Consider the following 51324-nt stretch of genomic DNA (forward strand, 5'->3'; position numbering starts at 1 on the left):
TTGTTTACAACCCCTGCAAAGAAAAATGCCGTTCAGACTTAACTGAACGGCATTAGCCCTTGCGGGCCCCTTTGCCGTTACGGTGTCACTCGCCCGCTTCGACAGCGGTCTTGCGCGCCGCGCTCTTGGCGGGCACCTTCTTGGCCGCGGTCTTGGTGGCGGCGGTCTTCTTCGCTGCCGTCTTCGCTGCCGTCTTCGCCGCTGTCTTTGTGGCCGTCTTCGTGGCCGCGGTCTTGGCCGACGCCTTGCCCTCCGGTGCCTCCGCCGGCTCGGCATCGGCCACCTTGGCCGCGCCACGCGATCCCGTCTTTGCCGCAGTCTTGGCGCCCGGCTTGGGCTCGCGCGCCTCGAACTCGAAGCCGATCTTGCCGTCCGGCTGCTTGACCAGGAAGGCCTTGAAGTTGCGGCCGGTGCGCGACGACTTGAAGCCGGTCAGCAGGTCGGTCTTGCCGTCATTGAGCAGCTTGCCGATCTGCTCGCGGCTGATCTCCTGCTGCAGGATGATCTTGCCGGTGGTGAAGTCGCAGCTCTTGGGGCTGGCCACGCTGTTCTCGCAGACGTACTTCATGCCGTGCTCGAACACCGCGCCGCCGCACTTGGGGCAGGTGCCGACCGGCTCCTGGCCGCTGAAGTCGACCGGCTCGCCGTCGCCCTCGTCGTCATTCTGGCCGAAGTCGAACTCCATCTTGAAATTGCCTTCGTCGTCCTTGCCCAGCTTGAGGATGGCGGCGAACGGGCGGCCCATCTTGCTGCGGAAGCCCTGCAGCGGACCGATTTCCTTCTTCAGCAGCAGTTCCTCGACCTCTTCGATCTCGAACTGGCGCCCGCCGGGGATCTTGCTGATCGAGAACTCGCACGCGGTGCAGGCGAAGCGGCGATAGTTCTCCTTGACCTGCCCGCCGCACTGCGGGCAGGGCGTGTCCAGCGTGGCGTAGTCGCCCGGGATGGTGTCGCTGTCGTATTCCTTGGCGCGCTTGACGATCTGCTGCGTCATCTGCGCGATCTCGAGCATGAACTCGTCGCGCTTCAGGCGCCCGCGCTCGATCTGCGAGAGCTTGTGCTCCCACTCGCCGGTCAGTTCGGCCTGCGTCAGTTCCTGCACGCCCAGCCCGCGCAGCAGCGTCATCAGCTGGAACGCCTTGGCGGTGGGGATCAGCTCGCGGCCTTCGCGCACCAGGTACTTCTCGGTCAGCAGGCCTTCGATGATCGCCGCGCGCGTGGCCGGGGTGCCCAGGCCCTTGCCGGCCATGGCCTCGCGCAGCGCGTCGTCGTCCACCAGCTTGCCGGCGCCTTCCATGGCCGACAGCAGCGTGGCTTCGTTGTAGCGCGCGGGCGGCTTGGTGGTCAGGCCGACGCTCTCGACCTTGTCGGTCTTGACTTTCTCGTCCTTGGCCACCGGCACCAGGTTGGCGGCATCCTTGTCGCCTTGCGCCTCGCGGCCATAGATCACCAGCCAGCCGGGGTTGACCAGCACCTTGCCTTCGGTCTTGAAGTGGTGTCCGGCAACTTCGGTGATGCGGGTCGTGACCTGGAACTCGGCGGCCGGGAAGAACACCGCCAGGAAGCGGCGCACCACCAGGTCATACAGCTTCTGTTCCGGCTCCGACAGATTCTTTGGCGCCTGCAGCGTCGGGATGATGGCGAAGTGGTCGCTGATCTTGCTGTTGTCGAAGATCTTCTTGTTCGGGCGTACCCAGCCCTGCGACAGGATCTTCTTCGCGTGCGGCAGGTAGTTGGGCGAGCTGTCGGCCAGCATGTCCATGGTCTGCTTGACCGTGTCCATGTAGTCTTCGGGCAGCGCGCGGGCGTCGGTACGCGGGTAGGTCAGGACCTTGTGCTTCTCATACAGCGCCTGCGCCAGGCCCAGCGTGTTCTTGGCCGAGAAGCCGAAACGCGAGTTGGCCTCGCGCTGCAGCGTGGTCAGGTCGAACAGTGCCGGCGACTGCTGCGTCGACGGCTTGGATTCCTCGGTGACGGTGCCTGGCTTGTCGCGGCAGGCGGCAACGATGCTCTTGGCCTCGGCCTCGCTCCACAGGCGCGACTCGCGCGCCTCGGGATCGAACTCGCTCTTCTTGAACTTGGGGTCGAACCAGCGGCCTTCGTACAGGCCCGCGGCGGCGATGAACTCGGCGCGCACTTCCCAGTAGTCGCGCGGGACGAAGTGCTTGATCTTCTCTTCGCGCTCGACCACGATCGACAGCGTCGGCGTCTGCACGCGGCCCACGGTGGTCAGGAAGAAGCCGCCGCCCTTGCTGTTGAAGGCGGTCATCGCGCGCGTGCCGTTGATGCCGACCAGCCAGTCGGCCTCGGAACGGCAGCGTGCGGCGTCGGCCAGCGGCAGCATGTCCTCGTCCTCGCGCAGGCTGGCGAAGCCGTCGCGGATGGCCTGCGGCGTCATCGACTGCAGCCACAGGCGGCGGATCGGCTGTTTGGCCTTGGCCTGCTGCGCGATCAGGCGGAAGATCAGTTCACCCTCGCGCCCCGCGTCGCAGGCGTTGATCAGGCCGGTCACGTCCTTGCGCTTGATCAGGCGGTTCAGCACCTTCAGGCGCGACTCGGTCTTGGCGATCGGGCGCAGGTCAAAATGCGGCGGGATCACCGGCAGGTTGGCAAAACTCCATTTGCCGCGCTTGACCTCGTATTCGTCCGGGGCGGCAATCTCGACCAGGTGGCCAACTGCCGAAGACAGCACGTAGTCGTCGCTCTCGAAATACTCGTCGTGCTTGGTAAACCCCCCGAGGGCACGGGCGATATCCGCCGCGACCGACGGTTTTTCCGCGATGATGAGGGCTTTTGACATGGGAAAGGGTCCTTGCGAGCCGCTTCCGGCAACCCGCTAATTGCACTGCAAACGTAGTAATCAGAACGCCGGGAGGCTTTGAGGCGCCAATAATAAGCGCGGTTTCAACGACGGTGCAAGCAAGCGCCATCGTTGTCGCCGGCACCGCCTAGGCGGCGCCAGCCTCCCCGGCAAGTAGCCAGTCCAGCACCTGTGGCACATCTTCGGCGCTTGCCGGCATCGCGCCACCGCGCGTCAGCATGCGCTCCAGCACCTCGACATGCGGCAGCAGCGTGCCATAGAACTGCGGCGCGCCGCCCGACGCCGGCTGTACCAGCAGCGTCGGGAAGTTCTCGATGTCGATATCGCCGAGCGCATCGGCATGGGTCTCGATATCGATCCAGACGAAACAGTCCTGCGGATGGCGCCCGGCAAGTGTCTCCAGGGCCTTCAGGTAATCCCGGCAGGTACCGCACCACTGCGCGCACAGGCAAGCCACCAGACGGCCCTGTGGCCGCGCCGCCAGGCATTCGGCAATCGCGGCGGCGTCACGCTCGGGAAAGTAAACGGTCATGGCATCGGAGTCATGTGGCGTCCGCGACATGCGGACGCCGGCGATTGTATCGGTATCGGGGGCCATGCCCCCTTGCTGTGGCAAAACGCCTGGTTCAGCCGAGGCGCCGGAACAGGTTTCCCGGTAGACGTTCGGCCATGCCGGCCAGTTCCAGCTCCAGCAGGCGCGCCGCGACCGTCTCCGGGGGCTGGCCGCTGCGCTCGCACAGCGCGTCCAGCGTAACCGGATCGTAGCCGAGTGCCGGCAACAGGGTATCAGCCGGTTCTGAAAGCCGGGCCTTGCCGGTGACATCGTGGTCCGGAGCCGCAACGACCGGGACCGGGGGTGGGGCGGGGGCGCCAAGTTCGTCGAGCACGTCCGCTACCGATTCCACCAGCTTCGCCCCCTGGCCGATTAGCAGGTGGCAGCCGCGCGACAGCGGCGCGTGGATCGAACCGGGAATCGCGAACACCTCGCGCCCGAGGTCCGCCGCCAGCCGCGCCGTGATCAGCGAACCCGAGCGCGCTGCCGCCTCGACCACCAGCACGCCGCGCGCAAGCGCTGCGATGATGCGGTTGCGCCGCGGGAAGTTGGCCGCCAGCCCGCGCATGCCGAGCGGGAACTCGGTGACGATGGCGCCGCGCTGCGCCACCTCGCGGGCCAATGAAAGGTTCTCCGCGGGATAGACGCGGTCGGCCCCGGTGCCGATCACCGCCACCGTGCCGCCGCAGCCGCGCAGGCCGCCCGCATGGGCGGCCGCGTCGATGCCCTGCGCCAGGCCCGAAACCACCGTCAGCCCCGACTCGGACAAGCCTTGCCCGAACGTCAGCGCGTCGCGCGTGCCCTGCGCGGTGGCCGAGCGCGCGCCGACGATGGCCACGGCGGGGCGGGCCAGCATCGCGGGATCGCCCTGGATATATAGCAGCGGCGGCGGATCGGCCAGGTCGAACAGGCGTCGGGGATAGGCGTCGTCGGCGAGCGTAACGAGGTGGTTGCCGGGCGTGTCGAGCCAGCGCAGCGTCCGGCCGGCCAGCGCCGACACCGCGGCGCCGGGGGCAGCCAGCACGGCGCGCGCCAGCCTGGCCGGTACCACCGCCGACAGCGCCGCCACGCTTTGCGCCAGCACCTGCTGCGGCAGCCCGAATGCCGCCATCAGGCGCCGCATCGCCACAGGGCCGACGCCGGGTGCGTTGGCCAGCCGCAGCCACGCGAGCACGTCAGGCGGCTCGCGCGTGCTGTCCTGCCGGATCTCGCCGGCCAGGGGCAATGCCTTCACGCCATCCCCCAAGGCCGGTTCAGCGCGGCGAGGTGGCGCGGTCGCCGACCGCGATCACGTTGGAGGCGTCGGTCACCAGCGCGTACGCCACGCCGGGGAACACGCGGAAGACAAAGGCGAGCCCGTAACGCTCGTCGGGCAGGCGAATGCTGCGGTTCTGGTCGGTCCGGTCGTGTACGGTCTCGCCGGTGCGCGACAGCGCCAGCACTTGCCCGGGCTCGAGCCCGGCCTTGCTGCCGACGTTGAGCACCACCACCTGCTTGGCGCCGCCGAATTCGACGCCGCCATAGACCTTGGCAACGCGGCCGTCGACCTCGACATCGGGTGCGTGCGGCACGTAGCGCACCGCTTCGCGCGCCGGCTGCGGCATCAGCATCGTGCCCACGCCCATCTCTTGCTGGGCCTGCGTGACCTGCAGCGTGGACACCGCGTCGGGGCCCTGCGCGCCGCGCGCCAGCCGGACGTTGCCCTCGTACTCGGCCTCATAGCCCAGCACGGCGTTGGTGACCGGATCGCGCACCGGCGTGACCGGCCGGTAGGCCTGCCAGTCGCTGCCGGCCGGCGCATCGGGCGCAATGCCGCGCGCGTAGGCGCTGTCGTCGCGGCCCAGGTACACGCGCGATTCGGGCACCGCGACGATCCGTGCTGAGGTTGCAAGCGTGCCTTCGTCGACCACCAGCGGCCGGATCAGGAACGGCTCGATATCGCTGGCGGAAATGCTGAGGATGGCGGCGCCGTCCACATCGCCGCCGCGCACGCGAGGTGACAGTTGCACAGTCCCGTTGCCCGCGGGGGTGGTCGACAGCCAGGCGCGGCCGTCGCGCTGGATCAGGTACAGGATCTGGCCGGGGTAAATAAGGTGCGGGTTGCGGATCTGCTGCTGGTTCATCCCCCACAACTCGGGCCAGCGCCACGGCTGGCGCAGGTATCGGCCCGAAATGCCCCACAGCGTGTCGCCGTTGCGCACGGTGTACTGCGAGGGCGCATTGGGAGCGAGATCGGCGATCGGGATGCCCTGGCGGGCAGTGCGCTGGGCCTCGGCCTGCTGCGCCGCCGTGACCGTCAGGTCGGCGGCCCTGGCGGGCAGTGTTGCCGCGGCAGTGATGCCGGCGGCACTCAGCAATGTGAGGGTGAACGCGTGCAGCCTGCGGCCCGACGCCGCCTGGTGTTCTTTGGTAAGATCGCGCATTTTCCTGAACCGGCCGGTGGTTCGGCCGGATTGACCCTGGAGAGCGTGCCTGCTTCGGCGCGCCTTGATTTTTTGTACTGGCGCCCCGATTCTGCATGTAAAGTCCCGACGCCGCAACGCGGCCGGGCCGCTCGCTCAAGCGGGCGTTGCGCCCTAGCATCATGGCAAAACTCGACATCCTGACCTACCCCGATCCCCGTCTGCACACCGTCGCGAAACCTGTCGCGGCCGTGGACGACCGTATTCGCCAGCTGGTGAAGGACATGGCCGAGACCATGTACGAAGCGCCGGGCATCGGCCTGGCCGCGACGCAGGTGAACGTCCACGAGCAGGTGGTGGTGATCGACGTTTCCGAAACGCGCGACCAGCTCCAGGTCTTTATCAATCCGGAAGTCGTCTGGGCCAGCGACAAGCGCAAGGTGTGGGAAGAGGGCTGCCTGTCGGTGCCCGAGATCTATGACCGCGTCGAGCGCCCCGACCGCGTGCGCGTGCGCGCGCTCAACGAGAAGGGCGAGACCTTCGAGCTGGACGCCGACGACCTGCTGGCCGTATGTATCCAGCATGAGATCGACCACCTGCGCGGCAAGGTCTTCGTCGAGTACCTGTCGCCGCTGAAGCTGAACCGCATCAAGAGCAAGCTGCAGAAGCGCGAACGCACGCGCATGTAAGTCGCGCGCGCGGCATCCGCGAGAAGCGCGCGAAGATGTAACAGCACGGCGGAATCCGCCGCCTGCGCTCGACACGCGCGCGGGGTCTGCTATCTTTATGACTTCCGAAGAACAAACGTACCGGCCGCGATAGCGGCCGGTTGCGCTTTCAGCCCGCGCTTTCAGCCAGTATTCACCTCGGAACCTGCCATGTCCCAAGCCAAGCCCCTGCGTGTCGCCTTTGCCGGCACGCCCGAGTTCGCGCGCGTCGCGCTTGAAGCCATCCACGCCGCCGGCTTTCCTGTGGTGGCCGTGCTGACGCAGCCGGACCGGCCCGCGGGCCGCGGCATGCAGCTGCAGGCAAGCCCGGTCAAGCAGTACGCGGTGGCCAACGGGCTGGGCCCGGTGCTGCAGCCCCGTTCGCTGCGCCGGCAAGGCAAGTATCCGGAAGAGGCCGCGGCGGCCGTGGACACGCTGGCGGAACTCGCCCCCGACGTGATGGTGGTCGCCGCCTACGGCCTGATCCTGCCGGCCGAGGTGCTGGAGTTGCCGCGCCTGGGCTGCCTCAACATCCACGGCTCGCTGCTGCCGCGCTGGCGCGGCGCGGCGCCGATCCACCGCGCCATCGAGGCCGGCGATGCCGAGACCGGCATCACGCTGATGCAGATGGACGAGGGCCTGGACACCGGCGACATGCTCACGCGCGAGGCCGTACCGATCGGCGCCGACGACACCACCGGCACGCTGCACGACAAGCTGGCCGCGCTGGGCGCGCGCATGACCGTCGCCGCGCTGCAGGAACTGGCCGCTGGCCGCGCGCTGGCGGCGACGAAACAGCCCGAAGCCGGCGTCACCTACGCCGAGAAGATCGCCAAGGACGAGGCGCCGCTGGACCTGCGCCGCCCGGCCACGGCGCTGGCCAGCCAGGTACGCGCCTTCAACCCGTTCCCCGGCGCCACCGTGCAGGTCGGCGATACCGTCATCAAGTGCTGGCAGGCAATGCCGCTGGCCGCGGCCAGCAGCCTGCCGCACCCGCCCGGGACGGTGCTGGCGGCCGATGCCGGCGGCATCATCATCGCCTGCGGCGACGGCAGCGCCCTGCAGGTGACCGAGCTGCAGAAGCCGGGCGGGCGCCGCCAGCCGGCGCAGCAGTTCCTGCAGGCCATGCCGGTGCCGCCGGGCACGCGCTGCGTGGTCCCCGGCAATGGCGCGGCGCAGGCATAATCAGTCAAGCCGGCGCGGCAAGCACTTCGTGTGCGTCATGCGCCATGGTGCGGCGGCTGGTCCCCGCAAGCAGTTGAATTTTCTGGTGTTGGCCCCTATCTAACGGTCATCGCACCGGCATGTTTTGCAACGTCTTGCAGCAGCCGGCGCGGTCCACTACATGGAGATCACCGCAATGTTCAACTGGGTCAAGACCTTCATGCTGATGGCGGCCATCACGGCGCTGTTCATCGTCATCGGCGGCATGATCGGCGGACGCAGCGGCATGATGATGGCGCTGCTGCTCGCGCTCGGCATGAACTTCTTCTCCTACTGGTTCTCGGACAAGATGGTCCTGCGCATGTACAACGCGCAGGAAGTCGACGCCAGTACCGCGCCGCAGTTCTACGGCATGGTGCAGGAGCTGGCGCAGCGCGCCAACCTGCCGATGCCGCGCGTCTACCTGATCAATGAAGACGCGCCGAACGCCTTCGCCACCGGCCGCAACCCGGAACACGCCGCGGTGGCCGCGACCACCGGCATCCTGCGCGTACTGTCCGAGCGCGAGCTGCGCGGCGTGATGGCGCATGAGCTGGCGCACGTGCGCCATCGCGACATCCTGACCTCGACCATTGCCGCGACCATGGCCGGTGCCATTTCCGCGCTGGCCAACATGGCGATGTTCTTCGGCGGCCGCGACGAGAACGGCAACCGCACCAATCCCATCGCCAGCATTGCGGTGGCAATCCTGGCGCCGCTGGCGGCCTCGCTGATCCAGATGGCGATCTCGCGCGCGCGCGAATTTGAAGCCGACCGCGGCGGCGCCGAGATCTGCGGCGACCCGCAGGCGCTGGCCAGCGCGCTCGACAAAATCCACCGCTATGCGCAGGGCATCCCGTTCCAGGCGGCCGAGGAGCACCCGGCCACGGCGCAGATGATGATCATGAACCCGCTCTCGGGCGGCGCCATCGCCAACCTGTTCTCGACCCACCCGGCGACCGAGGAACGCATCTCGCGCCTGATGCAGATGGCGCAGACCGGGACCTATCCCGCCTGATCGGGCGGGAGTTCGCGGGGTCCCTGGGGAGCCCGCCGGGGAGCCAATGTGGCTCAATTCCGGAGCGCGGCTCCCACACAAGGTAAACTGCCCGCTGGTTTAAACATGGACCAGCGGGCATTTTTCTTGCCCTCGCCCGGCTGCCCACCGATTCACGACTTACCTGCCGCCTCACCCGCTGCCTGACCGATATGCGCCTGCCTCCCGATTCGCTTGCCTTCCAGATGCTTGGCGCCGCCGCCGCGGTACGCGCCGTCAGCGAAGGCACCGCCTTGCCGCAGGCGATCGAAGACGCCGCCGCGCAGTTGCGCCTGGACCGCGTGCGCGATGCCGCCACGCGCGGTGCGCTGCAGGACATCGCTTACCGCACCATGCGCCAGTTCGGCACCGCGCGTGCGCTGGTGACGAAGCTGGTCACGCGCCCGCCTGGCGCGCAGGTGGACTCGCTGCTGGCGGTGGCGCTTGCGCTGCTGCTCGAGCAGGCACCGGGCCAGCGGCAGGACAAAGACAGCCAGGACGCGGCACAGGGCGCGACGCCGGGCACCCCGGGCCGCGCCGGCTACAGCACCTTCACGGTGGTCGATCAGGCGGTCAGCGCGGCCGCGTCGGAACCCAAGACTGCGCACGCCCGCGGCCTGGTCAACGCGGTACTGCGCCGTTTCCTGCGCGAGCGCAAGGCGCTGCTGGCCGAGGTCAACCGCGACGAACAGGCGCGCTGGAACCTGCCGCCGTGGTGGCTGCGCATGCTGCGCGAGGCGTACCCGGAGCAGTGGACCGATCTCGCCGCGAGCGTCAACGTGCGCCCGCCGATGACGCTGCGCGTCAACACCGCGCGGGTCAGCGTGAAGCAATACCAGACCGACCTGGCCAATGCCGGTCTCGCCGGCACCGTGGTCGGCCCGCAGGCCGTGCGCCTGGTGCGCGCGGTGCCGGTGACGCAATTGCCGGGCTTCGCCGAAGGCACGGTGTCGGTGCAGGACGCCGGCGCGCAACTGGCCGCGCCGCTGCTCGAGGTGGCCGACGGCATGCGCGTGCTCGATGCCTGCGCCGCGCCCGGCGGCAAGACCGGCCACCTGCTGGAGCTTGCCGACATCGACGTGACTGCGGTGGAAAGCGACCCGCAGCGCGCCACGCGCATCAACGAGAACCTCGCGCGCCTCGGCACGCAGGCCCGCATCGTGGTGGGCGATGCCAGCCGGCCCGCCGACTGGTGGGACGGCCAGCCCTTCGACCGCATCCTGGCCGACGTGCCGTGCTCGGCCTCCGGCATCGTGCGGCGCCATCCCGATATCCGCTGGCTGCGCCGTGAGACCGATATCGCCAAGCTGATCACCGAGCAGCGCCGCATCGTGTCGCAGCTGTGGCCGCTGCTCAAGCCGGGCGGCATCCTGGTCTACGTCACGTGTTCTATTTTCCCAACGGAAGGCGAGGAGCAGGCGCGCTGGTTTGGTGCACAACTGGCAGATGCGATACGATTGCAGGCGCCGGGGCAGCTGCTGCCCGGCACCCGTACGACAACGCACTCGGCCGGCGAACAAGGTGAAAAGGACCCTGGCCACGCCAGCCTGCCATCGGATCACGATGGCTTTTTCTACGCCCGCTTCCAGAAACGCGCCTGATCTGATCCGATGCCGAGCACGCCGCGCCCATCAGACTGCCGCGTTACCGTGGATTTCGCCGCGGGAATGACGCAACTGCGGACGCAACTGCGGGCGTGCATGCGTGTGCTGATGCTCGCGCTGGCTCTGCTGCTGTGGCTGCCGCCTGCCGCCCAGGCGCAGGTGATCGAGGCTACCGAGGCCCGCATCGAATACCAGGACGGTGGCTTCGAACTGGCTGCGAGCTTCGAGTTCGACCTGCCGCCCGCGCTGGAAGACGCGCTGCACAAGGGCATATCGCTATATTTCGTGGTCGATTTCGAGCTGACGCGGCCGCGCTGGTACTGGTTCGACGACAAGCCGGTCAACACCAGCCGCAGCGTGCGCTTGTCCTACCAGCCGCTGACGCGGCAATACCGCATTTCCACCGGCGGCCTGCAGCTGCCGTTCTCGCGGCTGAAGAGCGCGCTGCAGTTTGTCCAGCGGGTACGCGGCTGGCGCGTGTTCGAGCGCAACGCGGTCAAGCCCGGCGAGAGCTATCACGCGCAGGTGCGCATGCGGCTGGACCTGTCGCAACTGCCCAAGCCGTTCCAGATCAATGCGGTCAATACGCGCGACTGGAACCTGGCTTCGGACTGGCGGCGCTTTATCTACACCGTGCCGACGGACCTGAACGCGATCCCGACGCCGGTGCCGGTGCCCGCGGTTCCGGCGCCGCCGCCGCTGCCCGCTTCACCTGCCGCACCCATGCCCATGCCCATGCCGGCGCCCGCGTCTGCGCCGGGCGCACCCGCCGCCGCGGCGGAGCCGCGCAACACCGTGTTCGTGCAGGCGGTATCGAGCGCGCTGTCGCCCGCGCTGCTGGCGCAGCCGGCGCTGTCCGCCTCAAGCCAGCCATGAACACTTCGCTGTGGGACAGCCGTTTCCGGCGCGTGCTGTATCGCGTCGTGGCAGGCATCATCGTGTTCCTGGCGCTGGTGCTGGTCGGCCTGCTGGCCGGGGCATCGGCCAATACCGAATTCTTCGATCGCTATTTCACGCTGCTGTTCAAGGTGAACCTGGTGATCGGCGCGCTGCTGGTGCTGATCGTCGGCGCGCTCGCGGTGACGCTGTGGCTGCGCTACCGCCGCGGCAAGTTCGGCACGCGGCTGATGACCAAGCTCGCGGTGTTCTTCGGCGTGGTGGGCGTGCTGCCGGGCGTGCTGATCTACCTGGTGTCGCTGCAGTTCGTTTCGCGCAGCATCGAGTCCTGGTTCGACGTGCGCGTGGAAACCGCGCTCGAAGCCGGCCTCAACCTAGGCCGCTCCACCATCGACAGCGCGCTGGCAGACCTGCAGGGCAAGGCGCGGCTGATGGCCGAGCAGCTCTCCGGTTCGTCGGGCGTGTCCACGTCGCTGCAGCTGAGCCGGCTGCGCGAGCAATACGGCGTGCAGGAGGCGGCAATCTTCACCGGCAGCGGCCGCGTGCTGGCCACCGCATCGAGCAACTACGCCGCGCTGGTGCCCGACCTGCCTTCGGGCGTGCTGGCGGAGCAGGCGCGGCTGGCGGGCGGCTACGCCGCGGTCGAAGGCGGCACCGATCCGACGCAGGACAGCCAGGGCGCCGAGCGCGTCGAAGGCACCCCCCTGTACCGGCTGCGCGTGATCATCCCGCTGGGCGCGGCGCCGACCACCGCGCAGGAGCAGGTGGCCGCGAGCACGCCGCGCGCGACACCGCGCCCGCGCTGGGCCGGGTCGGGCCTGTCGGTGGAGCGCCGTCCCGAGGAAGCGCCGTCGAGCGGCTTCGGCCTGGTCGGCGAGACCGTGCGCGAGGAGCGTTACCTGCAGGTGCTGCACCCCGTGCCGGCCGTGCTCGCGCGCAATGCCGACGAGGTGCAGCGTGCCTACCAGGAGTACCAGGAGAAAGCGCTGGGCCGCACCGGCCTGCGCAAGATGTATATCGGGACGCTGACGCTGACGCTGTTCCTCGCGGTCTTTATCGCGGTGATGCTGGCCCTGCTGCTCGGCGGCCAGCTGGCGCGGCCGCTGCTGATGCTGCTGCAGGGGACCAAGGAAGTGGCCGAGGGCGACCTGTCGCCCAAGCGCGAGCTGAAGAGCCGCGACGAACTCGGCATGCTGACCCAGCAGTTCAACCAGATGACGCGGCAGCTGGCCGAGGCGCGCCTGGCGGTGGAAGAAAACCGCGCGGCGCTGGAGCAGTCAAAGGCCTACCTGGAAAGCGTGCTGCAGAACCTGACCGCGGGCGTGCTGGTATTCGACCGGCGCTTCGTGCTGATCACCGCCAACCCCGGCGCCGAGCGCATCTTCCGCCAGCCGTTCGGCGCCGTGCTGGGACTGCCGGTGGAGCAGATCCCGGGGATGGGCCCGTTCGGCGAGATCGTGCGCCAGGCGTTCTCCGATCAGAACACCAGCGAGGTGCTGGGCGGCGCCGAGCATTGGCAGAAGCAGATCGAGCTGCCGCAGGGCCACGGCGGCGGCATGGACGAACAACCGCTGACGCTGCTGGTGCGCGGCGCGCGGCTGCCCGGCGGCGAGCGCGACGAGCCCGGCTACGTCATCGTCTTCGACGATATTTCCGATGTGATTTCCGCTCAACGCTCGGTGGCCTGGGGCGAAGTGGCCCGTCGCCTCGCGCACGAGATCAAGAACCCGCTGACGCCGATCCAGCTGTCGGCCGAGCGGCTGCAGATGAAGCTCTCGCCCAAGCTGGAAGGCACCGACGTCGACGTGCTCAAGCGCGGCGCGGCCACGATCGTCAGCCAGGTGGCGGCGATGAAGCGCATGGTCGACGATTTCCGCGACTACGCGCGCACGCCGCCCGCGGTGCTGCAATCGCTGCAGCTCAACAGCCTGGTGTCAGAGGTGCTGCATCTGTATGGCATCGACGATCCCGCGCTGCACGAGCATCCGGTGATCCATCCGGCGCTGGGCGCTGCGCTGCCCGAGATCAAGGGCGACCCTACGCAACTGCGGCAGGTCATCCACAACCTGCTGCAGAACGCGCAGGATGCGGCCGCCGAGAACGTGGCGGCGGGTAGGGCGGCGCCCCATATCACTCTGAACACCGAGACTGTAGAATACAAAGATTCTGCCGGCGAAAACCGGCAGGCCGTCAAGCTCACCGTTGCGGACAATGGCCCCGGCTTTGCACCACGGATCCTGAGCCGCGCGTTCGAGCCCTACGTGACCACCAAAGCCAAGGGCACGGGTCTCGGGCTTGCGATGGTAAAGAAGATCATTGACGAACACGGTGCGCGCATCGAGTTGCGCAATCGCCTGGAAGGTGCGGAGGTCGTCGGTGCACAGATCTCGATCCTGTTCGTTAAACTGGCATAGTCAACTTTTGGCGATCCGGTCCCGGAACGCTGCGGTGGGGTTAAGAGGGGAAGTATGGCAACCATCCTCGTAGTCGATGACGAAATGGGAATCCGGGAGCTGCTCTCGGAGATCCTCAGCGACGAAGGCCACGTGGTCGAACTCGCGGAGAACGCGCAGCAGGCGCGCGAATACCGCGCGGGCGGCACACCTGACCTTGTGCTGCTCGATATCTGGATGCCCGATACCGATGGCGTCAGCCTGCTCAAGGAATGGTCCGCGCAGGGCCAGCTGAGCATGCCCGTCATCATGATGTCGGGCCATGCCACCATCGACACTGCGGTCGAGGCCACCAAGATCGGCGCGCTGAATTTCCTGGAAAAACCGATCGCGCTGCAGAAGCTGCTGTCCGCGGTGGAGCAGGGCCTGGCACGCGGCATCGAACGCCCGCGCAGCGCTCCCGCCGCCACCGCCGCGCCGGCAAGCGCTCCTTCGGCCGAATCCGCCAGCGCCACCGCCGCACCGGAAGCCGCAGCCGAGACCGCCGCCAATGGCAGCCCTGCGCGCGTGCCCGAGGCCGAGATGCAGTTCTCGTTCGACATGCCGTTGCGTGAAGCGCGTGACCTGTTCGAGCGCGCCTACTTCGAGTACCACCTGCTGCGCGAACACGGCAGCATGACTCGCGTGGCCGAGAAGACCGGGCTGGAGCGTACCCACCTGTACCGCAAGCTCAAGCAGCTCGGTGTCGAACTGGGCCGCAACAAGCCTGAACCGGCCGAGCAGTGAGCCAGTGACGCAGATGTCGCTTGACGGCGCCAAAGACAACGGTTATAGTCTCATTTCTTTGGCCCGGTAGCTCAGTCGGTAGAGCAGAGGATTGAAAATCCTTGTGTCGGCGGTTCGATTCCGTCCCAGGCCACCAGAATAAAAAAGCCCGGCTCTTGCAGCCGGGCTTTTTTGCTTTTGGAAAGCGGTGTCGGTCATGGTCCGGCCCGCTGGCATCAAGGCCAATGTCTTTGCCTGCCACGCAACACCCAATCCAGAAGTAAATATCTTCTACTTGGCACCCGTTATAGGTATCTCTAGGATTGCCTGATGCCCTGCCACCTGGCAGCGCGTCGCGCGCCGGCAAAACCGCTCTCGGCTACAGAACAATGCGGTACCCGGCGCAGGGAAGTCCTTTCTACCGGGGGTCAGATGGATACGTTGATCGGGACGGGCGGCGAGCGCGGCCTGTGGAAGAGCACCATGGCCGCGGCGAGCCAGGCACTGGGCGCGGCCGGCAAGGTCCAGCAGGCCGTGACGCAGACGCTGAAACTGCAGCGCAAGATCCGCGAGTTGCGCGACGCCTTGCACCAGGCCGAGGCGGAACGCGACGTCTATCGCGAACTCCATGCCCGCACCGTCGACGAACTGCACCAGGCGGTGGACCGCAGTCCGGCCGAGATGCGGCGGCTGCGAGCCGTGGCCGAGGCCATGCAGGTGCGCCATCGCGCCTACAAGCTGCTGGTGCAGCACTACATGCGACTGGGTACGCCGATCGATCCAGCGGTCTTCGCCGAGCAGCGCAGCCGCGTGCAGCAGCACATCCTGTTCCAGCGCCGCAAGGGCATCCAGGTGTCGGAGATCGGCGTCGACGATATCGCGTTCCTGCTGCGCTGAGGCGAACCGGGGTGCAAACTCAGGTGCGAACTCAGGTCGAGCGCTCCGATATATCCGCTTCGCCCGCATGCAGCCCGTCGTCGCTGACGACGCGGTTGCGCCCGTGCGTCTTGGCATCGTAGAGGCGCCGGTCGGCGATCGCCAGCAGCGCGTCCAGCGCGAGCGGGGCGTCGGCCGGCGATTCGGCCACGCCGATCGAGACCGTGAAGCGGATTACGCGCTCGGGGCCCGAGGTTCCCGCGTCTGCGGCATGGAGCGCGGGATCGGACTCGGGCTCGGCTTCCGGCTCGGCCGCCACCGCACAGCCGGCGATCGCCTCGCGCAGGCGCTCCGCGATCCGCACCGCATCGGCCAGGCCGGTCTGCGGCAACATCACGGCGAACTCTTCGCCGCCAAGGCGCGCGGGCAGGTCGAACCCGCGCAGCGTGCCGTGCAGGGCCTGCGCCAGCGCTCCCAGCACACGGTCGCCGCTGGCGTGCCCCCAGCGGTCGTTGACCTTCTTGAAGAAATCGATATCGATCAGCAGCACCGACAGCGCGGTACCGCCGCGTTGCTGGCGCCTGGCCTCACGCCCGAAGCTGGCGCGGAAATGCCTGCGGTTGGCCAGGCCGGTGAGCGGGTCCTGCTGCGCCAGTTCCTGCAGCTTCTCGCCCAGCGCAAGGTAGTGATCGAACAGCTGCGTGACCACGCGCATCGTGACCCACAGCAGCAGCGGCAACAGCAGCCAGACGATCAGCAGGGGTCCGCTCAATCGGCTGAACATCGCCGGTGCCAGCGAAGACAGCGGCAGCACGTCGACCACCAGCCACGGGCTTTGCCCCGCGCGCTGGAAGAACAGCAGGTCGCCGTTGTGGCCGAGCATGCCGGAGCCCCGCGCGAACAACTCCGCCACGCCATGCCCGGACCAGTCTCCGGGTATGGCCTCGGGCCACTTCCGCAGGCCGGTGAACCCGCTGCCGGATGACGACACCACGTCGCCGTGCACATTGACCATGTAGTGCACCGTGCCCGGCTCGCTGGCGGCACCCAGCAGCTCGTGCAGGCGCTGCTGCGCGACGTCGACGGCGATCACGCCGCGGAACTGGCTGCCGGCATAGACCGGGATGCTGATCGTCGTCAGCACGCGCGAACCCTCGAATTCGGTATAGAGCGGCGCCCAATGGATTGACCGGGTCGGGTTCCGCGCCGGCATGTGGCCGCGATAGTAGTCCATGCTGTCGAATCGCTGCATCAGCCGGACGGCCTTGGCAGGATCCTGCGGCGGATAGATAGCGAAGAAGCCATTGGACGAGATGAACAGCGCATTGCCCTGGATCAGGTCGCCGTGCAGCCCCAGCCCGAGCAGCTGGCTCAGCGTGCGGCCGACCATCAGGTCGGCCTTCAGGTCGGCATCGCGGCGGGCAAAGCCTTGGAGGCCGGCAAGGCTGCGGGGACCGACGCCGATCAGTGGCGCATCGCCACGCTGCAGGGGCAATTGCCAGGCCTCGTCATTGCGGGCGGCATAGGCGCGCTCGATATCGGCATCGGCCGTGCCGACATTGGCGTACAGGGCGAACAGATACTCGGAGAAGTCGCGCAGGAAAAACAGGCGGCGGCGTTCGGCGGACAGGATTGCGTCGACGCCCAGCGCGCGCAGCACCAGCGCATGCTGGCGCTCGCCGATGACGCGCTCGCGCACCAGGTACAGCTCGCGCGCGGCGACCACCAGCGTGATCAGGAACACCGCGCCGAAGCAAGCCAGCACGACCCGTTGCGGGCGCATGACGGCAAGGCGGGGCAGCCAGCGCGGCTGCGGCAGCAAACGTCGCCACATGGGGCGGGCTCCTGTCGGTGCGGTCAGGGGTCGGGCCTGGCCTGCCGGCGGGCAGGCGCGCGATATCGATGTGCTGGCCGTGCAGACTGGCTTAGTGTAGACGAGAGCCAGCCCGCGGTGTCGATTCGATACCCGGCGTCAGCACACAACAAAGCCGCCGCGCATTGACGCTCGGAGGCGCCGGCGGAACACTGTCGCGTCCGCGCGGGACCTGGCATCGCGCACGGAAAATCCCCCGCTGAATGCCACCGTATGAGGCGTCGTCTCAGGCGACGTTGCCGATCTTGCCGCTGCAAATTCCCCCCGTCTGTCCCGCACTCGTGGCCACTACCTTGCGCTTGCGCGCCGGCATGGGGGCGCAGCGATGAGTACGCGCGCCCGCCGCCTGGTGGCAGAGGGACTGGGCACCGCGCTGCTGGTGGCGATCGTGATCGGCTCGGGCATCCGTGCCGAGCGACTTGCCGCCGGCGATACCGCGCTGGCGCTGCTGGCCAATTCGCTGGCCACCGGCGCCGGGCTGGTGGCGCTGCTGGTCTCGCTGGGGCCGGTGTCGGGCGGGCACTTCAACCCGGTGGTGAGCCTGTCCGCGCTGGTGCAAGGCACGCTAACGCCGCGCGATGCGCTGCGCTACGTGGCGGTGCAGCTGGCCGGCGCCGTGTGCGGCGTGCTGGCCGCGCATGCGATGTTCGGCGAACCGGCGGTGGCGTGGTCGGGCCAGGCGCGTACCGGTGCGTCGATGTGGTGGAGCGAATGCGTGGCGACCTTCGGGCTGGTCGGCGTGGGCATCGGCACGCTGCGCAGCCGGCCGCAGCTGGTGCCGTTCGTGGTGGCGGGCTATATCACGGCGGGTTACTGGTTCACGTCGTCGACGTCGTTCGCGAACCCGGCGCTGACCATTGCCTGTGCACTGACCGATACCTTCACCGGGATCCGGCCGGTCGATGTGCCGGGCTTCGTGCTGGCGCAGCTCGGCGGCGGCCTGGCGGCGACGCTGGTGTTCCACTGGCTGTGCCGCAAGCCGCCGGCTGCGGAGGACACGGCGCATGCGTCAAACCCGGCCCAGGCCGAAAGCGCGACCACCGCCGCGATTACCGCCGCAACCACCGCCGCTTCCACGCGGCGCAACTGGCAGACTGGCGCTACCAGCGCCGATTGAGCTGCACGCCGAAGATCGAACCGCTGGCCTGCGACGCCCATGCGTCGGCCGGCGCGGTATAGCCGATGCCGTCCACGTCGCTGGCGCGGCTGTAGGTATAGAACGCGCGCAGGTTGGCGTTGCCGGCCGACTTGCCCAGCGTCAGCGTGGGCGCCACCGTCAGCGCGGTGCGCTGGCCGCTGACGCCGAAGCCCGACGAAATCTGGTCGTGCGATACCTCGAAGTTCAGCCGGAACTGGTCGCTCGCCACATAGGCGGGGCGTACGCGCGTGGTGGTCCACTGCAGCGTGCCGACCGGCGATCGATCGAACTGCAGGCTCTGTTCCACCGCGCCGCCCAGACCCGAGCGGCCCCTCCATTCGATCGATTCCGCCACGCGCATGCGCGACAGCGATGGCCCCATGCCGGTGTAGCCGGTCATGGCACTGCGCGAGCCTGAGCCAAACTGCATGCCCAGGCGATTGGTGCCGTACAGCACGCCTTTCTGCTCGTGCAGCGCCGACGCCCACCATGCGCCGCCGGTGTCCTGCACCATCGGCTGGGCTTCGACGCGGGTGAAGCCGAGTTGCACCGTGCCCTTGTCGTTGGTCGGGATGGGCGCGGTGCGCAGCGAGTGGTAGCTCGGCAGGTTCTGGCCGTTCTGGTCCGCGCGCGCGGTGTACTGGTAGTTCAGGCCGATGTCGCCGATCACCCTGGCGTTGTCGATGCCGAAGCGCATCGCCGTGGAATTGGGCGGCAGCAGGCCGGACGACATCAGGAACGGCGCATTGTCGCGCCGGCCCGCCCACATGGTGGCGCCGTCCAGCACAGCCAGGCCGCTGACGGCGGTATAGAACTGCGGCACCAGCGCGTAGGGATCGATCGCGGCGGGGCGGCCGTTGACGGTGGTGGCGTCGGTGCCGCGCGCCTGGGCGATCAGCATCACCTGCGGACCGCCATCGACATCGAGCACCGACTCGCGGATTTTCACTTCGCCGGCGCTGCGGCAGGCCAGGCCGCTGCCGATGCCGGTCGACAGCGCGCCGCCCGGGCAGGCGCGCATGGTCGCCGGGCGGTCTTCGACGGCGGCGCGGCCGCTGTAGCCCAGGCGCCACACCGAGTCGCCCGCAGGATCGTCGGCGGGAAGTTGCGAGCGCAACACAGGCGGCGCCTCGGCAGGCGCTTGCGCCGTGGTGGTGGCATCGCCAGCAGCCTCCGCCAGAGCCTCGGCCCTTGCCGGGGGCGGCGCGGCAGGCGGATCGGCCTGGAACTCACCCAGACGCGGCGGGAACAGCACTAGCGGCGGCGGTGCCGGCGCCGGCGGCTCCGGCGGTCCTACGAAAGCCGGATCCGCGGCGCCGGTGGCGGCAACGGTCGCGGGGGCGCTGCCTTCGGACGGCGTGGCCGCCGCTGCAGGCGCCACAACCGGGACGGTCCCGCTGGGAGCCGTGGACGCATCGCCCGCGATCAGCGCCGCCAGCGGGTCGTCCTGGCCCGCGGTGGCTGCCGGCGCGGTCGCGGCTTGCGCGACAGGCGCTGCAGGCGCGGCCAGTACCACCGGCGGCACCGCCGGCCGCTGCGCAATGCGCGGAGGCTGCGTGCCGTCGTCAGGGGCGACAGCCAACGGGGCGATCGTCTGCGCGCACGCCGCCAACCCCCAGGCTGCCAGCACGGCAAAGCCGATGCGGCGCAGGGGCAAGCCGCCCAGGCCGGCGGCAGCGCGCAGGCAGGAGGGTTCGGCGGCAAGCCGGCAGGAGGAGGTCAGCAAGGCGGAGGGCACGACGACAACAAGGCGAAACGACGATTCCAGCGGGCTGAGCACGCGGCTGGATCGAACAAAACCCGCCGAAGGCGGGGACTGTTTTTTATCAGCCGGTCCATTTGACCGCAAGCCGGGTTACAAAATCCCTCACAGTGTTGCCCGTCTCACAATGCGAAAATCACACGCTTCCTGTCGCAATCGACTAGCGAAAACCCGCATTGGCACGATGCTCCGTGCCGAAAGGGCCACCGCTATAATCGGCTGGCTTGTCTTTCGGGTAAGACAGCCCTCGCCGTGCGACGCAAGTCCCGGCCATGCAGGGCACGCCGCCGTGCCCGTTCGCAACAGGCACAGCGTGCGCAGGCCGCCTATCGACACGATCGCCGGCGGCATGTGCGTCACGGTCCCGCGCCCGGCACCAAGCGAGCCGCGCGCTTGCAACCGAACCAAAATTTATAAGAGGAGAAGTAGAGATGGAACGTCGTTCCTTTCTGTTGAAGGCGTCGGCCGTAGCCGCCACCGGGGCACTGGCCGCGTGCGGCAAGGGCGAAGAGAAGGCAGCGCCTGCCGCCGCCAGCGGTCCGGCAGCACCGGCCGTGGTCGGCAGCAACCCGGCCGTGGAATGGCGCCTGGCCTCGAGCTTCCCCAAGTCGCTCGACACCATTTTCGGCGGCGCCGAGCTGCTGTCGGCGCGCGTGAAGGAACTGACCGACGGCAAGTTCAACATCAAGGTGTTCGCGGCGGGCGAGATCGTGCCGGGCCTGCAGGTGCTGGACTCGGTACAGAACAACACCGTGCAGATCGGCCACACGGCCGGCTACTACTACTTCGGGAAGAACCCGACGCTGTGCTTTGACACCACCGTGCCGTTCGGCCTGACCGCGCGCCAGCAGAACGCCTGGATGCTGCAAGGCAACGGCATGAAGCTGATGCGCGAGTTCTTCAAGGAATACAACGTCGTCAACTTCCTGGGCGGCAACACAAACGCGCAGATGGGCGGCTGGTTCCGCAAGGAAATCAAGACCGTGGCCGACCTGCAGGGCCTGAAGTACCGCATCGCCGGTTTCGCCGGCGTGGTGCTGTCGCGCCTGGGCGTGGTGCCGCAGCAGATCGCCGGCGGCGACATCTACCCGGCGCTGGAAAAGGGCACCATCGACGCGGCCGAGTGGGTGGGCCCGTACGATGACGAGAAGCTGGGCTTCTACAAGGTGGCACCGTACTACTACTACCCGGGCTGGTGGGAAGGCAGCGCGCAGCTGTCGTTCTACGCCTCGGCCAGCGAGTTCGAAAAGCTGCCGGCGCTGTACAAGCGCGCACTGGAAACGGCGACCATCGAGGCCCACACCACCATGATGGCCAAGTACGACACGGTCAACCCGCAGGCACTGGCGCGCCTGCTGGAAAACGGCGTCAAGCTGCGCCCGTTCTCCAAGGAGATCATGGAAGCCTGCTTCAAGGCGACGCAGGAAGCCTACGCCGACGAAACCGCCAAGAACCCGTCGTTCAAGAAGATCTACGACGACTGGCGCGTGTTCCGCAACAACGAGGCGGCGTGGTTCAACGTGGCCGAGCAGGCCTACTCGCAGTTCAGCTTCGCGCGCAAGCTCTAAGCACGTTCCGGCCGGTGCCGGGCACAAACCCCATGCCTGTCTGCGGGCATGGGGTTTTTTATTGCCCGGCGAGCTTTTCCCGGCGCCGGTAGAATCGCCGGCATCGACCGGAATTCCCTATGCAAATCGGCATCCTTTACGCGCTCCTGGCTTATGTCATCTGGGGGCTGCTCCCGCTCTATATCAAGTCGCTGCCCGGCATTGCGCCGACGGAGATCCTGCTGCACCGGATGGTGTGGTCGCTGGTGTTCCTGGGGCTGGTGCTGGCCTGGCGGCGCCAGTGGGCCTGGCTCGGGCAGTTGAGGGACCGGCGCCTGCTGCTGTCGTTCGGCGCCAGCGCGGCGCTGCTGTGCGCCAACTGGTTCCTCTATATCTGGGCGGTGTCGGCCAACCGCGTGGTCGATGCCAGCCTGGGCTACTTCATCAATCCGCTGTTCAGCGTGCTGCTAGGCGTGGTGTTCCTGCATGAGCGGCTGCGCGCGGTGCAATGGCTGTCGATCGCGGTGGCAGCGGCCGGGGTGGCGTGGCTGACGGTGGCGGCGGGCCAGTTGCCCTGGATCGCACTCGGGCTGGCGGCCAGTTTTGGCGGCTACGGGCTGTTGCGCAAGACGGGGGCGCTGGGCGCGCTCGAAGGATTGTCGCTGGAGACGCTGCTGCTGTTTCCTTTTGCCGCGGCGATGCTGGCCTACCTCTTCACCACGGGGCAGGATGGCTTCACCCACGCAGCGCCTGGTACGCAATTGCTGCTGCTGATGGCCGGGCCAGTGACGGCGGTGCCGCTGCTGTTCTTCGCCGCCGGCGCGCGGCGCATCCCGCTGTCGCTGCTGGGCCTGCTGCAATACACCGGGCCGACGCTGCAGCTGCTGCTGGGCGTGTGGCTGTGGCATGAACCGTTTCCCGCGCAGAAGCAGGTCGGCTACGCGCTGATCTGGATTTCGCTGGCGCTGTATGCGGTGGAAGGGCTGTGGGTGAACAGCCGGCAAAAGGCGGCCTCCATCCAGGCGACTAATGAATCGATTTGATTCAGCGAAGCGTTTATTCTTCATGTAGATAAACCTGGTGCCCCGGCCATGTCCGCGCCGCCTGATGCCACGCCCCCGGTCCAGCGCAAGATCATCCATTGCGACTGCGATTGCTTCTACGCCTCGGTCGAGATGCGCGACGACCCCTCGCTGCGCGGCCGGCCGATGGCCGTGGGCGGCTCGCCCGACCGGCGCGGGGTGATCGCCACCTGCAACTATGAAGCGCGTGCCTTCGGCGTGCGCTCGGCCATGGCGTCGGCGCAGGCGGTCAAGCTTTGCCCCGATCTGCTGATCCTGCGTCCGGCCATGGACAAATATCGCGAGGTATCGCGCCAGATTTTTGCGATCTACCGCGAATACACCGAACTGGTTGAACCGCTGTCGCTGGACGAGGCCTATCTCGACGTCAGCCTCTGCACGCGCCATGCCGGCAGCGCCACCCGCATCGCCGAAGAAATCCGACAGCGCGTGTGCGACCAGGTCGGCGTGACCGTTTCGGCCGGCGTGGGCCCGAGCAAATTCGTTGCCAAGATCGCTAGCGACTGGAACAAGCCCGACGGGCTGTTCGTGGTCCGCCCGGCGGCGGTCAATGCCTTCGTCGCCGCGCTGCCGGTCGAACGCATCCACGGGGTCGGCAAGGTCACCGCGGCCAAGCTGCGGCGGCTGGGCGCGCAGACCTGCGGCGACCTGCGGCCGTGGTCGCCGGACCGGCTGCACCGCGAATTCGGCGCGTTCGGGACGCGGCTCTACAAGCTGTGCCGCGGCGAGGACGAGCGCGAGGTGACGCCCGAGCGGGAGCGCAAGTCGATCAGCGTGGAAGAGACCTATGCCGACGACCTGCCCGACCTGCAGGCATGCCTGGTCGAACTGGAGCCGCTGATCGCCATGCTCGAGGCACGCATTGCCCGCGCGCAGGCGCACGGCACCATCGACAAGCTGACGGTCAAGCTGCGCTTTTCGGACTTCCGCCAGACCACGGTGGAATGCCGCGGCCATGCGCCCGACCGCACGGTCTACGCGCGCCTGCTGGCAGAGGGCCACGCCCGGCGCGGGCTGCCGGTGCGGTTGCTGGGGGTAGGGGTGGCGACCAGCGACCGGGATCGGTCGCAGCTCGAACTGTTCGAGTAAAACCAATTATTCGAGCGAATAATCAATGGGTGGATTTTTACCGCTGATCGATTATTCGTATTGATGATGCTCTGCCTATTGCAGGTTGTTCCGCATCACCAGCACCCAGGGCATGTGCGAATTGGTCACGCCATCGATCCGCCCCGAATCGCCCAGTTCGATTTCCTCCATCGATACCGATTGCTGGACATTGCCGCCGATGGCACGCACCACCCGCGCCGCCGGATCGACGGCCACCACGATGTCGCAATGCATCGGGGTGGTGCCGAAGCCGATCTCCGCCACATCCTCGAGGTAGCGGTCGCGTCCCCGCCCGGAACAGACGATGTCGCCCGGGCGGGGCATGGCCGGAACGGGTTCGATGCGGAAGGCGGGATGGGCAAGGATGCCGTCGCGCGCATCGACTACATACATCGAATGTGACTGGCCGGTCAGGAACTGCTGCTCGTCCAGCCCGGCCTTGCGCAACACCCACGAGATAAACACCGCCGACCAGGCCCAGGCGCCTTGCGTGACCTGCCGGCAACTGGGGGTTTCGCCGACGATGCCCCAGTAGCGCCGGGCCAGCGTGCAGCCCAGCGGCGTGGCCTCCATGCCGGTGCCGTCCGGGAAAGTCATGCAATCGGCGCGAGGCCACTTGATGTTGTTGCTGTCGGTGTCGGCGCTGGTGCCGCTGGCGGGCGCGCCGGTATCGGCCTTGTCCTCGGGTTGCACCTCCGGCGGTTCAGGCAGGGCCGGGGGCAGTTCGGGAGCCGGCGCCGGGCTGTAGGTGACGCAGGCGCTGTCGTCGCGGCCAAGGCGCACCACCTGCCCGCCCCAGCGCGACCACTCCTGCGTGGCGATCTCGACGATGCGCTCGCGCGGCGTGGCGCCGGGCGTGGTGACCGGCCGCTCGTTGTCGGCCAGCGGCCGTGCCTGCGGACGCGCGGGTTCGCTGACCGTGGTGCAGGCGCTCAGCAGCGCCAGCGCCGCGGCGGCGCAAATGGCTTGTGGAGAAACCTGTGGAATCCGCTGTGGAAAGCGCTGTGCATAACGCTGTGGAGATCTGCGGCGCAATGGACGGGCGAACATGGAAGCCCCACATGGCTCGGCGCCCCGTCCGGCCCCGCATCGGCCTTGGCTGGACGCCTGTTGGAAGTCCTGGCGCGCAACCGCTTCGGCAATGGCTTCAGCGCTGCGGCGGATACTGCAGAAAACGTCGATCCCTGCTGTGGATAACGTCCCCCGCCTGGCGCTCGCCTGCGCCCTGGCCGAAGCTTGCGGCCGGCGGCGGCATGGCGGGGTCAAACAAACACGGGCCGTGCAGTGCAGCCCGTCAGGCTCACTGGTTGACAGCGTCCTTGAACTTCTGGCCGGCCTTGAACTTCACGGTCTTGGCGGCTTCCACCTTGATTTCTTCGCCGGTGCGCGGGTTGCGCGCCATGCGCTCGCCACGCTCGCCCTTGCTGAACGTGCCAAAGCCGATGAGGCTCAGCGTATCGCCCTTGGCCACGGCGTCCATGATGGCCGACAGGGTCACGTTCAGTGCCTGTTCTGCCTTGGCCTTGGTGAGACCGTCCACACCGGCTGCGATAGCGTCGATCAGTTCGGTTTTCGTCATGCTTCACTCCGTATCGAGTTGATAAAACACAGGCGCCCGGTCGGCGGTAGCAAGGCTGCCACCGGACCGGCAAAAGACGCCGCGGGCCACATCATACCGTGTCGGACAAGGCGCACCGCGAACAGATTGTTACCTGCAGGATTGCGCCAGGCCGCCTCAGGCCGTGGCTGGCGGCAAATCGACCTGCTGGCAGACCTGGTTGCGGGCGCTGCCGTTGCGGTGCAAACGCCGCGCGGCGAGCGCATGGACGGCCACATGACGCTGCACAGGCAGGCGGCCAGCCCGCCACGTTACAAGATGTCCCACGAGCCGTTCAAAGGCCATAGAGGGCCGCAGAGGCGTTTACGGGCCTTCTGCGACTGGGGATGGACCTCAGGGAGCCTCCGGCACGTATACGCGCCTGTATTCGCCCTAAAAGCCCCACAGTCCGGCTGCACTATGTTGCATGCAGATCCAGGCAAGGTTACCTGCCTCGCAAGACGGTATTCGGCTTGTGCATGCCTGGATCCGGCGTGTTCAGACTTGCGTATACGGCAACCTCTGCGGGCACCGGTATACGCCGGGCTCTTGCCGCTGCCCTGGTTCCGCCTTTCGGTTTACATCTTTCTTTCATGTATACAGATAGTGGTAGTAGGTAAACGGCGCCTCCGGCTGTGGAAAACTATGTAAACGTCTTTGCCGTCAACGGTTTACGTAAACGAGAAGTGGTTGCATCCATTGTTGGTCGCAGTGGATGAACCGGCCTTATGGATGAGGTCTTGCGGTATACGCCTCCGACTTATGCCCGAGGCATCCCCATGCGGGCCCCAGGCAGCCCACATCGAATCCGCGTGCTTTTCCACAGAAGGAGGCGGGGTTATCCACATGCGCGAGGTTTACGTGACCGGCCGTAACCAGGCCGTATACCTGCCAGGGCGAGCGGTCGAGCCGTTAACCAGGGGTCACGTATACGTGTCGCAGCCACGCCGGTATCATGCCGATCGCGCCGGAACGGCCGGCACAGGCAGGCGACACGCATGGAAAGGCAAATGGCGGACAAGGCAAAGCAAAAGGCAGCGGGCAAGAAGACCGCGAGCGACCGGATCGAGGTGCGCCAGTCGGGCGTGCACGGCAAGGGCGTATACGCGATCGCCCCCATCGCCGAAGGCGAGCGCGTGATCGAGTACAAGGGCGAGCACATCTCGTGGAAGAAGGCGCTGGAGCGCCACCCGCACGATCCCAGCGATCCCAACCACACTTTCTACTTCAGCCTGGACGACGGCAGCGTCATCGACGCCAAGTTCGGCGGCAACCGCGCGCGCTGGATCAACCACGCCTGCGAACCGAACTGCGAGGCGCGCGAGAAGAAGGGACGCGTCTTTATCCACGCGCTGCGCGATATCGCCCAGGGCGAAGAGCTGTTCTATGACTACGGGCTGGTGATCGAGGCGCGCTATACGGCCAAGCTGAAGAAGGAATTCGAGTGCCGTTGCGGCAGCCCGCAATGCCGCGGCACCATGCTGGCGCCGAAGGACAAGAAAAAGAAGAAGTAAGGCCGAAGGCGCTTCAGCCGGTCGAACCTGCCGGCTCGCACGGGATCCGGATCACGAAGCGCATGACCGCCCGGCGCTCCGGCGTGCCCTCGGTGCCCTGCAGGCTGGCCGGCTGCTGCGGCACGTCCTCGATATGGATGGTGCCCTGGTGCAGCGTCACGATCTCGTGCACGATGGCCAGCCCCAGGCCGGCGCCGCCGCTCTGCGCCGCGCGGTCGCCGCGGAAGAAGCGCTTGAACACCTCTTCGCGCCGCTGCGGCGGGATGCCGGGCCCGTTGTCTTCGATCATCACCACCGCCATGCCGCGGTGACCCATGGCCTCGCCGCCGGCGCGCACGGTGATGCGGCCGCCGGCCGGCACGTACTTCACCGCATTGTCGATCAGGTTGGACAGCGCCTCGCGCATCAGCAGGCGGTTCCCGCGCACAACCGCGGGCGTGCTGCCGGTGAAGGTAGGCCCGGGCAATATCTCGAAACCCAGGTCGATGCGGCGCGCGAGTGCCTGCGGCACCCATTCGGCGCCGATTTCGAAGGCAAGCTCGGCCAAATCGAAGTGCTCCACCGGCCCCAGCCGCTCCAGCGACAGCCCAGGCTCTGCGCGCGCCAGCGACAGCAGCTGGTTCGACAGCCGCACCGCGCGGTCGGCCGCGGTCTGGACTTCACGCAGGGCATGCCGGACGACCTCCGGAGAATCGGCTTCCATGGCGCGGTCGGCATGCAGCTTGACCGCCGTCAGCGGCGTGCGCAGCTGGTGCGCGGCATCGGCGATGAACTTGCGCTGTGCATCGAGGGCGTCGCGCAGCCGCGCCAGCAGTGCATTCAGGCCGCGGATCAGCGGCGCCACCTCGGCCGGCACCTGGGTTTCGTCCAGCGCCGCCAGCGAGCGCGCGGTCTGCCGGTTGAGCTTGTCGGCCAGGATCTGCAGCGGCACCAGCTCTTCCTTGAGCACGTGCGACAGGATCAGGCTGCCGACCAGCAGCAGCAGGATCAGCGGCACCGACACCGACAGCAGGATCTCGTTGGCGGCGGTCTCGCGCCGGTCCAGCAGCTCGGCCACTTCGATCACGATAGGTCCGCGCGCGGGCTTGCCGGCCTCGCTGGTGCCGAGCTCGTCCACCGCGGCGCTGGGCAGCATCACCGGCAGCCGCACCGCGCGCACCTGGCGCCCGCTGAACCAGGCATAGAACAGCCGGGCATCGTGCAGCGTGGTCTGGCCGGTGCCGTAGCCCAGCCACGTGTCCATGCCGCCGATCAGGCCATCGGGCCCGTGGATGCGCCAGTAGATGCGGTCGGTGCCCTCGGCCTCGACCAGCGTCTGCGCGATCATCGGGATGTCCTGCTCCAGCCGCGGGCCGGCGATGCGGATCTGCTGGGCGATGTTGTTGGCCACGCCATACAGCGCGCGGTCGAACACCTGCGTGGTGTAGTGCGCCGCCAGCCAGTAGGACAGCGAGCCGCTGGTGAGCACCAGCGCGAACAGCGGCGTCGCCAACGCGCGCAGCAGGTGTACGCGCAGGCTGATGTTGGAGCCGGGGCGGGCGGCCTGGCGTGTCGATGCGGGCGCGGCGCCGGCGTTGTCAGCCGCGGCGGAGGAAGGGAGCTCGTTCCGCGTTGCGATGCGGGACGAAGTGCGCCAGGAAATCCGGGTGGAGGTGCGGGAGCGGGGCCACATTGCCGGCTGGGCTGATGGGTCGGGGCCGGGGGTCAGTGCCGTGCGCCGGGCGGCGCAAGCGGCAGGAACGCTTTCATTGGCCGGCGCGGATCTGCAGCAGGTAGCCGAAGCCGCGCACGGTCATGATCTCGACATCGCAGTCCTCGAGCTTCTTGCGCACGCGGTGCACGTAGACCTCGATCGCGGTGTCGCCCACGGTATCGCCGCCTTCGCCGGCGGGGTGGGCAAAAGTGGCCAGGTGGTCCTGCAGCTGCGCCTTGCTGACGACGCGGCCCTGGCGCTGCAGCAGCAGCTCGAGCACCGCGAACTCGCGTGGCGACAGTTCCAGCGGCCGGGCGTCGATGAACATGCGGCGGTCGTTGCCGGACAGGCGCAGGCGCCCCAGGCGCACGTCGCGCTCGGGCGCGGCCTCGCCATGCTGGCTGCGGCGCAGCAGCACGCGCACGCGCGCTTCCAGCTCGGGCAGGGCGAAGGGTTTGATCAGGTAGTCGTCGGCACCGGCGTTCAGGCCCGAGAGCTTGTCTTCCAGTTCGTCGCGCGCGGTCAGGATGATGACCGGGGTGGTGCGGTTGCGGGCGCGGTAGCGCGCCAGCAGGGTCATGCCGTCGATCCCGGGCAGGCCCAGGTCGAGGATGACGAGGTCGTGCTGCTCGCGCAGCAGGTGTTCGGTGGCATAGACGCCGTCATGGACGACGCGTACCTGGTGGCCGGCGCGGGACAGGCCGGCTTCGACGCCGCTGGCAATCTGGCGGTCGTCCTCAATCAGCAGGATACGCATGGCGGCTCGGGCAGGAGGTTGGGCATGGCTGGAGGAGGGCCCATGCAGCACACGGTGCGGGCCTGCCGCAGATTGTACTCGGCGCGGACGGCTGCTTCCTTACGGTTTGCCTACGTCCGCCCGGGTATCTGCTGCCGCGCGGGGTATCCGGGTATCAGCCCGGCACCACCAGCGCCGCCGCGGCGCGCTCGATGAAGTGGGCCAGGTCGATGTCGCGCTGTGTGAGGCCGTTGGCGTCGTGGGTGGACAGCGTGATGTCGACGCGGTTGTAGACGTTGAACCATTCGGGATGGTGGTCGGCCTTGTCGGCCTGGATCGCCACGCGCGTCATGAAGCCGAAGGCGGCATTGAAGTCGTGGAAGGTGAAGCGCTTGAAGATCGCGTCGCGGTCCTGGACGGTGGTCCAGCCGGGCAGTTCGGCGAGCAGCGTGGCTCGGGCTTGCGGGGACAGAGGGGTCATGGTGGGCTCGATCTGGGTCTTGGGAAATCGGCAGGCAGCGTCGGGGGACGCCGCCAGAGCGGACAGCCGGCCCGCCCGCGCCGGGGCGGCGGGCATGCCGGCATTGTTTCACAAAGCGGGAAGCGGGGCAGGGGCCGCCGGAATCAGATGTCGTCGGTGTCGGCCCAGCCTTCGCGGGTACCGACGTTGATCACCTGGTCGCCCGGCACCACGTCGCCGGCGCCCAGCGTGGGCTGCGCGCGCAGTTCCTGGTACAGCGGGGCGAAGTCCGGCCGGGTCGCGTCGAACAGCTGCTCAAAGCTGTCGATCACGAAGTAGGTCTTCTGGAACGTGTCGATGCGATAGCGCGTGCGCATGATGCGGCGCACGTCGAAGCCGATCCGGTTGGGGCTGGCCGAGTCCAGGCTGTAGATCGATTCGCCCTGGCTCGACAGGATGCCGGCGCCGTAGATGCGCAGCCCTTGCCCGGTGCGGATCAGGCCGAACTCTACCGTGTACCAATACAGGCGCGACAGCATGTCGAGCGCGCCCATGCCTGCCGCCTTCAGGCCGCCCTTGCCGTAGGCCTCCATGTAGTCGGCAAAGACCGGGTTGATCAGCAGCGGCACGTGGCCGAACACGTCGTGGAAGCAGTCCGGCTCCTGCAGGTAGTCCAGCTGCTCGGGTTTGCGCATCCACCAGCTGGCCGGGAAACGGCGGTTGGCCAGGTGCTCGAAGAACACCTCGTCCGGCACCAGCCCGGGCACGGCGACCACCTGCCAGCCGGTGGCGCGCATCAGGGTCTCGTTGAGCTGGCCGAAATCCGGCACGCGGTCCTTTTCCATGCCCAGCGTGGCCAGGCCTTGCAGGAATTCGTCGCTGACCCGGCCCTGCAGCATCGAGGCCTGGCGCTCGTACAGCTTGCGCCAGATGGCGTGATCGGTGCTGGTGTAGCGGTGCACCGGCTGCGCGATGGTGAAGTCGGGGCGCAGCGCCTGGCCGGACAGCAGGCCTTCGTCGAACTGTTCGCGCAGCTTGTCGGTGAGGGTGCCCTGGAAGGCGGCGGGGGCTTCGGTGGCGGCCATGGCGGGTGCGGACATGGGTTTGTGTCTCCTGTTATGCGTGATCGCTGCGGCGCGGCAGCGCGGAATGCGGATTTACTGCGTAGTTTAGTGACAGCATGCCGCATATACGCCGCAAAATCGGCTTGTCTTCAATTGATCGTGCATGTAACGTGCGTCATGCGATGACTCGATGCGGAATTTGTGTATGACTGCCCAAAGCGTCTCTCTTGACCCGTTCGACCTGGCCCTGCTGGCCGCGCTGCAGGCGGACGGCCGCTCCACCCACCAGCAACTGGCCGAGCGCGTGCACCTGTCGCCCAGCCAGGTCGGGCGCCGCCTGGCGCGGCTGGAAGCCGATGGCGTCATCACCGGCTACCGCGTCAGCCTGTCGACCCAGGCGCTCGGCCTGGGCGTGCTGGTCTTTATCAGCGTCAAGCTGGCGCACCACGGCGACACCATCGTCGAGCGCTTCCGCGAGGAAATCCTGCTGCTCGAAGAGGTGCAGGAGTGCTATTCGGTAGCGGGCGAGGCCGATTACCTGATCCGCGTGGTCGTGCCGGACCTGCCCACGCTGGCGGAATTCACCATGAAGCGGCTGATGCGGGTGCCCGGGGTGGAGAGCGTGCGTTCCAATATCGTGCTCACCGCGATCAAGTGCGAGGGGGCGCTGCCGCTGTCGCACCTGCGCTGAGCCGGCTCTTAGGTCCGGGTTGAATCTTTTCCAGGTGCGCCATGCAGGATTGCGCGCCGGTCTTGCACTCCTGTGGCGTGCGTGTCACCCTCGCCGGGTGCCACGAAGTGGCGGAAAAGGGAGGATGGCAGGATGAAGGGAATCGTCGCCGGAGCCGGTCGGGACCTTGGCAGCAGGCAGCCAGCGCGCGCGTCATGCGCCGCGGCATTGGCGCTGGGCGCCGCGCTCGCGCTGCTCGCCGGCGTCCAGCCCGCCGATGCCGCCCAGGTCACCCGCTTTTCGCCCGAAGGCACGGTGGGGCAGGTCAGGCAGGTGGCGATCCGCTTCGACGAGGCCATGGTGCCGATGGGCGACGTGCAGGCCGCCGCGCCCGCCGCGGTGTCCTGCACCGGCGCCGGCACCAGCGGCCAGGCTCGCTGGGTGGATGCCAGGAACTGGGTCTATGACTTCGCCAGCGACCTGCCGCCCGGGGTGCGCTGCAGCGTGCGCATGCGCACCGGGCTCAAGAGCGTTGCCGGCACCGCCTATGCCGGCAAGCCGGAATACCGCTTCGAGACCGGCGGCCCGACCGTGATCGCCAGCCGGCCGTCCGGCGGCGAGATCGAGGAAGACCAGGTCTTCGCGCTGCGCTTCAACGGCCCGGCCACGCCGGCGTCGGTGCGCGAGCACGCCTGGTGCCAGGCGCAGGGGCTGGGCGAGCGCATCCCGGTGCGGTTGCTCGCCGGCAAGGAACGCGATGAGCTGCTCGAGGCGATCCACTGGACCAAACTGGCCAAGCCGGCGCCCGATGCCGTGCACCTGCTCGCCTGCCAGCAGCGGCTGCCGGCCGCGGCGCGCGTGCAGCTGGTGCTGGGCGCGGGCATTGCCACGCCGTCGGGGGTGGCCACGCGCGACGAGCGCCGCTTCGACTACACCGTGCGCGAACCCTTTGCCGCCAGCTTCAGCTGCGAGCGCGAGCACGCGCAATCGCCGTGCACGCCGCTGCGGCCGATGTCGGTCACGTTCTCGGCCCCGGTGCCGCGCAAGCAGGCCGAGAAGGTGGTGCTGAAGACGCCGTCCGGCCCGCGTGCGCCGCAGTTCGCTCCCGATCTGGCGCCGGATGCCAGCGTCAGCGCGCTCACCTTTGCCGCGCCGTTCGCCGAGAAGGCGCAGTTCACCATCGAGATACCGAAGGACCTGAAGGACGACAGCGGCCGCACGCTGTCCAATGCCGACCTGTTCCCGCTCAAGGTCGCCACCGCGTCCATGCCCCCGCTGGCCAAGTTCGCCGCAGCGCCGTTCGGCGTGGTGGAGCGCTTCGGCGAGCTGCCGCGCGGCAAGTCGCCCGCCGACTATCCGCCGCTGCTGCCGGTGACGCTGCGCAATGTCGAGGCCGATCTGGCCGTGCGCGGCATCCAGGCGCGTGCCGGCACGGTGATGAAGCTGCGCGTGGACGACGATGCCGCGGTGATGCAATGGCTGGGGCTGGTGCGCCGCATGCATGAGTCCAGCTATACGCGCGGCGAGCTCGACGCGGTGCTGGCGGGCCGCTCGCCGTACCGCGTCAGCAATCCGCGCAACGCGGTGTCGATCGAGACGCGCTCGGTGTCGTTGCTCGAGCGCGCCCCCGGCGTGCAGAAGCTGGCCGTACCCAAACCATCGGGCGACGGCCCGCGGCCGTTCGAGGTGGTCGGCATCCCGCTGCCCGAGCCGGGCTTCCATGTGGTCGAGATCGCTTCGCCGATGCTGGGCGAGGCGCTGCTCGGCAAGCGCGCGCCGATGTACGTGCGCACCGCCGCGCTGGTGACCAACCTGGGCGTGCATTTCAAGCTGGGTCGCAGCCAGGGCAACGAGGACGACGGCAGCCGCAGCGGCCTGGCGTGGGTCACGGCGCTCGACGACGGCAAGCCGGTGGCCGACGCCGCCGTCGCGGTGCGCGACTGCAGCGGGCGCCTGCTGGGCGAGGGCCGCACCGATGCCAGCGGCGTGGTGCGCTTTGCCCGGCTGGACGCCGTGCCGGAATCGAATTGCGACCAGAACGGGCTGTCGGGCTATTTCGTGTCGGCGCGCATCGCCGCCGGACATCCGCAGGCGCGCGGCAAGGCCGACATGGCCTTCGTGATGTCGGACTGGAACCGCGGCATCGAGACCTGGCGCTTCAACGTGCCCACCGACACCAGCACCGCGCCGACGGTGCGCGCGCATACCATCTTCGACCGTACCCTGCTGCGCGCCGGCGAGACCGTGTCGATGAAGCACCTGATCCGCGCCGAGACCGCGCAGGGCTTTGCCTTGCCGCCGGCCAGCCGCCCGCTGCCGACGCGCGTGGTGATCCGCCACGACGGCAGCGGCCAGACCTACGAGCTGCCGCTGCAGTGGCGCCAGACCGCGACTGGCGGGCGCAGCGCGGAAAGCACGTTCCAGGTGCCGCCCGCGGCCAAGCTCGGCGTCTATACCGTCGAGCTGGAAACGCAGGAGCAGACGCAGCAGGGCGGGCGCGCGAATGGCCGCGACGAAGGCTCGCGTACCTATCCCAGCGGCAGCTTCCGCGTCGAAGCGTTCCGGCTGCCGGTTCTCGCCGGCACGCTGCAGCTGGACGGCAAGGCCGGCGCCGCGATCGCGCCGGCCGAGCTGCCGGTCGGCGTGGAAATCCACTACCTGTCGGGCGGCGGCGCGGCCGGCTTGCCGGTGCGCGTATCGGCGCTGCTGCGCGACAAGAGCGTCAGCTTCCCCGGCTATGACGAGTTCTCGTTCAACCCGCCGCGACCGCAGCGCGAAAGCGCCAGCGGCGACGAGGAAATGGATGACGCCGACCAGCCCGACGACGGCCAGAAGCTGGTGGCGGACAAGCTGCCGCTGACGCTGGACAAGAACGGCAACGGCTCTGTCACGCTGCGCAAGCTGCCCAAGACCGACGCGCCGCGCGACCTGGTGCTCGAAGCGGGCTTTGCCGACCCCAACGGCGAGATCCAGACGCTGCGCCAGACCGTGCCGCTGTGGCCAGCTGGCGTGGTGGTCGGCATCCGGTCCGAAGGCTGGGTCTCGGTGAAGCAGAAGCTGGCGGTGCATGGCGTGGTGCTGGACCTGAACGGCAAGCCGGTGGCTGATGCCCCGGTCAAGCTCAATGCGCGCGCTCGCCTCACCACCTCGGCGCGCAAGCGCGTGGTCGGCGGTTTCTACCGCTATGACAACCGCACCGAGACGCGCGACCTCGGCACCGTGTGCGAGACCCGCACCGATGCGCAGGGCCGCGCGCGCTGCGAGGTGGCGCTGGAGCAGGCCGGCCAGGTCGAACTGGTGGCAAGCGCGCGCGACAAGGAGGGACGCACCGCGCAGGCCGCTTCGACGGTCTGGGTCACGCGCCAGGGTGAACTGTGGTTCGGCGGCGAGAACCACGATCGCATCGACCTGCTGCCGGAGAAGAAGTCCTACGCCCCGGGAGACACCGCGGTGTTCCAGGTGCGCATGCCGTTCCGGCACGCCACCGCGCTGGTGGCGGTGGAGCGCGAGGGCGTCTACCAGACCCAGGTGGTCGAGCTGCATGGCAGTGACCCCACGGTGCGCGTGCAGGTCAGGCCGGAGTGGGGCCCCAATGTCTACGTCTCGGTGCTGGCGCTGCGCGGGCGCCTGCATGAAGTGCCGTGGTATTCGTTCTTTACCTGGGGCTGGCGCCAGCCCGGCGAGTGGTGGCGCGCGTTCCGCAGCGAAGGCCGCGAATATGCCGCGCCGACGGCACTGGTCGACCTGTCCAAGCCGGCCTTCCGGCTGGGGCTGGCCGAGATCAGGGTGGGCAATGCCGGACACCGGCTCGATGTCACGGTGACGCCCGACAAGGCCACCTATCCGGTGCGCGGCAAGGCGCGCGTGGCAATCCAGGTCAGGCTGCCCGACGGCAAGCCCGCCGCCAATGGCGAAGTCGCGCTGGCCGCGGTCGACCAGGCGCTGCTGGAGCTGATGCCTAACACCAGCTGGGACCTGCTTGACGCCATGCTGCAGCGGCGCGGCTATGGCGTGGAAACGTCGACCGCGCAGATGGAAATCATCGGCCGCCGGCACTACGGGCGCAAGGCCGTGCCCGCCGGCGGTGGCGGCGGCAAGAGCCCGACGCGCGAGCTGTTCGACACGCTGCTGCTGTGGAACCCGCGCGTGCAGCTCGATGCCGAAGGCCGCGCCAGCCTGGAAGTGCCGCTCAACGATTCGCTGACCAGCTTCCGCATCGTCGCCGTGGCCGACCTGGGCGTGGGCCGCTTCGGTACCGGCAGCGCCACCATCGCCGCCACGCAGGATTTGCAGGTGATCTCGGGCCTGCCGCTGCTGGTGCGCGAGGACGATCGCTACCGCGCCATGTTCACGCTGCGCAATACCACGAAGCGCGCGATGACGGTGCAGGCGAGCGCGCGCGCCACGCTGCTCGGCAACGACGGCACGCTGCCGGCGCAGACCGTGCAGATTCCCGCGGGTGAAGCGCGCGAGATCGGCTGGGACGTGACCGCGCCCACGCTGCTGGCGTATGCGCGCAGCGGCACCGTGATGTGGGAAGTGCAGGCGAGCGAGCAGGGCGGCGGCAATGCCGGCGACCGCATCAAGGTCTCGCAGCAGATCGTCCCCGCGGTGCCGGTGACGGTGCAGCAGGCAACGCTGGCGCAGGTGTCGCCGTCGCTGTCGGTGCCGGTCAAGGCGCCGCCGGGAGCGCTGGCGGATCCCGCCGGCAAGGTGCGCGGCGGGCTGCAGGTGAACTTCCAGTCGTCGCTGGCGGGCGGCATGCCGGGCGTGCGCGAATGGTTCCGCCACTATCCGTTCACTTGCCTGGAGCAGCGTGCGTCGAAGGCGATCGGCCTGAACGACAAGGCCGCGTGGGAAGCGCTGATGACGCAGTTGCCGTCGTACCTCGACGCCAACGGGCTGGCTTCGTATTTCCCGCTGGCTTCGGACAGCGACTACGGCAGCGAGGTGCTGACCGCCTACCTGCTGGCTGTGACCGACGAAGCCGCGCGCGCAGGCCTGGCGCTGCGCATTCCCGACGCGCAGCGCGCGCAGATGGAGCGCGGACTGGCCGACTTCGTCGAAGGCCGTATCCGCCGCGACGGCTGGTCGCCGGTGGGCGGCACGCAATACCTGGAGGTGCGCAAGCTGGCCGCGCTCGAAGCGCTGTCGCGTACCGGCCACGCGCAGGCGCGCATGCTGGATGCGATCCAGATCCTGCCGGCGCAGTGGCCGACCTCGGCGCTGCTCGACTGGACGCTGCTGCTGACGCGCATGGCCGATATCCCGCAGCGCGAGCAGCGGCTGGCCGAGGCGCAGCAACTGCTGCGCTCGCGCCTGACGGTGCAAGGCACGCGGCTGGCGTTCTCCACCGAGCGCAACGACAACTGGTGGTGGATGATGGCCGGCGGCGACGCCAACGCCGCGCGGCTGCTGACGCTGGCCGCCGAACTGCCGGGCTGGAAGGAAGACGCGCCGCAGCTGGCCACCGGCCTGATCGGCCGCCAGGTGCGCGGCGCCTGGGGCACCACCACCGCCAATGCGTGGGGCATGCTGGCGGTGACGCGCTTTGCGCAGGTGTTCGAGAAGACGCCGGTGGCGGGCAGCACGCGCGTCTCGGTGAGCAACGCCGCCGATGCCACGCGCAGCTTCGACTGGGCGCGCGCGCAGCGCAACGACGGCGTGGCGCAAGGCAGTGTCGACCTGCCGTGGCCGGCAGGCGCGGACGGCGGCACGCTGCAGGTGGAGCAGGCCGGCGCGGGCCATCCGTGGGCGACGGTACAGGCGCTGGCCGCGGTGCCGGTCACGGCGCCGCTGGCCGCGGGCTACCGCATCAAGCGCACCGTGACGCCGCAGGAGCAGGCGGTGTCGGGCAAGTGGTCGCGCGGCGACGTGTACCGCGTCAAGCTCGAGATCGATGCGCAGGCCGACATGACCTGGGTGGTGGTCAGCGACCCGGTGCCCGCCGGCGCCACCATCCTCGGCAGCGGCCTGGGCCGCGATTCGCAGATCGCCACGCGCGGCGAGCGGCGCCAGGGCGTGGCCTGGCCGGCCTATACCGAACGCACGCCGCAGGCGTATCGCGAGTACTTCGGCTACCTGCCCAAGGGCACGGTGTCGGTCGAGTACACGGTGCGCCTGAATAACGCCGGCGAGTTCTCGCTGCCGCCGTCGCGCGTCGAAGCGATGTACGCGCCCGATGTCTTTGGCGTGGCGCCGAACGCGCGGCTGGTGGTCGGGGCACGTCCATGAGCTGGATCGCGCTGAGGATGCCGGCGCGGGTGCGCGAGTGGTGGGTCGCGGGCGCGCTGGCGGGAGTGCTCTATGGCGCCTTGCTGGTGCAGGTGTCGATGGAGCTGCCCGAAGGCGCGCCATTGACCGGGCAGATCGCCATGCAGCCGTTGTGGAAGACCGCGATGGCGCTGCTGCTGGCGCGGGCCGCGTGGTTCCACCGGCCGCTGCCGGAACGGCGCTGGCTGGTGACGGCGCTGGTGTGCTCGGCCGTCGGCGATTTCCTGCTGGCGGTGCCCGCGCTGTCGTTTTCGTTCGTGGGCGGGCTGGGTGCCTTCCTGCTTGCGCACCTCGCCTACCTGCGGCTGCTGGTGCCACTGGCCGGCGACCTGCGCCCGCACCGGCTGATCGCATGCGGCGCCATGCTCGGCGTGGCCGGGACCATGCTGGGACGCTTCTGGCCCAATCTCGGCACGCTGACGGTGCCGGTGTCGGTGTACGTAGGGGTGCTTGCGGCGATGGCGTGCAGCGCGCTGGTGGCGCGGCTGCCGACGCCGCTGGCGGCGCTGGGCGCGCTGTGCTTTGCCGCGTCGGACATGATGATCGGCATCGCGCGTTTCCTGGTGCCGTTCGAGACCTTCGCGCTGGGCATCTGGTGGACCTATGCCGCGGCACAGGTACTGCTGGTGGCGGGCATCGTGTCGGGACGGCCTGAGGCATGAAGCGACGCGGCGCGCGACTGACCTGGCTGGCGCTGCTGCCACTGCTGCCGCTGCTGTGGAGCGGCCATGCTGCCGCGTTGCCGGCCTTCGCGCAGGTGCGCGACGACTGGCGCAGCGCCGACGTGGTCGTGCTGGACCGCCACGGCGATGTGGTCGGCCGGGTACGCGACGACTTCCGCGCGCGCCGCGGCGACTGGGTCACGCTGGCGCAGACTTCGCCGGCATTGCGCACGGCCATCGTGCTGTCGGAAGACCGGCGCTTCTACGCGCATAGCGGCGTCGACTGGCAAGGCGTGGCCGCGGCGGCGTGGGCCAACCTGTGGAACACGCGCACGCGCGGCGCCTCGACGCTGACCATGCAGCTGGCCGGACTGCTTGACGACGACCTGCGCCGGTCCGGCGCGGCGGCGCAGGGGCGCAGTCTCACGCAGAAAGTTGGTCAGGCGGCGGGGGCGGCGGCGCTGGAACGCAGCTGGAGCAAGGAACAGATCCTCGAGGCGTACCTGAACCTGGTGCCGTTCCGTGGCGAACTGGTCGGGCTGTCGGCGATGTCGCAGGTGCTGTTCGGCAAGTACCCGCAAGGGCTCGATGCGCGCGAATCGGCGCTGGCGGTGGCGCTGGTGCGCGCGCCCAACGCGCCGGCCGTGCAGGTGGCGCGCCGGGCCTGCGGCATCCTGCGCGAAATGCGGCTGCCGCGCCAATGCGAAGGACTGGAAGGCTTCGCGCAACTGGCGCTGCTGCGCACCGGGCCGGTGGCGCAGCGTAATGCCGCGGCGCAGGTGCCTGCCACGGTGCAGCAGCTCGCCCCGCATCTCGCACGCCGGCTTGTCAGCGACACGCGCGCGCAGCTGGCGCCCGGCGCCTCCATGCCAGCGCACATTACATCCACGCTCGACGCACGCCTGCAGCGCGCGGCGGTCACAAGCCTCGACCGGCACCTGCGCGAGCTGGCCGGGCGCCATGTCGAGGATGGCGCGGTGGTGGTGATCGACAACGCCAGCGGCGACGTGCTGGCCTACGTGGGTTCGTCCGGCGCGCTGTCGTCGGCCGCGCAGGTCGACCACGCCGCCGCGCTGCGGCAGGCCGGCTCGACGCTCAAGCCCTTCCTGTACGCGCAGGCGCTGGAGGAACGGCGCCTGACCGCGGCATCGCTGCTCGACGACCGGCCGGTGAACCTGCCGGTGGGCGGCGGACTGTATGTGCCGCAGAACTACGACCACCGCTACGCCGGCTGGGTCAGCACGCGCGCGGCGCTGGCGGCATCGCTGAACGTGCCGGCGGTGCGCACGCTGGTGATGGTGACGCCGCACCGCTTCCACAAGCGGCTGGTGGCGCTGGGCCTGCCGCTGACCGAGGCGGGAGACTACTACGGCTACAGCCTGGCGCTGGGCAGCGCCGACGTGTCGCTGCTGGCGCTGACCAATGCCTACCGCGCGCTCGCCAGCGGCGGGCGCTATGCGCCGCCGCGGCTGCGCGAAGGCGCACCTGTTGCTGCGCCCGTCGCGGTCATGCAGCCGGGCGCGAGTTACGTGATCGGCGATATCCTTGCCGACCGCCACGCGCGCGCCCGCACCTTCGGCCTCGACAGCCCGCTGACCACGCGCTTCTGGACCGCGGTCAAGACCGGCACCAGCAAGGACATGCGCGACAACTGGTGCATCGGCTGGTCGCAGCGCTATACCGTGGGCGTGTGGGTCGGCAACGCCAGCGGCGCGGCCATGCGCGACGTTTCCGGGGTGTCCGGCGCGGCGCCGGTGTGGCATGACGTCATGGAAGCGCTGCACCGCGAGCAAGGCAGCCGCGCGCCGGTGATGCCCGCGGGCGTGCAGCGCGTGACGCTGAATTTCGATGATGGCCTCGAGCCCGCGCGGGAAGAGGTGTTCCTCGCCGGCACGGCCATCACGCGCGTCAGCGTTGGCAAGCCCGCGGCGGCGGCCAGCACCGCGCCGGCGATCGCCAACCCGGCCAACGGTACCGTGTTCGCGCTCGACCCCGACATGCCGCCGGCATCGCAGCGCGTCTGGTTCCAGGCCGAAGGCATCGCCGGCCAGTCCGCGCGCGCGGTCAGCTGGCGCATGGACGGCAAGCCGCTCGGTCGCGGCGCCGAGGTGGCGTGGCTGCCGTGGCCGGGCCGCCATCAGGTGGAACTGCTAGACGCGGCGGGCAAGGTCGTGGACCGGATCGGCATCGAGGTGCGCGGCGCATCGGTGCGGGCGCCGTCCGCGCCTGCCAGGCGCTGACATCGCTGCGCGGCCGTCCCGCATAATGGCCGCTTCACCATCCCGCCGGAGCGCCCGCATGTCCCTGCTTCCCCTCGATGCCGCCAGCACGGCGGCCCGACTGCCATATCCCGAACTGGCGCGCGCCATCGCCGACATGCTGGCCGAGCTGCGCGACGGTACGGCCATGGCGCCGCCGCGCATCGCGCTGCCGGTGGGCGATGCGGAGGACGGCGAGGGTACGCTGCTGGTGATGCCGGCGCGCAACCGCAACCTGGTGATGACCAAGAACATCACCGTGCACCCCGGCAACCCTGGGCGCGGGTTGCCCAATATCCTTGGCGAAGTGGTGGTGGCCGACGCGCATACCGGCGCGCGGCTGGCCATGCTCGACGGGCCGACGGTGACCGGCCGGCGCACCGCGGCGGTGTCGCTGCTGGCGGCGCAATGCTTCGCCGCGCGCACCGACGGCGAACTGCTGATCGTCGGCGCCGGCGTGCAGGCGCTGACGCACCTGGAGGCCTTTGTCGACGGACTGGGTGTGCGCAAGGTATGGCTGCAGTCGCGCACGCGCGACAAGGCCGAGGCGCTGGCCGCGCAGGCGCGTACGCTGGGCGTCGAGGCCGAAGTGACCGACACCGTTGCCGCGGTGCTGCCGCGCGTGTCGATGGTGGTCACGGTCACGTCCAGCCGCAGCCCGGTGCTGCCGGACCTGGACAGCGGGCTCTGGCGCGACGACCACTTCATCGCCGCGGTCGGCGCTTTCCGGCCGGACATGTGCGAGCTGCCGCCGCGGCTTTGCCATGCGGCCGCGGACCACGGGCGCCTGCTGGCCGATACGCTGTTCGGCATCGAGGAAGAAGCAGGTGACCTGCTGCAGGCGGGCATCGACTGGGGCACCGTGCAGCCGTTCGAGACGGCGATCCTGCAGGCCGATGCCATCCGCGCGCGCGGCGGCAGCCCGCTGGTGTTCAAGAGCGTGGGCTATGCGCTGTGGGACCTGGCGGCGTGCGTGCTGGCCAGCCGCGCCTGACGCCCCCGATCATCTTCCGCTCGGCCCGCCCGGGCGCGCAGCCAGTCGCTGAACAAGGTACGCGCCGGCGCCAGGAAGCCGGCGATCGGCTCGCTGCGGTCGCTGGCGTACCAGTGGACATAGCAGCCGTGCAGCGTGGCCACGATCAGGCGTGACATTTCGGGCGGCAGCGGCTGGCCCGGTACTGACAGCACCTCGGCCAGGTCGCGCACATGCGCGTCCCAGCTGTGCCGGATCTGCTCGCGCACGCTGGCCGGCACGCCGCCGGAGAACAGCAGGCCAAGCACCACGCCCTTGGCCTCGGGGTTGGCCGTGAAATAGTCGGCAAGTTCGTCGAACAGGTTTTCCAGCCGCTGCGGCGGCGTCTTGCCGGCATGCCTGGCGACTCCCCCAAGCTCATTTCCAAAGTCTTCGAACAGGCTGGTCGCGGCTTGTGCCAGCAGCATTTCCTTGCTGCCGAAGTGCCAGAGCAGGCTGCTCTTGGCCACCCCGACCTCGGCGGAGATTTGATCCAGTGTCACCTCGGAGTAGCCATGTGCGCTGATCAGCTCACGCGCGACGGCGAGAATCCGGTCTCGTGTTTCCAGGCCGCGGCGGTTCTTGAGCGCAGCGGGCGGGGCCTTGGTGGGCGGGGGCATCGATGACGGCATAGGGGGCAGGGGCAAAGTTCAGAATTTTCAGCGGCGCTGCGATTTGACAGTAGAGGAGTTCTGCCAGCAAACTTCAATATTGTACTGAACGTTCAGCACAATCTTTGGACACCACTCGCTGACAGCGCCTGAAGGAGACCCGCATGGAGACCCGCATGTCGTACCCGACCTCTACTGCCGCGGCCTTCGCCGCAGCCCTCGTTTTCGCTGGCGCTTCCGGATCGGCCAGTGCCGCGCCTACACCGCCCAACCCGGCCAGCGACGCCACGGCCCGCGCCCAGGCCGCCGTGCTTCAGCAACTGCCGTTCCAGAATCAGCGTGATTTCGAGGACGCGCGCCGGGGTTTCATCGGCACCATCGACAGCGGCGAGATCCGCGATGCGCAAGGCAGGGTGGTGTGGTCGCTGGATTCATACCGCTTTATCGACAAGGATGTCGCACCGGCGACGGTCAATCCCAGCCTGTGGCGGCAGGCCCGGCTGAACATGAACCACGGCCTGTTCCAGGTGACCGACCGCATCTACCAGATCCGCGGCTTCGACATCTCCAACATGACGATCATCGAAGGCGACAGTGGCCTGATCATCATCGACCCGCTGACCGCCACCGAGACCGCCCGCACCGGCCTGGAGCTGTACTACAAGCACCGCCCCAGGAAGCCGGTGGTGGCGGTGATCTATACGCACAGCCATGCCGATCACTTCGGCGGCGCCAAGGGCGTGATCAGCGAAGACGACGTCAAGGCGGGGAAGGTCAAAGTGCTGGCGCCCGAAGGCTTCATGGAAGAGGCGGTCAGCGAGAACGTCTTTGCCGGCAATGCGATGAGCCGCCGCGCCCAGTACATGTATGGCGCCAACCTGCAGCGCTCGGCCACCGGCCAGGTCGATGCCGGGCTCGGCAAGGCGGTCGCGCAGGGCACGCTGACGCTGGTGCCGCCGACCGACCTGATCGCGAGGACCGGCGAGACCCGCACCATCGACGGCGTGCAGATCGAATTCCTGATGGCGCCCGGCACCGAGGCGCCGGCCGAGATGCTGATGTACCTGCCGCAGTGGAAGGCGCTGTGCGCGGCCGAGGATGCCACCCACAACCTGCATAACCTGTACACCATCCGCGGCGCGCAGGTTCGCGACGCCAACCAGTGGTGGCGCGCGCTGGACGAGACCATCGACCGCTTCGGCGGCCGCACCGAGGTGCTGTTCGCGCAGCACCACTGGCCGACCTGGGGCCGCGACAATATCGTCACCTACCTCGGCAAGCAGCGCGATGGCTACAAGTACATCCACGACCAGTCGCTGCGGCTCGCCAACCTGGGCTACGTGCCCGCCGAGATCGCCGAGCGTGTGAAGCTGCCGCCGTCGCTGGCCTCCGAATGGCACCTGCGCGACTACTACGGCACCGTCAGCCACAACGCCAAGGCGGTCTACCAGCGCTACCTCGGCTGGTACGACGCCAATCCCGCCAACCTGAACCCGCTGCCGCCCGAGGATGCCGGCAAGCACTACGTCGAGTACATGGGCGGCGCGGCGCGCGTGCTGGAGCGGGCGCGCGCGTCGTATGCGCGCGGCGAGTACCGCTGGGTGGCAGAGGTGCTCAAGCACGTGGTCTTTGCCGACCCCGACAACCAGGCCGCGCGCCGGCTGCAGGCCGATGCGCTGGAGCAGCTCGGCTACCAGGCCGAGTCGTCGACCTGGCGCAATGCCTACCTGACCGGCGCTGCCGAGCTGCGCGACGGCGCGCCCAGGTCCACCCGTCGCACCGGCAGCCCCGACGTGCTGCGGGCGATGACCGACACCATGTTCCTGGACTACCTGGCGATCAGCCTGAACGGCGACCGTGCCGCGGGCAAGACCGTCGCGATCAACTGGGTGCAGCCCGACACCGGCAAGCGCTACGCGCTGACGGTCGAGAACGGCGTGTTCCGCTACAAGGCAGGCGCGCAGCATGCCGCACCGCAGGCCACACTGACGATGCCGCGCGCGGTGCTGACCGGCGTGCTCTCGGGGCAGACCACGCTGCAGGCGGAGACCCAGGCCGGCCGCGCCAAAGTCGGTGGCGATCCGCAGGCGCTCGCTGCATGGGTGGCACTGATGGACAAGTTCGAGCCGAGCTTCGCAATCGTCACGCCGTGAGCGTGGGTCTCGCCGCGTAGGGCAGGGGCAGGCGGGCGCTATTGCGCAGCCGGCCCCTAAACCCTCGTATCTTTCAGGGTTTTTTCCGGCGCGCGGCATAAAGCGTTGCGCCGACGCAGCGTTTACCCGGCCTGGCAATGTCTTCAGCCTGGGTTTCTTAGTGGTTAACCCTTCGTTTAGGGGGCGTCCTCTACGATTCTGTATCGTCGGTGAAACAGTCCTTCTCATACCCGCCGGATAATGCATACGGCAGTAAACGAATGAGGAGTAAGAGGACTATGAAATCGACCTACAAGAAGAAGATGCTGGCGGCTGGCGCTGTCATGGCGCTGACAGGAGCCGCACAAGCACAATCGGCCGGCAGCAATATCGTCAGCCTGGGCTGGTTCCGCGTGATGCCGAACAGCTCCGCCGACCCGATGACCGTCGACAGCATCAATGGCCGGCCGGTCAACATGACCCGCGCCAACACCGGCGCCGATATCGAGAGCGCCGACACCTTGGGCCTGGCGTTCACGCACTTCTTCACGGACAACATCTCGGGCGAGCTGGTCGCGGGCATTCCGCCCAAGCATGACGTCACGGGTACCGGCGAGTACGCCAAGTACGGCAAGCTCGGCTCGGTCAAGCAGTGGAGCCCGGCGCTGCTGGTCAAGTACCACTTCTTCGACGCCAGGACCAAGTTCCGCCCGTATGTCGGCATCGGCGTCAACTACACCTGGTTTACCGACGAAACCATCACCAACCAGCAATTCGTCAATGGCGCGTTCGGCATCCCCGGCGCCAGGATGACCGCCAGCGCCAAGCCGTCGTGGAATCCGGTGTTCAACATCGGCGCCAACTATGCGATCAATGACAACTGGTTCCTCGGCCTGTCGGTGTCGTACCTGCCGCTGTCCACCACCGCCACGCTGACCACGCAGGCTGGCCCGGTGACGATCATTTCGCATACCAAGATCAAGATCGACCCGGTGGTGACATTCCTGAGCGTGGGCTACCGCTTCTGAGCGCAGCGCCACGGCCAGTGCAAAAAGGGACGCCCGGGGGCACGCCCGGGGGCGTCCCTTTTTGCTGCAGGCCTGCCGCTTATGACACCGACTTGACCGGATAGCCAGCGTCTTCGATGGCGTGCCGCAATGCCTGCGTGTCGGCGCCGCTGTCCACGCGCACGGCCTGGGTCGGTACGTCGGCGCTGACCCTGGCGGCCGGATCAACCGCCTGCACGGCACGCGTGATGGCGCCGACGCAATGGTTGCAGGACATGCCTTCGACCTGGAACTGGATCATGCTGGAAACCTCCTGAAGGGTTGAATGGCGGCACGGCGCCGCGACAGACATAGTGTGAACCTTGCCATGGTGGGAAGCGCAAGAGGATTTTTAAAGTGGCGGGAAATGCTGTTCCGCCCTTGACCTTCCCATGATGGTAAGGTTCATGATGCTGACATCGACACTGTAGATGATCCAGAACCATGACAAGTTCCAGCGCTGTGCTCGCTCCGCAACCCGCCAAGAACTTTGACGACACGCCCGAATGGCGCCTGGCGGTCGAGGGCATGACCTGCGCCTCGTGCGTGCGCCGCGTGGAGAACGCGCTGGCGCGCGTGCCGGGGGTTCACGACGTGGCCGTCAACCTTGCCACCGAGGCCGCCACCCTGCATGCCGACTCCGCTGCCGTGCTGCCGGCCGCCGCGCGCGCCGTGGCGGATGCCGGCTATGCGGTGCCGCAGGACACCGTCGAACTGCAAGTCAGCGACATGACCTGCGCGTCGTGCGTCTCGCGCGTGGAAAAGGCGCTGCGCGCCGTGCCGGGCGTGGTGGAGGCGCAAGTCAACCTGGCCACCGAACGCGCCACGGTCACGGTGCTGCGCGGCACCGCCGATGACGCCGCGCTGACTGCCGCCGTGGCGCGCGCGGGCTATGGGGCCACGCCGGCGGCTGGTGCCGAAGCCGGCGCAGTTGCGTCGACGCAAGCCGCGCGCACGCCTGCGTTCTGGGACGGCCCCTGGCCGGTGGCGATCTCGGCCGCGCTGTCGCTGCCGCTGGTCGCGCCGATGGTGCTGGCATGGTACGGCGTGCACTGGATGCTGCCGGCCTGGGCGCAGTGGCTGCTGGCGACGCCGGTGCAGTTCGTGTTCGGCTGGCGCTTCTATAAGGCTGGCTGGAAGGCGGTGCGCGCGGGCGCCGGCAATATGGACCTGCTGGTGGCGCTGGGCACGACCGCGGCATACGGGCTGTCGCTGTGGCTGATGTGGCGCACGCCTGCCGACGCCATGCCGCACCTGTACTTCGAAAGCGCGGCGGTGGTGATCACGCTGGTGCGGCTCGGCAAGTGGCTGGAGACGCGCGCCAAGCGCCAGACCGCCGAGGCCATCCGCGCGCTGGCGGCATTGCGCCCCGATACCGCGCGCGTGCGCCGCGGCGGCGAGGAAATCAGCGTGCCGCTGGCTTCGGTGCGCGTCGGCGACGAGGTGGTGGTGCGCCCGGGCGAGCGCATCCCGGTTGATGCCGAGGTGATCGAAGGCAGCAGCCATGCGGACGAATCAATGCTGACCGGCGAGAGCGTGCCTGTGCCCAAGAAGCCGGGCGACCGGCTGACCGGAGGCGCGATCAACTTCGAAGGGCTGCTGGTGGCGCGCACCGTTGCCGTCGGCGCCGAGACCGTGCTGGCGCGCATCATCCGCATGGTCGAGCACGCGCAGGCGGCCAAGGCGCCGATCCAGCGCATGGTGGACCAGGTCAGCGCGGTGTTCGTGCCGGTGGTGCTGGTGATCGCGCTGCTGACGGTGCTGGGCTGGGGCCTGCTGGGCGGAAACTGGGAAGCGGCGCTGCTCAATGCGGTGGCGGTGCTGGTGATCGCCTGCCCGTGCGCGCTGGGGCTGGCCACGCCCACCGCGATCATGGCGGGCACCGGCGCGGGGGCGCGTGCCGGCATCCTGATCAAGGACGCCGAGGCGCTGGAAGTGGCGCATCGCGTCAGCGTGGTGGCGTTCGACAAGACCGGCACGCTGACGGTCGGCAAGCCCGAGGTGGTGGCGCTGCATGCTGCCGATTCTTCCGATGCCGACGCCGATGCCGACGGCGGCGCGCTGCTGGCGCGTCTGGCCGCGCTGCAGGCCGGCAGCGAACACCCGCTGGCACGCGCGGTGCTGGCCGCGGCGCAGGCGCGCGGCATCGACGTGCCCAGGGCCGAGGACGTCAAGGCGCTGCCGGGCCGCGGCATTTCCGGCGTGGTCGACGGCCAGGCGCTGCAACTCGGCAGCGAACGCCTGCGCGAATTGCTCGGTGCTGACGCGGGTACGCTGGCACCGGTGGCGCAGCGGCTGCAAGGCGAAGGCCGCACCGTGTCGTGGCTGGTCGAGACCACGCCGTCACGCGTCGTCGGGCTGGTTGCGTTTGGCGATGCGATCAAGCCGGGCGCGCCCAAGGCGATCGCCCGGCTGCGCGCGGCGGGCGTGCGCACCGTGATGCTGACCGGCGACAACGCCGGTGCGGCGGCGCGGGTAGCGCGCGAGCTCGGCCTCGACGAGGTGCAGGCCGAGGTGCTGCCCGAGGACAAGGCCGCGCGCGTGCAGGCGCTGGGCCAGGGCGGTGCGGTCGTGGCGATGGTCGGCGACGGCATCAACGATGCACCGGCGCTGGCGGCCGCCGATGTCGGCATCGCCATGTCGACCGGCACCGACGTGGCCATGCACGCAGCCGGCATCACGCTGATGCGCGGCGACCCGGCGCTGGTGGCCGACGCGCTGGCGGTCTCGCACCGCACCGTGCGCAAGATCCGGCAGAACCTGTTCTGGGCATTCTTCTACAACGTGGTCGGCATCCCGCTGGCGGCGGCGGGGCTGCTGAACCCGGTGGTGGCGGGCGCGGCGATGGCGTTCTCCAGCGTCAGCGTGGTCAGCAACGCCTTGCTGCTGCGGCGCTGGCATCCGCAGTCCAGAACGGCAGCCACGGCAGCCACCGCACAGGGAGGCAAGCGATGAATATCGGCGAAGCGGCGCAAGCGTCGGGCGTGTCGGCCAAGATGATCCGGCACTACGAATCGATCGGGCTGGTGAAGGCGCCGCCGCGCACCGAGGGCGGCTACCGGCGCTATGACGAACGCGCGGTGCATACCTTGCGCTTCGTGCGGCGCGCCCGTAATCTGGGCTTCTCGCTCGACGAGATCCGCGACCTGCTGTCGCTGTGGCGCGACCGCGGCCGCGCCAGCGCCGACGTCAAGGCGCTGACGCTGAGGCACGTGGCCGACCTGGAGCAGCGCATTGCCGAACTGGCGGCGATGCGCGATACATTGCGGCAACTGGCGCAGCATTGCAGCGGCGACGACCGGCCGGATTGCCCGATCCTGGCCGATATCGCGGATGTGCCTGGCACTGGCGACGCGCGCCACGCGGCGCGGGAAGAACAGGGCTGTCACTGATCGCCTTGTGGCGTTTGGTGCAGTCACGCAGCAAGACAAAGAACAATGCCGGCGCACACGCCGGCCCGGCCGCAGAGGAGACCGTAGCGCATGGCACAACCGATGACGGACGATCCCGCTTCCGCTGGCGCCGCCGAGGCCCGGGGCACCACTACAGCCCCTGGCCCCGCCATTGCGCACGCGCCGGTGCAAAGCCGCCAGCGCATGCGCGACGGCACCGAGCTGCTGCTGCGCACCTGGCTCCCCGATCCCGGCCGCTTTGCGGAACCGCTTGGCTCGGTGCTGCTGGTGCACGGGCTTGCAGAACACGCCGGGCGCTACCAGCACGTCGCCGAACTGCTGTGCGGATTGGGATTGCGCGTGCGCGCGTTCGACCTGCGCGGCCACGGCGCCAGCGGCGGCGCGCGCATGGTGGCCGACCATCCCGACATCTATCTCGAGGACCTGGCCGAGGTCTACGACGCCGCGCTGCATGACTGGAACGAGCTGCCGATCCTGCTCGGCCACAGCATGGGCGGGCTGATCGCGGCGCGCTTTGCCACCGCGCGCGTGCGCCCGGTGCGCGCGCTGGTGCTGTCATCCCCTGCGCTGGCGCTGCGGCTGGCGCAGCCGATGCTGGCGCTGCACCGCGTGCTGCTGACGCTGGCGCCGCGCCTGCGCGTGCCCAACCCGATCGACGCGCGGCACCTGTCGCACGATCCGGCCGTGGTGGCGGCCTACCGCGCCGACCCGCTGGTGCAGACCACCATCACCGCCAGCGTGCTGGAGAGCTTTATCCGCGGCATGGCGCAGGCACAGGCCGATGCCGCGCGGCTGGAGGCGCCGATGCTGATGCTGGTCGGCGGCGCCGACCGCGTGGTCGATCCGGCGGGCAGCCGCAGCTTCTTCGACAATGCGCCGCCCGACCTGCGCGATGAGGTCTGGTATCCGCACGGCTTTCACGAGATCTTCAACGAAGCACAGCCGCTGCGCGGCGAAGTGTTCGCGGCGCTGGGCGACTGGCTGCGGCGGCACTTGCAACCCCCTGCGGCCTCGGCGCCGCCATCGGGCTAGGTCCGGAACACCGACTCCGCCACGCCGAACACCGCGGCCACCACCGGGTCGTCGCGGCGCGTTGCCAGGCAGACCAGCGTCAGCTCGGTCTGCACGGACATGCCCTCGACGATCACCAGGCCGTGCGCATGCGACTCGCGCAGCGCAATCGAATCGCGTACCAGCGACAGTCCCACGCCGGAACGGACCAGGTCCAGCATCGAGGCTTCCTGGTCCACATGCGCTACCTTGGGTACCCCGGCCGCGTCGACACCCGCTTGCGCGAAGCGCTCGCACAGCAGGCGGTTATGCGCCGATTCGGGCGGCGTCCAGATCCACGGCAGCGTTGCCAGCTGTGCCCATGAGCGCAGCGCGGTGCGTTCCTTCCAGCCCTTGGGCGCGACCACGTAGTAGGAGAAGGGCGTCAGCGTAAGCGCATGGAAGCTCGCGTCGGCCGGCTGGCCGAGGTAGAAGCCGACGTCGAGCGCGCCGCTGCGTACCTGTTGCAGTACCCAGCCCGACATGCCATGGCGCAGCTCGGTGCCGATCTGCGGGTGGCGCTCGACCAGCGTGCGCAGCATCGGTCCCAGCCGCGTGAATTCCGGATCCAGGATGGTGCCGATCGCCAGCCGCCCGCGCACCGTGTGATGCATGGCATCGACGGTGTGCTGAAGGTCGCCCACGCCGTCGAGGATGCGCTCGGCCAGCGGCAGCAGTGCAGCGCCGTCCGCGGTCAGTGTCAGGCCGGCGGCGGTGCGTTCGAACAGCTTGATGCGCCACGCCGACTGCAGCGCCTTGAGCTGCAGGCTGACCGCGGGCTGGGTCAGGTGCAGGCGTTGCGCGGCGCGGGTCAGATTGCCTTCTCGTGCGACGGCGACGAATGCGCGCAGATGGTGGAGGTCCAATGCAATGAGGGCGTGTCGAATGCGCGAGTGGTGCGGCGCAATATTTAGCGCGGCTTATATTGCGCTTGACGATAAATCATTGGACGGGGCGGTGCAACTGCACCAAGCTTGCGCTCATTCCGGCCCGCTGCGCCATGCGCGGCAAGCGACGCTGCGGCGCTGTTATTACCGCGCGCAATGATTGCGGCCGATCCTCGATATCCAGTATCAAGCAGGAGTGGAAGTGGAAGACATCCTTGCAGAAGCCAGCGCTGTGCAAACTACCGTTGGACATTTCATCGGGGGCCGGCAGACGCGTGGCGCGTCGCAACGCCTGGCCGATATCTACAACCCTGCGATTGGCGAAGTTGCCGCACGCGTGGCGCTTGCTACCGCGCAGGACGTTGCCGACGCCGTGGCTGCCGCCAAGGCCGCGTTTCCGGCATGGGCCGAGACGCCACCGCTGCGCCGCGCGCGCATCCTGTTCAAGTTCAAGGAGCTGCTCGACCAGCACCATGA

General features: G+C 68.7%; 39 protein-coding genes and 1 tRNA gene. 25 read left to right on the forward strand and 15 right to left on the reverse strand.

Translation table 11 applies throughout. From position 1 onward, the window contains the following. Positions 1 to 85 precede the first annotated feature (85 nt). The 4 genes from IPF36_RS09780 to IPF36_RS09795 form a co-directional block, all read right to left on the reverse strand. Entirely contained in the window at positions 86 to 2800 is a 2715-nt protein-coding gene (locus tag IPF36_RS09780) for a DNA topoisomerase III (RefSeq protein ID WP_195427878.1), read from the reverse strand. 148 nt (positions 2801 to 2948) lie between these two features. Beyond that, positions 2949 to 3353, reverse strand: a complete 405-nt coding sequence (locus IPF36_RS09785) for a thioredoxin family protein (RefSeq protein WP_195427879.1) — start codon at positions 3351 to 3353, stop codon at positions 2949 to 2951. Between the two features lie 94 nt (positions 3354 to 3447). Next, positions 3448 to 4608 (reverse strand): DNA-processing protein DprA, encoded by a 1161-nt coding sequence (dprA, locus tag IPF36_RS09790; protein ID WP_243736962.1) that lies wholly within the window; start codon positions 4606 to 4608, stop codon positions 3448 to 3450. Between the two features lie 19 nt (positions 4609 to 4627). Then, positions 4628 to 5797, reverse strand: a complete 1170-nt coding sequence (locus tag IPF36_RS09795) for a LysM peptidoglycan-binding domain-containing protein (protein ID WP_135706168.1) — start codon at positions 5795 to 5797, stop codon at positions 4628 to 4630. A 161-nt stretch (positions 5798 to 5958) separates the two neighbouring features. On the opposite strand from IPF36_RS09795, the gene def reads away from it, so the two are divergent. The 9 genes from def (at position 5959) to IPF36_RS09840 (ending at position 15278) form a co-directional block, all read left to right on the forward strand. After that, positions 5959 to 6465 (forward strand): peptide deformylase, encoded by a 507-nt coding sequence (gene def, locus IPF36_RS09800; protein ID WP_133096595.1) that lies wholly within the window; start codon positions 5959 to 5961, stop codon positions 6463 to 6465. Between the two features lie 189 nt (positions 6466 to 6654). After that, a complete protein-coding gene (gene fmt / locus IPF36_RS09805; protein WP_133096594.1) occupies positions 6655 to 7668 on the forward strand; it encodes a methionyl-tRNA formyltransferase in 1014 nt (337 codons plus the stop codon). A 175-nt stretch (positions 7669 to 7843) separates the two neighbouring features. Then, positions 7844 to 8704 (forward strand): zinc metalloprotease HtpX, encoded by an 861-nt coding sequence (gene htpX, locus IPF36_RS09810; protein WP_133096694.1) that lies wholly within the window; start codon positions 7844 to 7846, stop codon positions 8702 to 8704. A gap of 191 nt (positions 8705 to 8895) precedes the next feature. Beyond that, positions 8896 to 10323 (forward strand): 16S rRNA (cytosine(967)-C(5))-methyltransferase RsmB, encoded by a 1428-nt coding sequence (gene rsmB / locus IPF36_RS09815; protein ID WP_133096593.1) that lies wholly within the window; start codon positions 8896 to 8898, stop codon positions 10321 to 10323. A gap of 9 nt (positions 10324 to 10332) precedes the next feature. Beyond that, positions 10333 to 11202, forward strand: a complete 870-nt coding sequence (locus tag IPF36_RS09820) for a DUF4390 domain-containing protein (protein ID WP_195427880.1) — start codon at positions 10333 to 10335, stop codon at positions 11200 to 11202. Beyond that, positions 11199 to 13637 carry a PAS domain-containing sensor histidine kinase gene (locus IPF36_RS09825; RefSeq protein WP_135706165.1) on the forward strand — a complete coding sequence of 813 codons (2439 nt, stop codon included), beginning with the start codon at positions 11199 to 11201 and terminating at the stop codon, positions 13635 to 13637. The genes IPF36_RS09820 and IPF36_RS09825 overlap by 4 nt, the downstream gene beginning before the upstream one ends. A 54-nt stretch (positions 13638 to 13691) precedes the next feature. Next, positions 13692 to 14402, forward strand: coding sequence for a response regulator (locus IPF36_RS09830; RefSeq protein ID WP_135706164.1), 711 nt, complete (start codon positions 13692 to 13694; stop codon positions 14400 to 14402). A gap of 60 nt (positions 14403 to 14462) precedes the next feature. Continuing rightward, positions 14463 to 14538: transfer RNA gene (locus IPF36_RS09835), tRNA-Phe, on the forward strand. A 275-nt stretch (positions 14539 to 14813) separates the two neighbouring features. Continuing rightward, positions 14814 to 15278, forward strand: coding sequence for a hypothetical protein (locus tag IPF36_RS09840; protein WP_135706163.1), 465 nt, complete (start codon positions 14814 to 14816; stop codon positions 15276 to 15278). A gap of 31 nt (positions 15279 to 15309) precedes the next feature. On the opposite strand, the gene IPF36_RS09845 is transcribed toward IPF36_RS09840, so the two are convergent. Then, complete coding sequence (locus IPF36_RS09845) at positions 15310 to 17091, reverse strand: diguanylate cyclase (protein WP_195427881.1); 1782 nt, start codon at positions 17089 to 17091, stop codon at positions 15310 to 15312. Positions 17092 to 17455: 364 nt separating this feature from the next. Between IPF36_RS09845 and IPF36_RS09850 the strand changes: the two genes are divergently transcribed. Then, positions 17456 to 18247 (forward strand): MIP/aquaporin family protein, encoded by a 792-nt coding sequence (locus IPF36_RS09850; RefSeq protein WP_195427882.1) that lies wholly within the window; start codon positions 17456 to 17458, stop codon positions 18245 to 18247. On the opposite strand, the gene IPF36_RS09855 is transcribed toward IPF36_RS09850, so the two are convergent. Further along, entirely contained in the window at positions 18231 to 19925 is a 1695-nt protein-coding gene (locus tag IPF36_RS09855; protein WP_195427890.1) for a carbohydrate porin, read from the reverse strand. The genes IPF36_RS09850 and IPF36_RS09855 overlap by 17 nt on opposite strands. A 536-nt stretch (positions 19926 to 20461) precedes the next feature. On the opposite strand from IPF36_RS09855, the gene IPF36_RS09860 reads away from it, so the two are divergent. From IPF36_RS09860 to dinB, 3 genes are all read left to right on the forward strand, one after another. Then, positions 20462 to 21598, forward strand: a complete 1137-nt coding sequence (locus IPF36_RS09860) for a TRAP transporter substrate-binding protein (RefSeq protein WP_135706159.1) — start codon at positions 20462 to 20464, stop codon at positions 21596 to 21598. Between the two features lie 119 nt (positions 21599 to 21717). Next, positions 21718 to 22620 carry an EamA family transporter RarD gene (rarD, locus tag IPF36_RS09865; protein ID WP_195427883.1) on the forward strand — a complete coding sequence of 301 codons (903 nt, stop codon included), beginning with the start codon at positions 21718 to 21720 and terminating at the stop codon, positions 22618 to 22620. A gap of 48 nt (positions 22621 to 22668) precedes the next feature. Beyond that, positions 22669 to 23748 (forward strand): DNA polymerase IV, encoded by a 1080-nt coding sequence (gene dinB, locus IPF36_RS09870; protein WP_195427884.1) that lies wholly within the window; start codon positions 22669 to 22671, stop codon positions 23746 to 23748. A gap of 75 nt (positions 23749 to 23823) precedes the next feature. Here dinB and IPF36_RS09875 read toward each other — a convergent pair whose 3' ends face one another. Then, positions 23824 to 24819: a DUF2272 domain-containing protein gene (locus tag IPF36_RS09875; RefSeq protein WP_133096584.1), complete on the reverse strand. Its 996-nt coding sequence runs from the start codon at positions 24817 to 24819 to the stop codon at positions 23824 to 23826. A gap of 250 nt (positions 24820 to 25069) precedes the next feature. Beyond that, positions 25070 to 25348, reverse strand: coding sequence for an HU family DNA-binding protein (locus IPF36_RS09880; RefSeq protein ID WP_012354324.1), 279 nt, complete (start codon positions 25346 to 25348; stop codon positions 25070 to 25072). Between the two features lie 1028 nt (positions 25349 to 26376). Here IPF36_RS09880 and IPF36_RS09885 point away from each other — a divergent pair. Further along, positions 26377 to 26880, forward strand: a complete 504-nt coding sequence (locus IPF36_RS09885; RefSeq protein ID WP_133096583.1) for an SET domain-containing protein — start codon at positions 26377 to 26379, stop codon at positions 26878 to 26880. 13 nt (positions 26881 to 26893) lie between these two features. Here the strand turns inward: IPF36_RS09885 and IPF36_RS09890 are convergent, their stop codons facing one another. The 4 genes from IPF36_RS09890 to phhA form a co-directional block, all read right to left on the reverse strand. Continuing rightward, a complete protein-coding gene (locus tag IPF36_RS09890) occupies positions 26894 to 28552 on the reverse strand; it encodes a sensor histidine kinase (RefSeq protein WP_133096582.1) in 1659 nt (552 codons plus the stop codon). A 73-nt stretch (positions 28553 to 28625) separates the two neighbouring features. Next, entirely contained in the window at positions 28626 to 29330 is a 705-nt protein-coding gene (locus IPF36_RS09895; protein ID WP_133096581.1) for a response regulator transcription factor, read from the reverse strand. A gap of 154 nt (positions 29331 to 29484) precedes the next feature. Then, positions 29485 to 29802, reverse strand: coding sequence for a 4a-hydroxytetrahydrobiopterin dehydratase (locus IPF36_RS09900; protein ID WP_255286414.1), 318 nt, complete (start codon positions 29800 to 29802; stop codon positions 29485 to 29487). A gap of 131 nt (positions 29803 to 29933) precedes the next feature. After that, on the reverse strand, positions 29934 to 30869 hold the full coding sequence (phhA, locus tag IPF36_RS09905) for a phenylalanine 4-monooxygenase (protein WP_240745911.1): 936 nt from the start codon (positions 30867 to 30869) through the stop codon (positions 29934 to 29936). A 169-nt stretch (positions 30870 to 31038) separates the two neighbouring features. Here phhA and IPF36_RS09910 point away from each other — a divergent pair, with 169 nt between their 5' ends. The 5 genes from IPF36_RS09910 to IPF36_RS09930 all read left to right on the forward strand — a co-directional run bounded on the left by IPF36_RS09910 (position 31039) and on the right by IPF36_RS09930 (position 41690). Beyond that, the gene (locus IPF36_RS09910) at positions 31039 to 31524 is read left to right on the forward strand and encodes an Lrp/AsnC family transcriptional regulator (protein WP_029046491.1); all 486 of its coding nucleotides are present in this window, start codon (positions 31039 to 31041) and stop codon (positions 31522 to 31524) included. 132 nt (positions 31525 to 31656) lie between these two features. Next, complete coding sequence (locus tag IPF36_RS09915) at positions 31657 to 37737, forward strand: alpha-2-macroglobulin (RefSeq protein WP_195427885.1); 6081 nt, start codon at positions 31657 to 31659, stop codon at positions 37735 to 37737. After that, the gene (locus IPF36_RS09920; RefSeq protein WP_135706154.1) at positions 37734 to 38438 is read left to right on the forward strand and encodes a lysoplasmalogenase; all 705 of its coding nucleotides are present in this window, start codon (positions 37734 to 37736) and stop codon (positions 38436 to 38438) included. Before IPF36_RS09915 ends, IPF36_RS09920 begins: the two co-directional genes overlap by 4 nt. Further along, positions 38435 to 40678: a penicillin-binding protein 1C gene (gene pbpC / locus IPF36_RS09925; RefSeq protein ID WP_195427886.1), complete on the forward strand. Its 2244-nt coding sequence runs from the start codon at positions 38435 to 38437 to the stop codon at positions 40676 to 40678. The genes IPF36_RS09920 and pbpC overlap by 4 nt, the downstream gene beginning before the upstream one ends. A gap of 58 nt (positions 40679 to 40736) precedes the next feature. Then, entirely contained in the window at positions 40737 to 41690 is a 954-nt protein-coding gene (locus tag IPF36_RS09930; protein WP_133096576.1) for a delta(1)-pyrroline-2-carboxylate reductase family protein, read from the forward strand. On the opposite strand, the gene IPF36_RS09935 is transcribed toward IPF36_RS09930, so the two are convergent. Beyond that, positions 41642 to 42328, reverse strand: a complete 687-nt coding sequence (locus tag IPF36_RS09935; RefSeq protein WP_240745910.1) for a TetR/AcrR family transcriptional regulator — start codon at positions 42326 to 42328, stop codon at positions 41642 to 41644. The genes IPF36_RS09930 and IPF36_RS09935 overlap by 49 nt on opposite strands. A 167-nt stretch (positions 42329 to 42495) precedes the next feature. Here IPF36_RS09935 and IPF36_RS09940 point away from each other — a divergent pair, with 167 nt between their 5' ends. Further along, positions 42496 to 44472, forward strand: a complete 1977-nt coding sequence (locus tag IPF36_RS09940; protein WP_195427891.1) for an alkyl/aryl-sulfatase — start codon at positions 42496 to 42498, stop codon at positions 44470 to 44472. A gap of 278 nt (positions 44473 to 44750) precedes the next feature. Beyond that, positions 44751 to 45479 (forward strand): OmpW family protein, encoded by a 729-nt coding sequence (locus tag IPF36_RS09945; RefSeq protein ID WP_135706151.1) that lies wholly within the window; start codon positions 44751 to 44753, stop codon positions 45477 to 45479. Positions 45480 to 45558: 79 nt separating this feature from the next. Here the strand turns inward: IPF36_RS09945 and IPF36_RS09950 are convergent, their stop codons facing one another. Continuing rightward, positions 45559 to 45759 (reverse strand): heavy-metal-associated domain-containing protein, encoded by a 201-nt coding sequence (locus IPF36_RS09950; RefSeq protein WP_195427887.1) that lies wholly within the window; start codon positions 45757 to 45759, stop codon positions 45559 to 45561. A gap of 182 nt (positions 45760 to 45941) precedes the next feature. On the opposite strand from IPF36_RS09950, the gene IPF36_RS09955 reads away from it, so the two are divergent. The 3 genes from IPF36_RS09955 to IPF36_RS09965 all read left to right on the forward strand — a co-directional run bounded on the left by IPF36_RS09955 (position 45942) and on the right by IPF36_RS09965 (position 49942). Next, positions 45942 to 48452 (forward strand): heavy metal translocating P-type ATPase, encoded by a 2511-nt coding sequence (locus tag IPF36_RS09955; protein ID WP_255519734.1) that lies wholly within the window; start codon positions 45942 to 45944, stop codon positions 48450 to 48452. Further along, complete coding sequence (cueR, locus tag IPF36_RS09960) at positions 48449 to 48889, forward strand: Cu(I)-responsive transcriptional regulator (protein ID WP_195427888.1); 441 nt, start codon at positions 48449 to 48451, stop codon at positions 48887 to 48889. The genes IPF36_RS09955 and cueR overlap by 4 nt, the downstream gene beginning before the upstream one ends. Before the next feature lie 90 nt (positions 48890 to 48979). Further along, entirely contained in the window at positions 48980 to 49942 is a 963-nt protein-coding gene (locus tag IPF36_RS09965; protein WP_135706149.1) for an alpha/beta hydrolase, read from the forward strand. On the opposite strand, the gene IPF36_RS09970 is transcribed toward IPF36_RS09965, so the two are convergent. Next, entirely contained in the window at positions 49939 to 50826 is an 888-nt protein-coding gene (locus IPF36_RS09970; protein ID WP_135706148.1) for a LysR family transcriptional regulator, read from the reverse strand. The genes IPF36_RS09965 and IPF36_RS09970 overlap by 4 nt on opposite strands. Before the next feature lie 277 nt (positions 50827 to 51103). On the opposite strand from IPF36_RS09970, the gene IPF36_RS34590 reads away from it, so the two are divergent. Further along, positions 51104 to 51324 (forward strand): aldehyde dehydrogenase family protein (locus IPF36_RS34590; protein ID WP_368671138.1); only part of this gene is annotated, 221 nt, incomplete at its 3' end.

This window comes from Cupriavidus sp. IK-TO18 (assembly GCF_015549295.1).
Lineage (GTDB): Bacteria > Pseudomonadota > Gammaproteobacteria > Burkholderiales > Burkholderiaceae > Cupriavidus > Cupriavidus oxalaticus_A.

Bases quoted from the DNA above. Each gene is read 5' to 3' on its own strand.
- pbpC (WP_195427886.1), top strand. From the start codon at position 38,435: ATGAAGCGACGCGGCGCGCGACTGACCTGGCTGGCGCTGCTGCCACTG.
- IPF36_RS09820 (WP_195427880.1), top strand. From the start codon at position 10,333: ATGCCGAGCACGCCGCGCCCATCAGACTGCCGCGTTACCGTGGATTTC.
- IPF36_RS09840 (WP_135706163.1), top strand. From the start codon at position 14,814: ATGGATACGTTGATCGGGACGGGCGGCGAGCGCGGCCTGTGGAAGAGC.
- rsmB (WP_133096593.1), top strand. From the start codon at position 8,896: ATGCGCCTGCCTCCCGATTCGCTTGCCTTCCAGATGCTTGGCGCCGCC.
- IPF36_RS09930 (WP_133096576.1), top strand. From the start codon at position 40,737: ATGTCCCTGCTTCCCCTCGATGCCGCCAGCACGGCGGCCCGACTGCCA.
- IPF36_RS09935 (WP_240745910.1), bottom strand. From the start codon at position 42,328: ATGCCCCCGCCCACCAAGGCCCCGCCCGCTGCGCTCAAGAACCGCCGC.
- IPF36_RS09880 (WP_012354324.1), bottom strand. From the start codon at position 25,348: ATGACGAAAACCGAACTGATCGACGCTATCGCAGCCGGTGTGGACGGT.
- htpX (WP_133096694.1), top strand. From the start codon at position 7,844: ATGTTCAACTGGGTCAAGACCTTCATGCTGATGGCGGCCATCACGGCG.
- IPF36_RS09885 (WP_133096583.1), top strand. From the start codon at position 26,377: ATGGCGGACAAGGCAAAGCAAAAGGCAGCGGGCAAGAAGACCGCGAGC.
- IPF36_RS09920 (WP_135706154.1), top strand. From the start codon at position 37,734: ATGAGCTGGATCGCGCTGAGGATGCCGGCGCGGGTGCGCGAGTGGTGG.
- IPF36_RS09845 (WP_195427881.1), bottom strand. From the start codon at position 17,091: ATGTGGCGACGTTTGCTGCCGCAGCCGCGCTGGCTGCCCCGCCTTGCC.
- IPF36_RS09965 (WP_135706149.1), top strand. From the start codon at position 48,980: ATGGCACAACCGATGACGGACGATCCCGCTTCCGCTGGCGCCGCCGAG.
- IPF36_RS09875 (WP_133096584.1), bottom strand. From the start codon at position 24,819: ATGTTCGCCCGTCCATTGCGCCGCAGATCTCCACAGCGTTATGCACAG.
- IPF36_RS09950 (WP_195427887.1), bottom strand. From the start codon at position 45,759: ATGATCCAGTTCCAGGTCGAAGGCATGTCCTGCAACCATTGCGTCGGC.
- IPF36_RS09785 (WP_195427879.1), bottom strand. From the start codon at position 3,353: ATGACCGTTTACTTTCCCGAGCGTGACGCCGCCGCGATTGCCGAATGC.
- fmt (WP_133096594.1), top strand. From the start codon at position 6,655: ATGTCCCAAGCCAAGCCCCTGCGTGTCGCCTTTGCCGGCACGCCCGAG.
- rarD (WP_195427883.1), top strand. From the start codon at position 21,718: ATGCAAATCGGCATCCTTTACGCGCTCCTGGCTTATGTCATCTGGGGG.
- cueR (WP_195427888.1), top strand. From the start codon at position 48,449: ATGAATATCGGCGAAGCGGCGCAAGCGTCGGGCGTGTCGGCCAAGATG.
- IPF36_RS09915 (WP_195427885.1), top strand. From the start codon at position 31,657: ATGAAGGGAATCGTCGCCGGAGCCGGTCGGGACCTTGGCAGCAGGCAG.
- IPF36_RS09825 (WP_135706165.1), top strand. From the start codon at position 11,199: ATGAACACTTCGCTGTGGGACAGCCGTTTCCGGCGCGTGCTGTATCGC.
- IPF36_RS09795 (WP_135706168.1), bottom strand. From the start codon at position 5,797: ATGCGCGATCTTACCAAAGAACACCAGGCGGCGTCGGGCCGCAGGCTG.
- IPF36_RS09940 (WP_195427891.1), top strand. From the start codon at position 42,496: ATGTCGTACCCGACCTCTACTGCCGCGGCCTTCGCCGCAGCCCTCGTT.
- def (WP_133096595.1), top strand. From the start codon at position 5,959: ATGGCAAAACTCGACATCCTGACCTACCCCGATCCCCGTCTGCACACC.
- IPF36_RS09830 (WP_135706164.1), top strand. From the start codon at position 13,692: ATGGCAACCATCCTCGTAGTCGATGACGAAATGGGAATCCGGGAGCTG.
- IPF36_RS09850 (WP_195427882.1), top strand. From the start codon at position 17,456: ATGAGTACGCGCGCCCGCCGCCTGGTGGCAGAGGGACTGGGCACCGCG.
- IPF36_RS09955 (WP_255519734.1), top strand. From the start codon at position 45,942: ATGACAAGTTCCAGCGCTGTGCTCGCTCCGCAACCCGCCAAGAACTTT.
- IPF36_RS09890 (WP_133096582.1), bottom strand. From the start codon at position 28,552: ATGTGGCCCCGCTCCCGCACCTCCACCCGGATTTCCTGGCGCACTTCG.
- IPF36_RS09860 (WP_135706159.1), top strand. From the start codon at position 20,462: ATGGAACGTCGTTCCTTTCTGTTGAAGGCGTCGGCCGTAGCCGCCACC.
- IPF36_RS09895 (WP_133096581.1), bottom strand. From the start codon at position 29,330: ATGCGTATCCTGCTGATTGAGGACGACCGCCAGATTGCCAGCGGCGTC.
- dinB (WP_195427884.1), top strand. From the start codon at position 22,669: ATGTCCGCGCCGCCTGATGCCACGCCCCCGGTCCAGCGCAAGATCATC.
- IPF36_RS09945 (WP_135706151.1), top strand. From the start codon at position 44,751: ATGAAATCGACCTACAAGAAGAAGATGCTGGCGGCTGGCGCTGTCATG.
- phhA (WP_240745911.1), bottom strand. From the start codon at position 30,869: ATGTCCGCACCCGCCATGGCCGCCACCGAAGCCCCCGCCGCCTTCCAG.
- IPF36_RS09780 (WP_195427878.1), bottom strand. From the start codon at position 2,800: ATGTCAAAAGCCCTCATCATCGCGGAAAAACCGTCGGTCGCGGCGGAT.
- IPF36_RS09910 (WP_029046491.1), top strand. From the start codon at position 31,039: ATGACTGCCCAAAGCGTCTCTCTTGACCCGTTCGACCTGGCCCTGCTG.